The sequence below is a fragment of the Pseudomonas sp. HN8-3 genome (assembly GCF_020790195.1).
GTDB lineage: Bacteria > Pseudomonadota > Gammaproteobacteria > Pseudomonadales > Pseudomonadaceae > Aquipseudomonas > Aquipseudomonas synxantha_A.
Map to the genome: position 1 here is coordinate 4,337,289 of NZ_CP086206.1, position 57,671 is coordinate 4,394,959.

46 protein-coding genes and 1 other RNA gene (2 of these 47 cut by a window edge) are annotated in these 57,671 nt (G+C 60.7%); 21 read left to right on the top strand and 26 right to left on the bottom strand.

Annotation, left to right across the window (positions count from 1 at the left end; genetic code table 11):
- Positions 1–298 carry the 5' portion of a hypothetical protein gene (locus tag LJX92_RS19225; RefSeq protein ID WP_228308822.1) on the bottom strand. The gene continues 200 nt to the left of window position 1, outside the view, so only the first 298 of its 498 coding nucleotides appear in the window; the start codon lies at positions 296–298; its stop codon lies off the left edge, out of view.
- Positions 299–867: 569 nt separating this feature from the next.
- On the opposite strand from LJX92_RS19225, the gene ccoG reads away from it, so the two are divergent.
- The 6 genes from ccoG to hemN all read left to right on the top strand — a co-directional run bounded on the left by ccoG (position 868) and on the right by hemN (position 7,694).
- Positions 868–2,283, top strand: a complete 1,416-nt coding sequence (gene ccoG, locus LJX92_RS19230) for a cytochrome c oxidase accessory protein CcoG (RefSeq protein WP_032879961.1) — start codon at positions 868–870, stop codon at positions 2,281–2,283.
- A 15-nt stretch (positions 2,284–2,298) separates the two neighbouring features.
- Entirely contained in the window at positions 2,299–2,838 is a 540-nt protein-coding gene (locus tag LJX92_RS19235; RefSeq protein ID WP_032879960.1) for a FixH family protein, read from the top strand.
- Positions 2,839–2,846: 8 nt separating this feature from the next.
- Positions 2,847–5,297, top strand: a complete 2,451-nt coding sequence (locus tag LJX92_RS19240) for a heavy metal translocating P-type ATPase (RefSeq protein ID WP_228308823.1) — start codon at positions 2,847–2,849, stop codon at positions 5,295–5,297.
- Positions 5,298–5,319: 22 nt separating this feature from the next.
- Complete coding sequence (ccoS, locus tag LJX92_RS19245) at positions 5,320–5,532, top strand: cbb3-type cytochrome oxidase assembly protein CcoS (protein WP_032879957.1); 213 nt, start codon at positions 5,320–5,322, stop codon at positions 5,530–5,532.
- Positions 5,525–6,208 (top strand): sulfite exporter TauE/SafE family protein, encoded by a 684-nt coding sequence (locus tag LJX92_RS19250; protein WP_032879956.1) that lies wholly within the window; start codon positions 5,525–5,527, stop codon positions 6,206–6,208. Before ccoS ends, LJX92_RS19250 begins: the two co-directional genes overlap by 8 nt.
- Positions 6,209–6,311: 103 nt before the next feature.
- The gene (hemN, locus tag LJX92_RS19255) at positions 6,312–7,694 is read left to right on the top strand and encodes an oxygen-independent coproporphyrinogen III oxidase (protein WP_032879955.1); all 1,383 of its coding nucleotides are present in this window, start codon (positions 6,312–6,314) and stop codon (positions 7,692–7,694) included.
- Positions 7,695–7,700: 6 nt separating this feature from the next.
- Here hemN and LJX92_RS19260 read toward each other — a convergent pair whose 3' ends face one another.
- On the bottom strand, positions 7,701–8,162 hold the full coding sequence (locus tag LJX92_RS19260) for a hypothetical protein (RefSeq protein ID WP_032879954.1): 462 nt from the start codon (positions 8,160–8,162) through the stop codon (positions 7,701–7,703).
- Positions 8,163–8,317: 155 nt separating this feature from the next.
- Between LJX92_RS19260 and fnr the strand changes: the two genes are divergently transcribed.
- Positions 8,318–9,052 (top strand): fumarate/nitrate reduction transcriptional regulator Fnr, encoded by a 735-nt coding sequence (gene fnr / locus LJX92_RS19265; RefSeq protein WP_005790290.1) that lies wholly within the window; start codon positions 8,318–8,320, stop codon positions 9,050–9,052.
- A 78-nt stretch (positions 9,053–9,130) separates the two neighbouring features.
- A complete protein-coding gene (locus tag LJX92_RS19270) occupies positions 9,131–9,679 on the top strand; it encodes an adenine phosphoribosyltransferase (protein ID WP_005790291.1) in 549 nt (182 codons plus the stop codon).
- 109 nt (positions 9,680–9,788) lie between these two features.
- Here the strand turns inward: LJX92_RS19270 and LJX92_RS19275 are convergent, their stop codons facing one another.
- The 6 genes from LJX92_RS19275 to LJX92_RS19300 form a co-directional block, all read right to left on the bottom strand.
- On the bottom strand, positions 9,789–10,937 hold the full coding sequence (locus LJX92_RS19275) for an acyl-CoA dehydrogenase family protein (RefSeq protein ID WP_228308824.1): 1,149 nt from the start codon (positions 10,935–10,937) through the stop codon (positions 9,789–9,791).
- A gap of 198 nt (positions 10,938–11,135) precedes the next feature.
- Positions 11,136–11,738 (bottom strand): recombination mediator RecR, encoded by a 603-nt coding sequence (recR, locus tag LJX92_RS19280; protein WP_005790294.1) that lies wholly within the window; start codon positions 11,736–11,738, stop codon positions 11,136–11,138.
- Positions 11,739–11,804: 66 nt separating this feature from the next.
- Positions 11,805–12,839 carry an NADP-dependent oxidoreductase gene (locus LJX92_RS19285; protein WP_032879952.1) on the bottom strand — a complete coding sequence of 345 codons (1,035 nt, stop codon included), beginning with the start codon at positions 12,837–12,839 and terminating at the stop codon, positions 11,805–11,807.
- A gap of 139 nt (positions 12,840–12,978) precedes the next feature.
- A complete protein-coding gene (locus LJX92_RS19290) occupies positions 12,979–13,317 on the bottom strand; it encodes a YbaB/EbfC family nucleoid-associated protein (RefSeq protein WP_003193199.1) in 339 nt (112 codons plus the stop codon).
- A 43-nt stretch (positions 13,318–13,360) separates the two neighbouring features.
- Positions 13,361–15,421 carry a DNA polymerase III subunit gamma/tau gene (dnaX, locus tag LJX92_RS19295; protein ID WP_228308825.1) on the bottom strand — a complete coding sequence of 687 codons (2,061 nt, stop codon included), beginning with the start codon at positions 15,419–15,421 and terminating at the stop codon, positions 13,361–13,363.
- Between the two features lie 77 nt (positions 15,422–15,498).
- The gene (locus LJX92_RS19300) at positions 15,499–16,440 is read right to left on the bottom strand and encodes a DMT family transporter (protein WP_148852774.1); all 942 of its coding nucleotides are present in this window, start codon (positions 16,438–16,440) and stop codon (positions 15,499–15,501) included.
- Positions 16,441–16,539: 99 nt separating this feature from the next.
- On the opposite strand from LJX92_RS19300, the gene LJX92_RS19305 reads away from it, so the two are divergent.
- Positions 16,540–17,403, top strand: coding sequence for a LysR family transcriptional regulator (locus tag LJX92_RS19305; RefSeq protein WP_228308826.1), 864 nt, complete (start codon positions 16,540–16,542; stop codon positions 17,401–17,403).
- A 113-nt stretch (positions 17,404–17,516) separates the two neighbouring features.
- On the opposite strand, the gene LJX92_RS19310 is transcribed toward LJX92_RS19305, so the two are convergent.
- The 9 genes from LJX92_RS19310 to LJX92_RS19350 all read right to left on the bottom strand — a co-directional run bounded on the left by LJX92_RS19310 (position 17,517) and on the right by LJX92_RS19350 (position 30,669).
- Positions 17,517–18,107: a hypothetical protein gene (locus LJX92_RS19310; RefSeq protein WP_078822042.1), complete on the bottom strand. Its 591-nt coding sequence runs from the start codon at positions 18,105–18,107 to the stop codon at positions 17,517–17,519.
- A gap of 1 nt (position 18,108) precedes the next feature.
- Complete coding sequence (locus LJX92_RS19315) at positions 18,109–19,155, bottom strand: N-acetylmuramidase family protein (RefSeq protein WP_032879947.1); 1,047 nt, start codon at positions 19,153–19,155, stop codon at positions 18,109–18,111.
- Between the two features lie 158 nt (positions 19,156–19,313).
- Positions 19,314–21,275, bottom strand: coding sequence for an AAA family ATPase (locus tag LJX92_RS19320; RefSeq protein WP_103733636.1), 1,962 nt, complete (start codon positions 21,273–21,275; stop codon positions 19,314–19,316).
- Between the two features lie 150 nt (positions 21,276–21,425).
- An RNA gene (gene ffs / locus LJX92_RS19325) (signal recognition particle sRNA small type) lies at positions 21,426–21,522 on the bottom strand.
- Between the two features lie 135 nt (positions 21,523–21,657).
- Positions 21,658–22,824: a zinc-binding metallopeptidase family protein gene (locus LJX92_RS19330; protein ID WP_216091946.1), complete on the bottom strand. Its 1,167-nt coding sequence runs from the start codon at positions 22,822–22,824 to the stop codon at positions 21,658–21,660.
- Positions 22,825–22,941: 117 nt separating this feature from the next.
- Entirely contained in the window at positions 22,942–25,308 is a 2,367-nt protein-coding gene (gene ligA / locus LJX92_RS19335) for an NAD-dependent DNA ligase LigA (protein ID WP_228308827.1), read from the bottom strand.
- Positions 25,309–25,395: 87 nt separating this feature from the next.
- The gene (gene zipA, locus LJX92_RS19340) at positions 25,396–26,259 is read right to left on the bottom strand and encodes a cell division protein ZipA (protein ID WP_228308828.1); all 864 of its coding nucleotides are present in this window, start codon (positions 26,257–26,259) and stop codon (positions 25,396–25,398) included.
- 259 nt (positions 26,260–26,518) lie between these two features.
- Entirely contained in the window at positions 26,519–30,007 is a 3,489-nt protein-coding gene (smc, locus tag LJX92_RS19345) for a chromosome segregation protein SMC (protein ID WP_228308829.1), read from the bottom strand.
- A 2-nt stretch (positions 30,008–30,009) separates the two neighbouring features.
- Entirely contained in the window at positions 30,010–30,669 is a 660-nt protein-coding gene (locus LJX92_RS19350; RefSeq protein ID WP_005790326.1) for a GntR family transcriptional regulator, read from the bottom strand.
- A 280-nt stretch (positions 30,670–30,949) separates the two neighbouring features.
- Here LJX92_RS19350 and xdhA point away from each other — a divergent pair, with 280 nt between their 5' ends.
- From xdhA to guaD, 4 genes are all read left to right on the top strand, one after another.
- Entirely contained in the window at positions 30,950–32,398 is a 1,449-nt protein-coding gene (gene xdhA, locus LJX92_RS19355) for a xanthine dehydrogenase small subunit (RefSeq protein WP_228308830.1), read from the top strand.
- The gene (gene xdhB / locus LJX92_RS19360; RefSeq protein ID WP_103733631.1) at positions 32,391–34,790 is read left to right on the top strand and encodes a xanthine dehydrogenase molybdopterin binding subunit; all 2,400 of its coding nucleotides are present in this window, start codon (positions 32,391–32,393) and stop codon (positions 34,788–34,790) included. The genes xdhA and xdhB overlap by 8 nt, the downstream gene beginning before the upstream one ends.
- 123 nt (positions 34,791–34,913) lie before the next feature.
- A complete protein-coding gene (gene xdhC / locus LJX92_RS19365; protein WP_148852789.1) occupies positions 34,914–35,756 on the top strand; it encodes a xanthine dehydrogenase accessory protein XdhC in 843 nt (280 codons plus the stop codon).
- Between the two features lie 7 nt (positions 35,757–35,763).
- Entirely contained in the window at positions 35,764–37,068 is a 1,305-nt protein-coding gene (guaD, locus tag LJX92_RS19370; RefSeq protein WP_228308831.1) for a guanine deaminase, read from the top strand.
- A 153-nt stretch (positions 37,069–37,221) separates the two neighbouring features.
- Here the strand turns inward: guaD and LJX92_RS19375 are convergent, their stop codons facing one another.
- Positions 37,222–37,986 carry a GntR family transcriptional regulator gene (locus LJX92_RS19375; protein WP_005790335.1) on the bottom strand — a complete coding sequence of 255 codons (765 nt, stop codon included), beginning with the start codon at positions 37,984–37,986 and terminating at the stop codon, positions 37,222–37,224.
- Between the two features lie 244 nt (positions 37,987–38,230).
- Between LJX92_RS19375 and LJX92_RS19380 the strand changes: the two genes are divergently transcribed.
- A complete protein-coding gene (locus tag LJX92_RS19380; protein ID WP_032879937.1) occupies positions 38,231–39,421 on the top strand; it encodes a benzoate/H(+) symporter BenE family transporter in 1,191 nt (396 codons plus the stop codon).
- 37 nt (positions 39,422–39,458) lie between these two features.
- Here LJX92_RS19380 and LJX92_RS19385 read toward each other — a convergent pair whose 3' ends face one another.
- Positions 39,459–39,803: a YggL family protein gene (locus LJX92_RS19385; protein WP_003193255.1), complete on the bottom strand. Its 345-nt coding sequence runs from the start codon at positions 39,801–39,803 to the stop codon at positions 39,459–39,461.
- A 236-nt stretch (positions 39,804–40,039) separates the two neighbouring features.
- Between LJX92_RS19385 and dacB the strand changes: the two genes are divergently transcribed.
- Positions 40,040–41,500 (top strand): D-alanyl-D-alanine carboxypeptidase/D-alanyl-D-alanine-endopeptidase, encoded by a 1,461-nt coding sequence (gene dacB / locus LJX92_RS19390; protein WP_005790339.1) that lies wholly within the window; start codon positions 40,040–40,042, stop codon positions 41,498–41,500.
- Positions 41,501–41,581: 81 nt separating this feature from the next.
- Here the strand turns inward: dacB and LJX92_RS19395 are convergent, their stop codons facing one another.
- The gene (locus tag LJX92_RS19395) at positions 41,582–44,008 is read right to left on the bottom strand and encodes a diguanylate cyclase (RefSeq protein WP_228308832.1); all 2,427 of its coding nucleotides are present in this window, start codon (positions 44,006–44,008) and stop codon (positions 41,582–41,584) included.
- Positions 44,009–44,238: 230 nt separating this feature from the next.
- Positions 44,239–46,503 (bottom strand): bifunctional 23S rRNA (guanine(2069)-N(7))-methyltransferase RlmK/23S rRNA (guanine(2445)-N(2))-methyltransferase RlmL, encoded by a 2,265-nt coding sequence (rlmKL, locus tag LJX92_RS19400; RefSeq protein WP_228308833.1) that lies wholly within the window; start codon positions 46,501–46,503, stop codon positions 44,239–44,241.
- A 532-nt stretch (positions 46,504–47,035) separates the two neighbouring features.
- On the opposite strand from rlmKL, the gene rmf reads away from it, so the two are divergent.
- On the top strand, positions 47,036–47,251 hold the full coding sequence (gene rmf / locus LJX92_RS19405) for a ribosome modulation factor (protein WP_002553055.1): 216 nt from the start codon (positions 47,036–47,038) through the stop codon (positions 47,249–47,251).
- 127 nt (positions 47,252–47,378) lie between these two features.
- On the opposite strand, the gene LJX92_RS19410 is transcribed toward rmf, so the two are convergent.
- From LJX92_RS19410 to LJX92_RS19430, 5 genes are all read right to left on the bottom strand, one after another.
- Positions 47,379–48,398, bottom strand: a complete 1,020-nt coding sequence (locus LJX92_RS19410) for a quinone-dependent dihydroorotate dehydrogenase (RefSeq protein ID WP_005790346.1) — start codon at positions 48,396–48,398, stop codon at positions 47,379–47,381.
- Between the two features lie 80 nt (positions 48,399–48,478).
- Positions 48,479–48,940 carry a transglycosylase SLT domain-containing protein gene (locus LJX92_RS19415; RefSeq protein ID WP_279309750.1) on the bottom strand — a complete coding sequence of 154 codons (462 nt, stop codon included), beginning with the start codon at positions 48,938–48,940 and terminating at the stop codon, positions 48,479–48,481.
- Complete coding sequence (locus tag LJX92_RS19420; protein WP_032879928.1) at positions 48,933–49,316, bottom strand: winged helix-turn-helix domain-containing protein; 384 nt, start codon at positions 49,314–49,316, stop codon at positions 48,933–48,935. The genes LJX92_RS19415 and LJX92_RS19420 overlap by 8 nt, the downstream gene beginning before the upstream one ends.
- A 165-nt stretch (positions 49,317–49,481) precedes the next feature.
- Complete coding sequence (locus tag LJX92_RS19425) at positions 49,482–49,697, bottom strand: FliM/FliN family flagellar motor switch protein (RefSeq protein ID WP_228308834.1); 216 nt, start codon at positions 49,695–49,697, stop codon at positions 49,482–49,484.
- Positions 49,698–49,712: 15 nt separating this feature from the next.
- Positions 49,713–50,624 (bottom strand): secretin N-terminal domain-containing protein, encoded by a 912-nt coding sequence (locus LJX92_RS19430; protein ID WP_323134812.1) that lies wholly within the window; start codon positions 50,622–50,624, stop codon positions 49,713–49,715.
- A 246-nt stretch (positions 50,625–50,870) separates the two neighbouring features.
- Between LJX92_RS19430 and LJX92_RS19435 the strand changes: the two genes are divergently transcribed.
- From LJX92_RS19435 to nirB, 5 genes are all read left to right on the top strand, one after another.
- Positions 50,871–52,070 carry a CmpA/NrtA family ABC transporter substrate-binding protein gene (locus LJX92_RS19435; RefSeq protein WP_228308835.1) on the top strand — a complete coding sequence of 400 codons (1,200 nt, stop codon included), beginning with the start codon at positions 50,871–50,873 and terminating at the stop codon, positions 52,068–52,070.
- A 13-nt stretch (positions 52,071–52,083) separates the two neighbouring features.
- Positions 52,084–52,659, top strand: a complete 576-nt coding sequence (locus LJX92_RS19440; protein ID WP_005790358.1) for an ANTAR domain-containing response regulator — start codon at positions 52,084–52,086, stop codon at positions 52,657–52,659.
- A 145-nt stretch (positions 52,660–52,804) separates the two neighbouring features.
- Positions 52,805–54,016, top strand: coding sequence for a nitrate/nitrite transporter (locus LJX92_RS19445; RefSeq protein WP_078822055.1), 1,212 nt, complete (start codon positions 52,805–52,807; stop codon positions 54,014–54,016).
- Complete coding sequence (locus tag LJX92_RS19450; RefSeq protein ID WP_228308836.1) at positions 54,016–55,683, top strand: bifunctional protein-serine/threonine kinase/phosphatase; 1,668 nt, start codon at positions 54,016–54,018, stop codon at positions 55,681–55,683. Before LJX92_RS19445 ends, LJX92_RS19450 begins: the two co-directional genes overlap by 1 nt.
- Positions 55,684–55,916: 233 nt before the next feature.
- Positions 55,917–57,671, top strand: partial view of a nitrite reductase large subunit NirB gene (nirB, locus tag LJX92_RS19455; RefSeq protein WP_032879922.1) — the 5' portion only. The gene runs 699 nt beyond the window's last position; 1,755 of the gene's 2,454 nt are visible here — the first part of the coding sequence; its start codon is at positions 55,917–55,919; its stop codon lies off the right edge, out of view.

Consider the following 57,671-nt stretch of genomic DNA (forward strand, 5'->3'; position numbering starts at 1 on the left):
CCGACACCTCAGGCTTAAACCCGCAAAGCACTTCAACCAAACTCCCAACCGTAATGCGTCCTGGAGAACCTGGATCTTCAAACACGTTGAAATTTTGCAGCAGTCGTTCCACCACCTCGCCCTCTATCACCTTCGAGTCATCAGGCACTCGATTGCCAGAAAAGGATGGTTGAACGGCAAAACTACGCAACGTCATCGCGCCCGCGGGTACAGCATGATCTGAAGGTGGCAGACCCAAGATAGAGCGCAGATTAAAAACCTCGAAATCTGAAGCATTAAAAACATTATCACTTATCATCTAACACCTCGAAAAAATAGATAAGACCAGCAAAAAAAACCACACACCCATTAGTGAATACCACTTACCAGACAGTTCAATCCGCAGAGCAAAAACATGTAAATGCATGCATACATACTTGGCGACTGGCCACCAGTGAAAACTTCATGCGCAGCAAGTAGTAAACAACCAATCGCACTTGATGCTTGCCTATATATTTACAGCTTATGCCATGGCTATAAAACAGCCGAGCCAGCCTGACACGGCAATATAAAAATATCGCCAAACTTGAATCTGCGCTTTTCCGTGACTCACCCTGCTCACGCCACATCAGCGACTTCTGGCCCAGCGGCGCGCCACTGATTGACCCGAGGGACGAATGACCGGCACACCCACCAAAACCGTCCATACTTCACAAGTCAATTGATCCAGGTCACGTACACCATCATTTGATTTCTCCCAACGCGACCAAAGGTCGCACCCTTTGCACAACATCGGGGGCGTATCATTAGGCCACTGCAACACCCCCCATTTGACCCTGGCTGGCACGTACTGGCCGAGGCAAATCTCCACCGCCGTGGGATGCAATGATGAGCAACCAGATACCGGTACATGACGTTACCCCGCCTGCCAAAAACGCGAGCAATAGCGTCGACCTCTACGCCTCGCGAGAGAAAATCTATACCCGTGCCTTCACCGGCCTGTTCCGCAATTTGCGCATGCTCGGTGGCGCCGGCCTGTTCCTGCTTTACTTCGGCACCGTGTGGCTGAACTGGGGCGGCCACCAGGCGGTGTGGTGGAACCTGCCGGAGCGTAAGTTCTTCATTTTTGGCGCCACCTTCTGGCCCCAGGATTTCATCCTGCTCTCGGGCATTCTCATTGTTGCGGCCTTTGGCCTGTTCTTTATCACCGTGTACGCCGGACGGGTGTGGTGCGGTTATACCTGCCCGCAAAGCGTGTGGACGTGGATCTTCATGTGGTGCGAAAAGGTCACCGAAGGCGACCGCAACCAGCGCATCAAGCTGGACAAGGCGCCCATGGGCGCCAACAAGTTCCTGCGCAAGTTCAGCAAACACACGCTGTGGCTGTTGATCGGTTTCGCCACCGGCATGACCTTCGTCGGCTACTTTTCGCCGATCCGCGAGCTGGTGTTCGATTTCTTCACCGGCCAGGCCGACGGCTGGTCGTATTTCTGGGTCGGCTTCTTCACCCTCGCCACCTACGGCAACGCCGGCTGGCTGCGCGAGCAGGTGTGTATCTACATGTGCCCTTACGCGCGCTTCCAGAGCGTAATGTTCGACAAAGACACCCTGATCGTTTCCTATGACCCGCGCCGTGGCGAAGTGCGCGGCCCGCGTAAAAAGGGCGTCGACTACAAGGCCCAGGGCCTGGGAGACTGCATCGATTGCACCATGTGCGTGCAGGTGTGCCCGACCGGCATCGATATCCGCGACGGCCTGCAAATCGAGTGCATCGGCTGCGCCGCCTGTATCGATGCCTGCGATAACATCATGGACAAGATGGACTACCCACGCGGCCTGATCAGCTATACCACCGAGCACAATCTGTCCGGTCAGAAGACCCATAAGTTACGCCCACGGCTGATCGGCTATGCGCTGGTGCTGCTGACCATGATCGGCTTGCTGGTCGGCGCATTCTTCATGCGCTCGCTGGTGGGTTTCGATGTCAGCAAGGACCGCGTGCTGTACCGGGAAAACGCCGAAGGGCGCATCGAAAACGTCTACAGCCTGAAGATCATGAACAAGGACCAGCACGACCACACCTACGTGCTCGACGCCGCCGGCCTGCCGGACCTCAAGTTGCAGGGGCGACGCGAAATCAAGGTGGCCGCCGGCGATATCGTCAGTATGCCGGTGGAGTTGTCGAGTGCGCCGGAGCAACTGCCGTCGAGCACCAACGAGGTGACTTTCATCCTCAAAGATGCCGATGACACCAGCGTTCATATTGAAGCCAAGAGCCGATTCATCGGCCCACAAGTTCGTTAAACAGGGAACACAAGAATGCCCGCAACCACTGCTGCAAGCCCTTGGTACAAGCACCTCTGGCCCTGGATCATCATCGCGATCCTGGCCTGCTCGGTGACGCTGACCCTGTCCATGGTGACCATCGCGGTCAACAACCCGGACAATCTGGTCAACGACAATTACTACGAGGCCGGCAAAGGCATCAACCGCTCCCTGGACCGTGAACGCCTGGCCCAGACGCTGCAACTGCGTGCCAAGTTGCACCTGGATGAACTGACCGGCGAAGTCGAGTTGCACCTGACCGGTAACAGCGGCCCTGCAACCCTGGAACTGAACCTGATTTCCCCGACCCAGCCGGAGAAGGATCGCAAGATCGTCCTGGCCCGCAGTGATAGCGAGCAGGGCCGCTACATCGGCCAGGTCACCGACAAGGTTGAAGGCCGGCGTTTCGTGGAACTGCTTGGCGTGGAAGGCAGCAACACCTGGAGGATGTTCGAGGAAGAAGAGGTCAGCCACGACAAAGACTTGCTGTTGGGTGACGAACCATTGCAGGGTGCCGAAGACCTGAAAAAATAGCAGCGCCCATGACCAGCCCAATCCCCTGCTACCACTGCGCCCTGCCCGTCCCATCCGGCAGCCGGTTCACCGCCCGGATCCTCGGCGAACGCCGCGAACTCTGCTGCCCCGGCTGCCAGGCCGTGGCCGAAGCGATTGTGGCCGGTGGGCTGGAAAGCTATTACCAGCACCGCAGCGAAGCCTCGGCCAACCCCGAGGCGCTCCCGGTGCAACTGGTGGATGAGCTGGCGCTGTACGACCGCGCCGATGTGCAAAAACCCTTTGTGCGCCATCAAGGCGACTTGGCCGAAACCACTCTGTTGATGGAAGGCATCAGCTGCGCCGCCTGCGGCTGGTTGATCGAGAAACACCTGCGCAGCCTGCCCGCGGTGGCCGAGGCGCGCCTGAACCTGTCCAACCATCGCTTGCACGTGCGCTGGGCCGATGGGCAACTGCCGTTGAGCCAACTGCTCAGCGAACTGCGCCATATCGGCTACGCCGCCCACCCCTATCATGCCGACCGCGCCGCCGAACAATTGGCCAGCGAAAATCGCCTGGCCCTGCGTCAACTGGGGGTTGCCGGCTTGCTGTGGTTCCAGGCGATGATGGCAACCATGGCGACCTGGCCGGAATTCAATATCGACCTGAGCCCGGAGTTGCACGTGATCCTGCGCTGGGTTGCGATGTTTCTCACCACACCCATCGTGTTCTATAGCTGCGCGCCGTTCTTCAAAGGGGCGCTGCGTGACATACGCACGCGACACCTGACCATGGACGTATCGGTATCCCTGGCAATTGGCGGTGCGTACCTGGCGGGCATCTGGACCGCGATCACTGGCGTGGGCGAATTGTATTTCGATGCCGTGGGCATGTTTGCGCTGTTCCTGCTGGCCGGGCGTTACCTTGAGCGCCGCGCCCGGGAGCGCACCGCAGCGGCCACCGCTCAATTGGTCAACCTGTTGCCCGCCTCCTGCTTGCGCCTCCAAGGTGATGGTCAGAGCGAACGCATCCTGCTCAGTGAACTGGCATTGGGTGATCGTGTCCTGGTGCATCCCGGCGCGGTGCTGCCGGCGGATGGCGTGATCCTCGACGGCCAATCCAGCATCGATGAATCCCTGCTGACCGGCGAGTACCTGCCACAGCCGCGGCGGGTCGGCGACAGCGTTACGGCTGGCACGCTGAATGTCGAGGGCGCACTGACGGTCGAGGTGCGCGCCCTGGGCCACGACACGCGTCTGTCCGCCATTGTGCGCCTGCTGGAGCGCGCCCAGGCCGAGAAACCACGCCTGGCGCAAATCGCCGACCGTGCCGCGCAGTGGTTCCTGCTCTGCTCGCTGATCGCCGCCGTGCTGATCGGCCTGCTGTGGTGGGAACTGGACCCGTCACGCGCATTCTGGATTGTGTTGGCGATGCTGGTGGCGACTTGCCCGTGTGCACTGTCCTTGGCCACCCCAACCGCCCTGACCGCTGCCACCGGCACCTTGCACACCCTGGGGTTGCTACTGACCCGCGGCCATGTGCTTGAAGGCCTGAACCAGATCGACACGGTGATTTTCGACAAGACCGGCACCCTCACCGAAGGACGCCTGGCGTTGCGCGCCATCCAGCCCCTGGGCGCGCTGGACAGCGACCAGTGCCTGGGCCTCGCCGCCGCCCTGGAGAACCGCTCGGAACACCCGATTGCTCGTGCCTTTGGGCGTGCGCCACTGGCCGCTGATGAAGTGTTGAGCACCCCTGGCCTGGGCCTGGAGGGTCGGGTGGGGGACCGCCTGTTGCGTATTGGCCAACCGGGTTTTGTCTGCGAACTCAGTGGCTGCGCGATTCCCGCCTCACCGGACGAAGCCGGGCAATGGCTGCTGTTGGGTGACAACAGCGGCGCCCTCGCCTGGTTCGTACTCGACGACCGCCTGCGCAGCGACGCCCCTGCCCTGCTCGCAGCGTGCAAGGCACGCGGCTGGCGTACGCTGCTGCTCTCGGGCGACAGCTCACCGATGGTCGCCAGTGTGGCCCTTGAGCTGGGCATCGACGAAGCCCACGGCGGCCTGCGCCCTGATGACAAGTTGCAGGTGCTGCAAAACCTGCACAGGCAAGGCCGCAAGGTGCTGATGTTGGGCGATGGCGTCAATGATGTGCCGGTGCTGGCCGCCGCCGATATCAGCGTGGCCATGGGCTCGGCCACTGACCTGGCGAAAACCAGCGCCGACGCGGTGCTGTTGTCCAACCGCCTGGATGCCTTGGTGCAGGCCTTCAGCCTGGCGCGGCGCACCCGTCGAGTGATCATTGAAAACCTGCTGTGGGCCGGGCTGTACAATGGCCTTATGCTGCCGTTTGCCGCCCTGGGCTGGATCACACCAATCTGGGCAGCCATCGGTATGTCCCTCAGTTCGTTGACCGTGGTCCTTAACGCATTGCGCCTGACTCGCCTGCCGAGCGCGCACGCTAAAGGTACCGCCCCAGTAACCCGCCCGCTGCCGGCCTGAGCCGCGTGGGCATGGAGTGCAGATGCCAGCTCTATACGTGATGATTCCGGCGGCGCTGCTGTTAGTGGGTGTGGCGATCTACATCTTCTTCTGGGCCGTGGACAGCGGCCAGTACGAGGATCTCGACGGCCCCGCCCACAGCGTGTTGTTCGACGACCAGGACCCGAACCACCTGGCCGCCATCGACCAAGCCAACAGCCCCGAACAACCGCCCAAAGATCCACCCCATGCTTGAGCTGGCGCCCCTGCTGGTCTCGGCGCTGATCCTCGGCCTGCTGGGCGGCGGCCATTGCCTGGGCATGTGTGGCGGACTGATGGGCGCCCTGACCCTGGCGATCCCCAAGGAGCAACGCAGCCGCCGCTTTCGCCTGCTGCTGGCGTACAACCTGGGGCGCATCCTCAGCTATGCCACGGCCGGCTTGCTGATTGGCCTTGCCGGCTGGGCGGTGGCCAACAGCCCGGCGGCGATGTTCATGCGCGTACTCGCCGGGTTACTGCTGATTTGCATGGGCCTGTACCTGGCCGGTTGGTGGAGCGGCCTGACCCGCATCGAAAGCCTCGGACGCGGCCTGTGGCGGCATATACAGCCCGTTGCCAACCGTTTGCTGCCGGTGTCGAGCCTGCCGCGCGCCTTGCTGCTGGGCGCGCTGTGGGGCTGGTTGCCGTGCGGCTTGGTCTACAGCACCCTGCTGTGGGCCGCGAGCCAGGGCAATGCGCTGGACAGCGCGTTGCTGATGCTCGCGTTCGGCCTCGGCACCTGGCCGGTGCTGCTGGCCACCGGGCTGGCGGCGGAGCGTGTCACCGCGCTCTTGCGTAAACGCAGCGTGCGCATGGCCGGCGGCCTGTTGGTGATCATCTTCGGTATCTGGACCTTGCCGGGCCCGCATCAGCACTGGCTCATGGGTCATTGAAAGCCCCTGTGGCATAGCGCCGCTCCCCGTTGATGCAAATCAACATGCCTTGCCAGCCCTGCCCCTAGACTCGGCCCACTAGCCAATCCGGGGGACCGCCCGCATGCTCGACGCCATTCGTTGGGACACAGATCTGATTCACCGCTACGACTTGGCGGGGCCGCGCTACACGTCCTACCCTACCGCCGTCCAATTGGACAGCCAGGTCGGCACCTTCGACCTGCTCCATGCCCTGCGCGAAAGCCGCAAGGCGGTACGGCCGTTATCGGTGTATGTGCACGTACCGTTCTGCGCCAACATTTGCTACTACTGCGCCTGCAACAAGGTGGTCACCAAGGACCGTGGTCGCGCCCAGGCCTACTTGCAGCGCCTGCAGCAGGAAATCCAGCTGGTGGCCTGCCACCTCGATCCGAAGCAGCCAGTGGAGCAATTGCACTTTGGCGGCGGCACACCGACTTTTCTCAGCCACGACGAACTGCGCCAGGTGATGAATTGCCTGCGCCAGCATTTCAATTTGCTCGATGATGATTCGGGCGACTATGGCATCGAAATCGACCCTCGCGAAGCCGACTGGGCCACCATGGGCCTGCTGCGCGAGCTGGGTTTCAACCGCGTAAGCATCGGCCTGCAAGACCTTGACCCCGAGGTGCAACGAGCGGTCAATCGCCTGCAAAGCCTGGAAGAGACCCGCGCAGTGATCGATGCGGCACGTACCCTGCAATTTCGCTCGATCAATATCGATTTGATCTACGGCTTGCCCAAGCAATCACCGCTGAACTTTGCGCGCACTGTGGAAGAAGTCATCCGCTTGCAGCCGGACCGCTTGTCCGTATTCAACTACGCCCATCTGCCGGAACGTTTCATGCCCCAACGGCGGATCAACACCGACGAGCTGCCCTCGCCGGCCGAAAAACTGCTGATGCTGCAAACCACCATTGAACAACTGACCCAGGCCGGCTACCGCTATATCGGCATGGATCACTTCGCCCTGCCGGACGACGAACTGGCCATCGCCCAGGAGGAAGGCAAGCTGCAGCGCAACTTCCAGGGCTATACCACCCACGGGCATTGCGATCTGATTGGGTTGGGCGTTTCGGCGATCAGCCAGATTGGCGACTTGTATTGCCAGAACAGCAGCGACCTCACCCACTACCAGAACGCCTTGGCGGGCGCACAACTGGCAACCAGCCGTGGTTTGGTCTGCACCACTGACGATCGTCTGCGACGGGAAGTGATCCAGCAGTTGATCTGCAATTTCAGCCTGGGGTTCGAGGCGATCGAACAGGCGTACAACATCGACTTTCGCGGCTACTTCGCCGAGCTATGGCCGCAATTGGAGACGATGGCCACCGATGGCCTGATCGAGTTGGACGCCCGGGGCATTCGTGTGCTGCCGGCCGGGCGCTTGCTGGTGCGTTCAGTGTGCATGGTGTTCGATGCCTATCTGGAGCACCAGAACAGGCAACGATTTTCGCGGGTCATCTAGACGTTCTTACTTCATGGCCAGGCTCGCGGCCTTGACCGCATCACCCGCGCTCATGTCTTTCATCGCCTTGGTCAGGGATGCCTGGGCGCTGGTCAAGCTGGCTTGCAGCGCGCTCAACGCTGACTGCAGCCCGGAGAGCCGGGCACGGGCCTGTTCAGGGCTGAGACTTCTGTCGGCCATTACCGCTGCCATCTCAGCCTGCTTCTCGGCAATCTGCTTTTTGATCTCACGAATCATCTTGAGCAGATTCTTGACGTTGTCCGCCAGGCCGCTTTCGTCGATGTCACTGTTTGAGGTTTTTTCCGCCGCGGCAGCTTTCATCGCGGCGCCGGAAATGGTCACCGAAACGGCAGGCTTGGCTTCATCCGCTGTCGGAATCGCGGCAACATCGGAATCGGCAGCTTTCTTGGTTTCGGGCTGTGCCTGGATCTGAGTACGCGAAGCGAGTTGAGTACTGAGGGCTAACATGTTTTGAGTCGCCGTATTTGTAGTCGATAGCAGTACTATCGGCGGTTTTAGCCAGATCTTTATATACCGACAGGTTTTTTGTACACGCTGGCCTCCATACCCCCCAGTGCGTTACCCTTACGTCTTATGTGTGTTTTCCCACAAGGATTTAAGAAATGTCCGAGCCAGTTAAACTGCGCGCTCACAGCCAGGCCCATTGCAAGGATTGCAGCCTGGCTCCCCTCTGCCTGCCACTTTCGTTGAATCTGGAAGACATGGATGCGCTGGACGACATCGTCAAACGCGGCCGCCCATTGAAAAAAGGCGAATTTTTGTTTCGCCAGGGCGACAAGTTTGATTCCGTCTATGCAGTACGTTCGGGCGCATTGAAGACGTTCAGCCTCAGCGACGGCGGCGAAGAACAAATCACCGGCTTCCACCTGCCCAGCGAGTTGGTCGGGCTGTCGGGAATGGACACCGAGATTCACCCGGTGTCGGCCCAGGCCCTGGAGACGACGTCGGTGTGCGAAATTCCTTTCGAGCGCCTGGACGAATTGGCCCTGCAACTGCCGCAACTGCGCCGCCAATTGATGCGCGTGATGAGCCGCGAGATTCGTGACGACCAGCAAATGATGCTGCTGCTGTCGAAGAAAACCGCCGACGAGCGCATCGCGACATTCCTGGTCAACCTGTCGGCGCGCTTCCGTGCCCGTGGTTTCTCGGCCAACCAGTTCCGCCTGAGCATGTCGCGTAATGAAATCGGCAATTACCTGGGCCTGGCAGTTGAGACCGTGTCCCGCGTGTTTACCCGCTTCCAGCAGAACCAGTTGATTGCTGCCGAGGGCAAGGAAGTGCATATCCTCGACCCGATCCAGCTTTGCGCATTGGCCGGGGGCTCACTGGAGGTCTGATCCAGACACTGCGGCCGCGCCAATCGGCAAGGCCGCAGGTATACTTCGAGTCCGTTTTCCGCCCAGGACTCTGCGACGATGACCTTCGATTCGTTCGACATCAAATCCCTGATTCGCCCTGTCATCGACTTCCCCAAGCCTGGGGTTATCTTTCGTGACATCACCCCGCTGTTCCAATCACCCCGCGCCCTGCGCCTGGTAGCCGACAGCTTTGCCCAGCGCTATGTCGAAGCCGATTTCACGCATATCGGTGCGATGGATGCCCGCGGTTTCCTGATCGGTTCGATCATCGCCTACCAGCTCAACAAGCCGCTGATCCTGTTTCGCAAGCAAGGCAAGCTGCCGGCGGATGTGCTGGCCGAGGGTTACCAGACCGAGTACGGCGAAGCCTTCCTGGAAGTACACGCCGACAGCCTGTGCGAAGGTGATTCGGTGCTGATATTCGATGACCTGATCGCCACGGGTGGCACCCTGATTGCTGCGGCCAACCTGGTACGGCGCATGGGCGCGCAGATCTTTGAAGCGGCGGCGATTATTGATTTACCGGAACTGGGTGGTTCGCAGCGGTTGGAAGACATGGGGATTCCCACGTTTTGCCTGACGCAGTTTGGGCTGACTGAAAGGTAAGGGTCGTCAGTACTGCAGTCATCGCGGGCAAGCCCGGCTCCCACCTTGGAATGCATTCCCCTGTGGGAGCCGGGCTTGCCCGCGATGAGGCCCGAGAGAACACCCCGGTTCACAACCCCATCTGCTTGCTGATGATTTCGTTCATCACTTCGCGCGTCCCGCCCCCGATCGACAGAATCCGGTTATCGCGATACAGCCGCTCCACCAGGCTACCCCGCATGTACCCCTGCCCGCCCAACATCTGCACCGCGTCATAGGTCACCCGGTCAGCTGTATCCGTGGCCAGGTTCTTGGCCATGGAAATCTCCTTGATCACGCTCTTGCCAGCGGCCATCTTCGCCGCCTGACGGTAAGTGAACTCGCGGGACACTTCCACGGCAGTGGCCATTTCCGCCAGGCGGTGCTTGAGCACCTGGAACTTGCCGATGGGTTTACCGAACGCTTCGCGCTGGGCGGCCCACTTGAGGCTTTCTTCCAGGGCCAGTTGCGCGGTCATGTTGGCCATCAGCGCCAGCGCCAGGCGCTCGCTCTGGAAGTTGCCCATGATGCAGGCAAACCCCATGTTTTCAGCGCCGATGAGGTTGCCGACGGGCACGTGGCAGTCGTCGAAAAATAACTCGGCCGTGTCCGACGCCCACCAGCCCATCTTCTTCAGCGGCTGGCCAACGGTGAAACCGGGGGTGTCTTTTTCAATCAGCAACAGGCTGATACCGCCGAAGCCCGGCCCGCCGGTGCGCACCGCCACAGTATAGAAATCCGCCCGAATGCCGCTGGTGATAAAGGTCTTGGCACCGCTCACACGGTAGTGCTCACCGTCACGCACGGCGCGGGTGTGCAGGTTGGCGACATCAGAGCCGCCACTCGGTTCGGTAACCGCCAGGGCGATGATTTTCTCGCCGGCCAGCACCAGGGGCGCTATACGCTCCCGCACGTCAGGCCGGGCCCATTTGACGATGGGCGGCAGGCCGATATCCAGGGAGCCGAGCCCGGCCACCACACCACCGGAACCGCAACGCATCAGTTCTTCGCTGGCGGCGACCTTGGCGAACAGATCGCCTTCGTGGCTTCCACCCAATGCCTCGGGGTAGCCGATCCCAAGAATGCCCGCCGCTCCGGCTTTGAGGTAAAGCTCACGAGGAAAGCTCTCAGCCTCCTCCCAGTGCTCGATCCCCGGCAACATCTCGCGCTCGACAAACCGGCGCACGCTATCGCGGACCAATTGGTGGCTGGGGTCGAAGTATTCCTGATAGGCAGACATCGGCAAGCTCCATGGCGAGATGGAACGAACTTACCAAGCGCTTGCTTGGTTATCAAGCCGTACACGATTTTCACCGACACCACAAAACCAATGTGGGAGCCGGGCTTGCCCGCGATGCAAGCGCCTCGGTTTTTCAGTTACACCGTGGTGATGCTATCGCAGGCAAGCCAGCTCCCACATTGGGGGCTGCAATGGGCGTTAGAGGGCGATCGGCTTGCGGCCTGCGAACGAGTGCGCCAAGGTACCGCCATCCACCAACTCCAACTCGCCCCCCAACGGCACGCCATGGGCAATCCGAGAAGTGATCAAGCCCTTGTTGGTCAGCAGTTGGGCGATGTAATGCGCCGTGGCTTCACCTTCCACCGTCGGGTTGGTCGCCAGGATCACTTCGCTAAAGGTGCCCTGCTCTTCAATGCGCGCGACCAGTTGCGGGATACCGATGGCTTCCGGCCCCAAACCGTCGAGCGGCGACAGGTGGCCCTTGAGCACAAAGTAGCGGCCGCGATAACCGGTCTGCTCCACTGCATACACATCCATCGGCCCCTCCACCACGCAGAGCAACGTGTCGTCGCGACGGGGGTCGGCGCATTGCGGGCAAAGTTCTTCTTCGGTGAGGGTGCGGCACTGACGGCAGTGGCCCACGCCTTCCATGGCCTGGCTCAGAGCCTGGGCCAGGCGGGTGCCGCCACTGCGATCACGCTCCAGCAGTTGCAGCGCCATGCGCTGGGCAGTTTTCTGGCCAACACCTGGCAAGGTGCGCAGAGCGTCGATCAGTTGGCGAATCAGGGGGCTGAAGCTCATGGGCGAAGGGTCCGACAAAACAACGAGACGCGGTTTATACCCGCGCCCCGGATTAGCGTCAAATACTCAATCTTGCGCGACGCGCACCACCAACTTGCCGAAGTTGCGTCCCTCCAGCAAGCCGATAAAGGCTTCAGGCGCTTGCTCCAGGCCATCGACCACATCCTCGCGGAACTTGATCTTGCCATCGCGCACCCACGGCGCCATGGCGCTGAGGAATTCCGGCTGGCGGTCGCCATAGTCGTCGAACACGATAAAGCCCTGGATACGCACACGCTTGGTCAGCAAGGTGCGTTGCAGTGCCGGCAAGCGATCAGGGCCGCTGGGGGTTTCATGGGCGTTATAGCCGGCGATCAACCCGCACAGCGGCACGCGCGCCTTGGCATTGAGCAGCGGCAGCACCGCATCGAAGACCTTACCGCCGACGTTTTCGAAATAAATGTCCACGCCTTTGAAACAGGCCAGGGCCAACTCATGGGCGAAGTCTGCGCTCTTGTGATCGATACAGGCGTCAAAGCCCAGCTCATCCACCACATAGCGGCACTTGTCGGCACCGCCAGCAACCCCCACCACGCGCAAGCCCTTGAGCTTGGCCACCTGCCCCACCACCGAGCCCACCGCGCCGGACGCAGCCGCCACCACCAGGGTTTCCCCGGCCTTCGGCTGGCCAATATCCATCAGGCCCATGTAAGCGGTCATGCCTGGCATACCCAACACGCCCAGAGCCATCGACGGGCTCGCAAGCCCCTTGGGCAATGGCATCAGGTTCTTGCCGTCGCAGATACTGTGGCTCTGCCAGCCGGTGGCACCGACCACCAGATCACCTACCTCGAATTTCGGGTTGCGTGATTGCTCGACACGGCTGACAGCACCGCCGGTCATCACTTCGCCGATTTCCACGGGCGCGGCGTAGGACGGCGCGTCACTCATGCGTCCACGCATGTAGGGGTCCAAAGACAGGTACAGCGTCTTGAGCAGCACCTGACCGTCTGCCAGATCCGGCAGGCTTACACGTTCCAGGCGGAAGTTTTCCGGCGTGGGTGCGCCTTGAGGGCGTGAGACCAGAACGATGCGTTGGTTGAGCGTCATTTCTTGAGGCATCAGCGGGGCTCCTTTTATCGATGAGAATTCAGCGGTATAGGGTGCAGACCATAGGCAACGGGCCGGGGTTCGATGTTTCGTGCGCGCAAAAAAAATGCCAGGCGCAATGCCCGGCATTTGAGTCTAGCCAACGTTTGTATCAGAACGGCAGTTTCATGCCCGGTGGCAGCTGCATGCCAGCCGTCACGCCGGACATTTTGTCCTGGCTATTGGCTTCGATCTTGCGCACAGCATCGTTGACGGCTGCGGCGAACAACGCTTCGAGCATTTCCAGGTCATCTTCGCCCACGCCAGGCAACACGCTAGGGTCGATGCTGACACGCTTGATGTCGTGACGACCGGTCATCACCACGCTGACCATATCGCCACCGGCTTTACCGGTGACTTCGGCGTTGGCCAGTTCTTCCTGCATCTTGGCCATTTTTTCCTGCATCTGCTGTGCCTGCTTCATCAGGCCGGCCATGCCACCTTTCATCATGGGAATCACCTCAAAAGTACGTGGATCAATAAATAGCCCGGTGTCATGACGCTTGGGGCACCGGGGCTTCGACAGGTTCAATAGTATCGTGGCGGACGACCGCACCGAACTGTTGCATCATTTGTTGGATAAGCGGATCAGCGTGGATCGAATCCTCAGCCTCGCGCTGGCGGTTCAGACGCCGACGGGTCGCGGCCTGGGCCGGGGTTTCCTGCTCGGGCTTGATCAGTTCGATGGCGATGGTCAGCGTGCGCCCATGGTATTGGTTGAGCGCATCGTTGAGCCGACGCTGCTGGGTCGCATTGAACAAGGCGCTGTGGGCCGGATCCAGGTGCAGCAGCCAATGGTCGCCCTCGATGGAGATCAGTGTGCAGTTGGCGGCGATACTCCCGGTCATGCCGGAGATCGGCAATTTCGGAAACAATTCCAGCCATTGCAGGGCCAGGCCGGTGGCCGGGGCCGCAGCCGGTTCTGCCTCGGGCTCGGGCGCTGGCTCGGCGGTGTGCTCGCTGGCCAATTCGTCCAGGTAGCTGTAGGCCGAATCCATGTCCGGCTCGATGTAGTCTTCGTCCAGCGGCGGTTCGTCGTCCAGGTCGATGCCGGGCGTCGCGGCCTCGACCTGGGCTACCGTCGGCTCGGGAACCGGCGCCGATACCCACTCAGGGGCATCCGGCACCACGCTGTCCGGGGTCGGCGCAGGCATCGGCGTCAGCTCCGGCTGCTCGCCGGCAGTTTCCAGTACGGGTTCTACGGCGGGCTGTTGCTCAGCCTCGGGCTCAGTCTCTGCTTCGACCGGATCGTTCCAGGGCAGGTCGACCACGGGGGCGGGCTCGATAACCGGCTCGGGCTCAACCACAGGTGCCACTGCAGCCGGCGCAGGTTCGGGCTCAGGTGCCGGCGCCACCGGCGCAGACACTACTGGCGCGACAACGGCCGCGCCAGCCACTGGTTTGGCGGAATCAACTGTGGCCTGGCTGATCCCCACTGGCTTTAGCGGCTGTCTCGGCGCGTCTGCCGAATCCGCCGGCCGGAACGCCAGCATCCGCAGCAGCACCATTTCAAAGCCACCTCGCGGGTCCGGCGCCAGGGGCAGGTCGCGGCGGCCGATCAGGCCCATCTGGTAGTAAAACTGCACATCCTCGGCCGGTAATGCCTGGGCCAGGGCCAACACGCGGTCGCGATCGCCATGGCCGTTATCCACGCCTTCCGGCAGGGCCTGGGCGATAGCGACGCGGTGCAGCACATTGAGGATTTCCGAGAGCACGCCATTCCAGTCCGGGCCTTGCTCCGACAGGTGGCGCACGGCCTCAAGCAATGCCTTGGCGTCGCCCTCGATCAGCGCGTGCAGCACGTCGAAGACCTGGCCGTGGTCCAGGGTACCGAGCATGGCGCGCACATCGGCAGCCATCACCTTGCCTTCGCCAAAAGCGATGGCCTGGTCGGTGAGGCTCATGGCGTCGCGCATCGAACCGTCGGCAGCGCGGCCCAGCAACCACAGGGCGTCGTCTTCGAACGGTACGTTCTCGACACCCAGCACATGGGTCAAATGCTCGACCACGCGCTCGGGCGTCATGTTCTTCAGCGAGAACTGCAGGCACCGCGACAAAATGGTTGCAGGAAGTTTCTGCGGGTCGGTGGTGGCCAGGATGAACTTAACGTAGGGCGGCGGCTCTTCCAGGGTTTTCAACAGCGCATTGAAGGAGTGGCTGGACAGCATGTGCACTTCGTCGATCAGGTAGACCTTGAAGCGCCCACGGCTCGGCGCGTACTGCACGTTGTCGAGCAGCTCGCGGGTATCTTCGACCTTGGTGCGGCTTGCGGCGTCGATCTCGATCAGGTCGACGAAACGCCCTTCGTCGATCTCGCGGCAGACCGAACAGGTGCCGCAAGGCGTTGACGTGATACCGGTCTCACAGTTCAGGCACTTGGCGATGATGCGCGCAATGGTGGTCTTGCCCACCCCGCGAGTACCGGTGAACAGATAGGCGTGGTGCAGCCGCTGGCTGTCCAAGGCATTGATCAGAGCCTTGAGCACATGGGTCTGGCCGACCATTTCGCGGAACGAGCGCGGGCGCCATTTACGTGCAAGAACCTGATAACTCATCGAAAACCGTCGCAACTGGGAAGCGGAAGCCGGTAATGCTAGCGGAGCAGGGGGGAAATTGCATCCGGCACGCTCGTCTAATCTGACGAAGCTGGCTTGATTGCCCGTCCAGATGGCGTCTGCGGGTGTGCCGGCCGCACGATTGAGCGCCAGCGTCCCTCCAGGCTGATAGCGGCGACGCTGGTCAGCACGATCACCGCACCCAGCATCACCTGCAGGGTCACCTGTTCACCGAGCAGCGTGGCGGCCATCACCATGGCAACCGGCGGAATCAGGTACATCGCCACCGAAGCGCGGCTGACTTCGACGTGCTTGAGCACATAACCCCAGGCCAGATAGGCCAACGCACTGGGAAAAATACCCAACACCAGCACCGCGAGGTTCTCCCGCAACGGCGCCTGCACGATAGCGGCAGGCAGGCCCGGCAGGTTCACGCACAGCATCAAGGTGCCGGACCAGACCATGTAGCACGCCATCGTCAATGGACTGTAGCGATGGGCGAAATGCCTCTGGATGGCGAAGTACACGCTCCATGAGCAGGCCGCCAGCAGGATCAACAAGCCGCGCGGGTCGATATCGCCTACACCATGATCGCCCCAGATCACCACCAGCACGCCGGCCAACCCCAACAGTACACAGCTCCAACGCCAGATGCTGACGCGCTCCTGCAAACAGAAAAAAGCGATCAACACACTGAACAGCGGCGCCGACTGTGCCAACACACTCGACGCCGCCGCTGTCACCCATTGCTGCCCGTGATTGAGGCTGGTGTGGTGCAGGAACACCCCGAAGAAACCCAGCACCAGCAGCCACGGCAGGTCGCGCACCTGGGGCCGGCCAATGCCGACTACCCAGGCCACAGCCGCCATGAATAGCGACGCAATCAAGAAACGCAGCAGCGCCAATTGGCCAGGGCTGTAGCTGTGCAGCCCCATATGCACGCCTATGGGTGAATAAGCCCAACAGAGGATGACGCTGGCAATGACTAGCGTAAGCTTGAGCGGTGACGGGGTACTCATCGATGGCATCCATAAAAGAAGGAGTGCCGTCAGTCTTGGCCCGGGCCAGGCGTAGGACAATTAAGCGTTTCTGACTTCTGAAATCACTGGAACTGAGCAATGGAACTGGCCCAACTGAAAATGGTGCGAGCCGTGGCGCAAACCGGCAGCGTGGCCCAGGCCGCCCTGCAACTGCACTGTGTGCCGTCCAACATCACCACCCGCATCAAGCAGCTGGAAAGTGAGTTGGGCACACCGTTGTTTATCCGCGCCGGCCGCGGGCTGGCGATCAGTGCTGCGGGTGAGATCTTCCTGGATTACTGCGAGCGCATCCTGGCGTTGGTGGATGAGTCCAAGCGTGCGGTGGATGCCAGCGCGATTCCCCGTGGCACCTTGCGCATCGGCGCGGTGGAATCCAGCGCCAGCGGCCGCCTGCCGCCGCTGTTGGCGGAGTATCACCGGCGTTATCCCGAGGTCAGCCTGGAGTTGGTGACCGGCGCCTGGGCGCAACTGCTGGACGACCTGCAACACCATCGTCTGGATGTGGCCCTCGTGGCCGCCAGTGGCAAACACACAAAGCTGGTGCACAGCGTGGTCTACAGCGAACGCCTGGTGCTGATCGCCAGCGCGTGCAGCGCGCCCATCCACAGCCCCGAAGACCTGGCTGGCCGCACATTATTGGTGTGGCCGCCCGGCTGCCCCTACCGCGCAGCACTGGAAAACTGGCTCAAGCCCCAGGACTTCAAGCCAGCGATTGCCAGCTATACCAGCTGGGGCACGATCATCGGCTGCGTCAGCGCGGGGATTGGCGTGGCTTTGGCGCCGGAGGGCATCCTGGCGCGTTATGAGCAGGCCAATCAGCTGGCATCGTATAGGTTCGACGAACTGGCAGCGGTAGACAACTTGCTGTTCTGGCACAAAGATACCCAGCGGCATCTGGCACGGGATGCATTCTCCGGGCTACTGCGCGAAACCTTCGGCTAACACCGCCAAAATGTGGGAGGGGGCTTGCTCCCGATAGCGGTGGGTCAATCAATATAGGTGCTAGCTGACCCTTCCTCATCGGGAGCAAGCCCCCTCCCACATTTCAGAGCTTCTCAGAGCTTCGGTGCAGCCAACCGTGTGTACTGGCCCTGGCTGATCCAGCCCGTGAAGGAACGGTCGTGCGCATTGATAAACTCCACCTGCGCCCAGCCGTCCTTGAACGCCAGCACACCCACTACATCACCCTTGACGATATAGGGACGCTTGACCGCCTTGGCCCCCGGAGTTTTCAGCAGGTAAGCCTTGTCGGCAGACACCGTCACCAGCCCGATCCACTTTTTGCTGGCAGTCTGGGTCAGGTCCAGACCCGTGGCGATTTCCGGCATCAACACGTTGATGCAGCCGGGGTGTTGCCGGCCCTGCTCCACTGTCAGGACCACACCGTCGGACGCCACTGCCACACTCCCAGGGTAGGCAGCATCCAGCCAGGTGGTAAGCGTCTCTGGCTTGCCTTGCAGGTAGAAGGTGCAACGGCGGCTAACGCCCTCGCCCATCGCTTCGGAATAAAAGCCTTCAACCTGGTTACCGGGCGTCACCGCCAGCATCAACCCTTCGTACTTGCCTGAATGCAAAGCGGCCGAACCAGCAAACGCGGGGGCCACGGCGCACAACGACAGCATTCCCATCGCCAGAAAACGAATCATCTTATTTCTTCCCTTCAAAGGCTTCGTAGGCTTGTTTCATCAGCACGTCATAGTTGCCGTAGTCCTCGCCGTTATAGTTACGAGCCATGGCTGTGAAATCCTTGTTTTTCATCGCACTCATCAGCGCCGTGCTCTTGCTGCAAAAACTGAGGTAGGCCTTGAGTTGATTACCGGCGTTTACTTTTAACGCCGCTGCAAACTCGAACACCGTCTTGAACCCGCACGACGCGAAGTTGAACCCCATGACCTGAAACATCCCCCAGGACGCCGACATCAGTGCCGCTTCTTGGTCGAGAGCAAAAGCGGTGGCCATGGTTTCCCAGGCCTTGACCTGGTCCTTGTTGTTGGTCTGCCACTGCGGCCCGGCTTTTTTCTTGTAGACGTACGACAGCAGCGGGTGCGACTGGTCGTAGATATGCTTGGTGTACTTGCGAAAGTGATGACCTTCGAAGGCGATGATCGGCAGCTTGGCCGGCCCGAACCCCACCTTCCCGCCCGACTCGATGGTGGCGAACGCCTTGACCACATTCACCGAGATGCCGTTTCCCAATTGCTTGGCAGCATTCTGGAAGTCCGTATCGCTCAGCGTCGTGCCGCCGTCGCAGGTGGCCTGCAGCATTAATTGGCGGTTGCGCCGCTCAGCCTCGATCACCGCACGCACCTGGTTCAGGTAGACGTTGACCGTGGCTTGCACCGCATCGACGTTGTTATTGCCCAATGCGTTGAGAAAGCTCGGAATACGCATGGTCGGGAAGGCCCGTACCGGGACTTTCACCGCCTCCTCGATCAAGCTGTTGAACGTACGCCCCGTGGGGTCGATCACCCCATCGGGATGAGCATATTTGAGATGGCGGAATTGATACTGGCTGATGCACTGCACCAACTGGCCATCGCACTTGCCGTTTTCCAGCAAGGCAAAGCCCATTTTGGGAATGATCAGGTTGAATAAATATTGGATGCACTGCACATCGGCGGGCAAGTTGCGGGCTTTGCCGGGAGCGCCGACTGAGGCACTGATAAGTCGAGGCAACCCTTGCAGGCTTTTCATGACAGACATCCTTGTAAGTTAGAGAAGCGATAGCACTTCAATATCAAGTCCATGCCCTTGTCATGCTCTGAAACAAGTGGCCGGCGCAAGCTAACAAGGCGGTCTAGGGGTTGTCCAGAGGGCTTTTCCAAAGTTGTGAAACAGCTGGATTAAATCCTTCAGTAACCGTGTAATTCGCGGGTTTTCTGATACTTGTGATAGTCGAGCCACTCAACCACATCGTAGGGCAGATAGAGCTGCTGGGTTGCTCGCGAAATTGCGATATACACCGCACACAGTCGCTGGTCGAACGCGTAGGCATCCTGGAACTTTACGTTGGTCAACAACGCTGGTGTGAGCAACACCCGGTTGAACTCCATGCCACCGGCGTCTTGCGCCAACATCAAGAGGCAGCGCTCATCCGGATGACCGCTTTGCCTGTTCAAGCGCGTGACATCCGCCAGATTAAAGCCTTTTTGCAGCTCAGCTTCGACCCAGAGAAACGCCTCATCGAACTGGCAGGCCTCGCGTACTTGCTGCCAATCGGCCATATCGCTGAAAAACGGGTGGGGCCCGCTGTCATTGAACTCGCTGCTGTAGAAGTCAGGCTTGAACAACGCGACCACGGTGTCCATAAAATACTTGAGCGACTGCTGCGCTTCTTTACCGGCCAGGCTGAACGCACAACGGGCTTCGCTCAACTGGATGGCCCACTTCATTGTGTCCCAGTGGGATGCGGTCAATACCACGCAGCCTTGCGGCGGTACAAAGCCCAGCGGATAAAACTCGATACCGACGTCGGCATCCCGAGCCCCCTCGAAAAGCACTTTGCTCTTATCCGAATGCTGGCTGATCAAGGGATTGACCAGGCGCTCGACATTGCGTCCGGAGCGCACGGAGTAACACACATCCGTATGGCGCACCTCACGGGCGCGCCTGACCATGACTCCACTGGCCTGCTGATACTCATCCCCCAGGGTTATCAGCACCTGCCGGCCCCGCTCGATGATTTGCAGCAGCGGCGCCGGAATATCCTGGCTCTCGTCGATAAGGACGTGGGTATAACGCTCGGGCACCACGCAGCCGGCGAGGCTGGCGCGCTTGATCATCAGCAAGGCTTCAAACCCAGTCTGGCTGCCCCAGGCCGGATTCGCTTCGAGATAGCTCCATAGCCGGCTGGCATATTCGAGCAGTGCCCTGGCATCAACGCTGGACAGCGGCTGTTTGAAATGCGGCAAGTGCTTCGCCGACAGGCTGTATTCCCAGGAGCGGCAGTAGGCTTGCAATACGTTGAGGCAAACGTCGACCACAGCCTGCCCTTGCAGGCCACGAAAGCCGAAGATATTCAGCTCCTGAGCCAGTGCCTGCTTGCTCGGCGCCCTCACCTGCGCAGTCAGCGGCTTGGGCCTGGGCCCCTGCATCAAGGCGTGGGCGAATGCATGGAAGGTGTGCCCGGCCTTTCGCTCGCGTACGCCCACCATACGGGCACGCAGGGTTTCCAGCTTTGCCGGGGTACGCGCCAGCAACAAAGTCTTTTCCGGACGCAAGTGCTCCATCAAGGCCACCAGCAGGTGACTCTTGCCGATACCTGCATAGCCCTGAACATGCAGGTCTTCGTTCAAGTTGGCGCGGAAGGTTCTGACCAACTTGTCTTGCTCGGCACTCAACCAGCGCTCGCGATGCCTGGGCGTGACCATCTGCTTGCTGAAGGGATCATTGGTCTTGAGATGGCGGACTTTGTACTCTACGTCCCACTTGCCGCTGGGCAACAGATAGTCGCGCGCCTGCACTTCCTCCGCTAACAGAAAACGCAGCTTCAGGCTTTTGACCACATTGAGGCCGAAGTACAGCTTCCTTTGGTCGAACAGCCGCTGCGCCTCGGAGAGTAGGGAGACGCTTGCCGAATGGCTGGCCTCTACCGCCCAGTCAATCAGCTTGGCCAACACTTTTTCGGCACCATTGGCGCTCAGGTCGCTTTCGGGCACCTGCGCCAGGTTCTGGATCACCAGCACCGCCGCCAACTCCGGCTCACTCAGGGCTACCAGCGCTGCTGCACCGTCACCGCTCAGCAAACCCGCACAGGCTTGCTCGGTGATCGGCAAGAACACAGGGCTGGACAAATCAAAATGTTCCGAGTGCATACAGCCTCGTAGCCAGGGGAAAGACACGCTTGGGAGTATGCCACTAGTCGTGGAGTGGCCGTCGTGCACTGTGCGATAAGGGTCACAGATGACTGGCTGACTATATGGATTCAGGAATAGGTAAAACAGAAGGGAGCGTTATGGAGGCAACCCCACCAGCCACACCCCGGCACACAATGTTCCCGCTGTGGCTGCTGCCTTCCGGCTCTGACCAGGTTCACGGGTAATCGTTGCGGGGGGACCGATGGGGTCACCATAACGACGCAAGCCTCTCGGCAAGCCGCGCCATTGTACCGATCTGATCGGAAGTTACAACCGTAAAAAATGAGAAGCTTCAAGTACTTGCCATGGCCCTCTGCAATTACCCCTCCCACAGGGGCAATCACTGAGCCTGCAGAACCTCGTCCGCTCTGCCACCCTCTTCCTGGATGACCAGGTGGATAAAGTGCAACTTGGCTATCACCCCCGGCGGCAGCACGAAGGGGTAGAAATCCGGCTGGCCCATGGCACGGGACAGTTCGTTGAGCATACCGGCCAGCTCGATCCAGGCATTGACGAACGAGAGGAACGCCGGGCCGCCGGGGTGTGCCGGGTCATACAGAGTTGTCAGCGGGAACGGCTGGTAGTCCAGGTCCATCTCGCGGGCGCTCATGCCAAAGCCCAACGCGGTGTCCACCGCGTCCATCATGTGCAGGTAATGGGCCCAGGTTTCAGCCCAGTCTTCCCAGGGATGCATGGTGGCGTAGGCGCTGACGCAGGTTTGCTGCCAATCCGGACGCGGGCCGTTCTGATAATGCTGGTCGAGCGCTTCGGCGTAACTGGCGCGCTCATCGCCGAACAAGGTGCGAAAAGCGTCAAGCCAGTGGCTGTTGGCAATCAGCCGATCCCAGTAATAGTGGCCGACTTCATGGCGAAAATGACCGAGCAAGGTGCGGTAAGGCTCACGCATCTGTACGCGGACTTTTTCGCGGTGAGCATCGTCGGCTTCCTTGATATCGAGGGTGATCAGGCCGTTGGCATGGCCAGTGGTCGGCGCATTGCCTGCCAGGTCAGTCCCGATGAAGTCGAAGGCCAGCCCGGTGTCTTCGTCAACGCTCTTGGGCACCACCTGCAGGCCCAGGCTGATCAGTTGTGCCACCAGCCGACGCTTGGCAGTTTCGACCTTGCGCCAGCGTTCGGGGTTTTCCGGGATGGATAGATCAGGAATTGTGCGATTCAGGCTACAGGCCACGCACAGCGACGCAGTGCTGTGGGCGGGGATCAGCCAGTTGCACGCGGCCGGTGAGTCGAGGTTGGCGCAGCGACGCCAGGTGCCGGCATCGGGCGCGTCATCCGCCAGCCAAGTGTCAACGACAGGGCCGGGTTGCAGGGAAGACAGACGGCTTTGCTGCGGCAGATAACCCAGCACCGCCTGGCAGGCCAGACATTGGCTGTTGCGAAAGAATAAAGACTGGCCGCAGCGGCATTGCCACACCTTGCTGTTGCGCGAGGTTTGAGCCATGAACGGGGCGGCGATGCGCGAACTGAGTTGCTCGAAGTAACGGAACATGGCGGGCTCTCCCTGGGGTGACAGAGACTAGATCATTTCTCGCTCGAGATCGTTCCGCTTTCTTGAGGGGCTGCTGCGCAGCCCGACAGGAGCAAGCTCCCTCGCCACAGGAAGAGGTCAGACGCTGATGTTGTGGCTGGCCAGGAAGGCGACGAAGGCCTCCTCATCCAGCACTTTAAGGCCCAGCTCGCTGGCCTTGGCCAATTTGGAACCGGCTCCCGGCCCGGCGACCACGCAGTGGGTTTTCGCCGAGACGGAACCGGCCACCTTGGCGCCCAGGCTTTCGAGCTTGTCCTTGGCGACGTCGCGGCTCATCAACTCCAGGGAGCCGGTGAGTACCCAGGTGTGCCCGGCTTCGGGCAAGCCTTCAACGACCTTTTTCTCGCTCTGCCAGTGCATGCCGAAGTCCTTGAGCTGCTGCTCGATGGCCAGGGCATGATGGGCGTTGTCAGGGTTGTCGAAGAATTCGCGCACGGCCTTGGCTTGCTTCTCGGGCAGGGCCTGGCGCATATCCAGCCAATCGGCCTTGATCACGCCTTCCAGCGAACCGAACTTGTCTGCCAGTTTCTGCGCAGCTCCCGGCCCGACGGAAGGTACATGCAGCTTGTCGAGCAAGCCGCCCAAGGTGGTGCTGGCGGCGAATTCTGCGCTGAGTTCGCCTTGCTCCTGCAATTGCAGGCCGCATTCGTCCGGCGACAACAGTGCACCGATCACATCCTGGTTATGGCTGTCTTCAAAGAAGCTATGAATCTCGTGCGCCACTTCCAGGCCGACGTCGGGCAAGTAGGTCAGCACTTCAGGCAAAGCCTTCTGCACACGCTCCAGGGACGCCAGCGAGCGTGCCAGCACCTTGGCGGTCTCTTCGCCCACATCGGGAATACCCAGGGCGTAGATAAAACGCGCCAGGGTCGGGGTCTTGCTGTTTTCGATGGCGCTGATCAGCTTCTTGCTGGAGATATCGGCAAAGCCTTCCAGGTCGATGATCTGTTCGTACTTGAGCTTGTAGAGGTCTGCCGGCGAACCGATGAGTTTCTCATCCACCAATTGCTCGATGGTCTTGTCGCCCAGGCCGTCGATGTCCATGGCACGCCGCGAGACGAAATGGATGATCGCCTGCTTGAGCTGCGCGCCACAGGCCAGGCGCCCGACGCAACGGTACACCGCGCCTTCGCTGACGGTTTCCTTGCCTTTGCTGCGCTTGACCAGTTGCGTGCGCTCCACATGGGAGCCGCACACCGGGCAGTTCTCGGGGATCTGCACCGCACGGGCGTGCTCCGGGCGACGCTCGGTGACCACCGAGACCACCTGCGGAATCACATCACCGGCGCGGCGGATGATCACCGTGTCACCGATCATCAGCCCCAGGCGCGCCACTTCGTCCATGTTGTGCAGGGTCGCGTTGGACACCGTCACGCCAGCCACCTTGACCGGCTTCAAGCGCGCCACCGGGGTCACAGCACCGGTACGGCCGACCTGGAATTCCACGTCGAGCAACTCGGTCAGCTCTTCCATCGCCGGAAATTTATGCGCAATCGCCCAACGCGGCTCGCGGGCGCGGAAGCCCAGTTCACGCTGGGACGCGATGCTGTTGACCTTGAACACCACGCCGTCGATTTCATAGCCCAGCGCATTACGGCGCTCGCCAATGTCGCGGTAGTAGTCCAGGCACTCCTGGATACCCTTGGCCAACTTCAGTTCGTGGCTGATCGGCATGCCCCACTTCTGCAACTGCTTGAGGTTGCCGATATGGGTATCGCTGATATCCGCGGTCACCTGGCCGATGCCATAGCAGCAGAATTCCAGCGGGCGGCTGGCAGTGATCTTCGAGTCCAGTTGGCGCAGGCTGCCCGCCGCGGCGTTGCGCGGGTTGGCGAAGGTCTTGCCGCCAACTTCCAGCTGCGAGGCATTCAGGCGTTCGAACCCGGCCTTGGACATGAACACTTCGCCACGGACTTCCAGAGTGGCCGGCCAGCCGCTGCCGTGCAGCTTGAGCGGAATATTGCGCACGGTGCGCACGTTGACGCTGATGTCCTCACCGGTAGTGCCGTCACCCCGGGTAGCGCCGCGTACCAGTTCGCCGTCCTGATACAGCAGGCTGACCGCCAGGCCATCGAGCTTTGGCTCGCAGCTGTACTCCACTGCCGCACCCGCGCCAAACAGATCGCCTACCGGCAGGTCGAGGCCCTCGGTCACCCGGCGATCAAACTCCAGCATGGTGGTTTCATCAAAGGCGTTGCCCAGGCTGAGCATCGGGATCTCATGCTTGACCTGGGTGAATGCCGACAGCGCCGCACTGCCGACCCGCTGTGTCGGTGAATCACGCGTCACCAGCTCCGGATGCTCGGCTTCCAGGGCCTTGAGCTCGTGGAACAAGCGATCGTACTCGGCGTCCGGAATGCTCGGCTCGTCAAGCACGTGGTAGCGATAGTTGTGCTGATCCAGTTCAGCGCGCAGTTCGAGAATGCGGGTGTGGGCGGCGGTCATGGGTGTTCTCTCATAAAGCAAAAGAGCAGCCGAAGCTGCTCAATATGTTAGTGCATGGATTCTACAGACAACGCTTATGATCGAACCTCAGCGTTTCTGTGTCAGGGCACGACGCTCGAACTCGACGATGCGCTGACGATAATGCTCGATGGTCTGGGCGGTCAGGACGCTGCGCTGGTCGTCCTTGAGCTCGCCGTTCAATTCCTGGGACAGCTTGCGAGCTGCGGCCACCATCACATCAAACGCTTGCTTGGGGTGACGCGGGCCTGGCAAACCGAGGAAGAAACTCACCGCCGGGGTGCTGAACAGGTCGATATCGTCCAGATCGAAAGTGCCGGGTTTGACCGCATTGGCCATGGAGAACAGCACTTCGCCATTACCGGCCATGCTCTCGTGACGGTGGAATATATCCATCTCGCCAAAGCGCAGGCCGCTCTCAAGGATGTTCTGCAACAGCGCAGGGCCCTTGAAGCCACCGGCATCGCGGCAGATCACACTGATAACCAGGACTTCCTCGGCGGCCGGCTGATCGTTTACCGATTGGCGTGGCGCGCTTTTGGTCGGAGTCTCGTCGGGGAAGTCGTCATCACGGCTGCTGAAGCTCGGGCCGTCATCGACGTCGAGGTTCAGGTCACCTTGATGCGGCTCGGCAACCGCCGCGCCACCACGCTTGCCGCGCTTGGAGGACGGCTCGCGGGCTTCCCGCAACGGCGCAATCATTGACGGCAAATCATGCTCGTCCAGTTGCGGCTCTTTGTGGGTATCCAGCACACGGGGCGGCCCCAGCAGCTCGGCGGCGCCGTCGTCGTCAGGCAAGTTGGACAGGTTTCGGTCCAAGCGGAACTTGAGCTTGCCCTTGCCACCGCGCATGCGGCGCCAGCCATCGAAAAGAATACCGGCAATGACAATGATGCCGATGACGATCAGCCACTCGCGCAGACCGATTTCCATGTAATCCCGTGCCTCTAATAAAAAATGCTGAAAAATAAGGGGTTTAGCACCGTGCAAACCGCTTTAAAACGTGGCGCCAACTCTATGTTCTGACTGACGTTTTGCCCACGCATACGAAAAATTGACATTAAACTAGCACGACCAAAGATAACTTTACACCGTCTGTCAAAATGCCTTGAACAAATATGTCCATTTGCCACTTTCGCCAGACCGGTAAATCGCCCTACGACGTGCCGTAAATTCTCTCTCCTGGCATGGTTCAGGATTCCACCATTGCCATCGCCTCTTCCACATCCACTGCGACCAAACGCGAACAGCCCGGCTCGTGCATCGTGACCCCCATCAACTGGTCCGCCATTTCCATGGCGATCTTGTTGTGGGTGATGTAGATGAACTGCACAGTCTGGGACATCTCTTTGACCAACCGAGCGTAGCGTCCAACGTTAGCGTCATCCAGCGGCGCGTCAACTTCGTCGAGCATACAGAACGGCGCCGGGTTCAACTTGAAGATGGCAAATACCAGGGCCAATGCGGTCAGGGCTTTTTCGCCACCGGACAACAAATGGATGGTGCTGTTCTTCTTGCCCGGAGGCCGCGCCATGATCGTTACCCCTGTATCGAGTAGATCTTCGCCCGTCAGTTCCAAGTAGGCACTGCCACCACCGAAAACTTTTGGGAATAACGCCTGTAAACCGCCATTAATCTGATCAAAGGTATCTTTGAAGCGGTTGCGGGTTTCCTTGTCGATCTTGCGGATCACGTTTTCCAGGGTGTCCAGGGCTTCGACCAGATCGGCATCCTGAGCATCCAGATAACGTTTGCGCTCGGACTGCTGCTGGTACTCATCGATCGCCGCAAGGTTGATGGCGCCAAGGCGTTGAATGCGCGCGGCAATCCGCTCAAGTTCTTCTTCGGCGTCCTTCTCGTTGGCCTGGGCGGTCAGGGTGTTGAGCACGCCATGCAGGTCATAACCGTCTTCGAGCAACTGGTCCTGCAAGGTCTTGCGGCGCACGGTGAGGGCTTGCCACTCCATGCGCTGTTGTTCGAGTTGGCCGCGGATCAATTGGGATTGCTGCTCGGCCATCGTACGGCGCTTTTCAGCGTCACGCAGTTCGCGGTCGGCATCTTCCAGGGCGATCTGCGCGGTCTTGAGCTCTACGTCGACGGTCATGCGCTTGTCGAGCAGTTCCTCAAGCTTGAGGCGCAGCTCTTCCAACGGCGCCTCGCCCTCCTCCAGGTTGAGGCTCAGTTGCTCACGTTTTTCGGTGAGGCGTTCGGACTGCATCTCCAGGCGCTCAAGGGCCTGGCGCGTGGAATCATGCTGGGCCCGCAGAGAGCCCAGGCGCACCGCCAACTGGTGAGCGTGATCCTTGTGCTGGCGAGCTTCCTGGCGCACGCGGTCGAGGCGTTCGCGCAGGCTGTCACGCTGGGCCAGCAGCAACTCGCGCTGCTCGGTATCCAGCGCCATGCTGTCGAGGGCTTCCTGCAATTGCAGGCGCGCTTCGCCAACCTGCTCATGTTCAAGGGCGCGCTGTTCGCCCATCTCGGCCACTTCTTCGTCAAGGCGGGTGCGGCGCAGGGTCAGTTGTTCGACCTTGGCTTTGCTCGCCGACAGTTGGGCTTTCAATTCGCCTTGCTGGCGCGCTTCGTCTTGCAACAAGCGGCGCAGGTGTTCGCGGCCGGTCTCTTGCTGGCGCTGGGTGGCGCGCAGGGTTTGCAGTTCGGTTTCCAGGCTTTCGAGGGTGGCTTCGCGCTCTTCGCGTTCGGCGATCAGGTTGACGATTTCCTGGCCGCGGGCCAATACGCCACTTTCCGCTTCGCTGGCACGGCGCACGCGCAGGAAATGTCGGCCGATCCAATAACCGTCGCGACTGATCAGGCTTTCGCCGGCGCTCAGTTGACCGCGCTGGGCCAGGGCCTGTTCAAGTGACTCAACCGGCTTGACCTGGCCCAGCCATGGCGACAAATCAATCGCCGCCTCGACCTTGTCCAGCAGGCTGCCCGGTACCCGCGTGCCGTCGGCCGCCGGGCTGAGCAAACGCAAATCGCCCTGGGCGAAACCGGCCAGGTCGAAGCCGCCAAAATCGTCCACCAGCACCGCTTGCAGATCGGCGCCGAGCACGGTTTCCACCGCCAGCTCCCAACCGGCTTCTACCTTCAAGCCTTCGGCCAGGCGCGGGCGCTCAGCCAGATGCTGGTCGCGCAGCCACTCGGCGGTGCCGGTGCCAGGGTCCAGCGCAGCTTGCTGCAAGGCTTCAAGAGATGCCAGGCGCCCATTGAGCCGTTGCAGATCGCCCTGGGCCTGCTGCTGCGCCTGGGTTGCCGTATGCAGTTGCTGACGCAATTGCTCCAGGCGTTCCACCTGTTGTTCCTCGCTGGCTTCCAACTCTTCCAGCGTCATTTCGCTTTCGGCCAGTTGCTCGCTCAGCGCCATGATCGCCGCGTCTTCGGGGTCGGCGGCGAGCAATACACGTTCTTCCTGCAGGCGACGCTGGCGTTCGGCCAGGCGCTCCATGCTGGTATCCAGTTGCTGAATGCGCGACTGCTGCACCTCGGCCTGGCGACGCGGCTCGGCCGATCGCAGGTTGAAGGTATCCCACTGCTCCTGCCAGGCGTGCATGGTGGTTTCGGATTCTTCCAGCGCGGCGGCGGCCTCTTCGGCGGCGGCGTTGGTGATTTCCTGCTCGGGGGTGAGCATGTCCAGCTCTTCGCCGAGGGTCAGCAGCAAGGTGCGGTCATGACCCAGGTGCGACTCGGTTTCCAGGCGAGCGCGCTCGGCCTCCTTCAAGTCATCCTGCAACTGGCGCAAACGCTGCTGGCCGTGCTGGATGCTCTGCTCGACCCGAGCGATATCGCCCCCCACCGAATAGAAGCGGCCCTGCACCAGATTGAAGCGTTCGGACAGTTCATGGTGCCCGTCACGCAAGCGTTCGATGCTGGCGTCAGCATTGCGTTGCTCGGCCACCAGCGCCTCAAAGCTGACCTCCTGGGTGCCAATGATCGCTTCGCGCTGGCCCACTTGATCGTTCAGTGCCTGCCAACGCAGGGCCGACAGTTGCGCCTTGAGCTGGCGCTCTTCGCCCTTGTATTCCTGATACTTCTCGGCGGCCTGGGCCTGGCGGTGCAGACGCTCCAACTGGCGCTCCAGCTCTTCGCGCAGGTCGGTCAGGCGGGCGAGGTTTTCATGGGTACGGCGGATGCGGTTTTCAGTTTCGCGGCGGCGCTCCTTGTACTTGGAGATGCCGGCTGCTTCTTCGATAAAGTTGCGCAGGTCTTCGGGCTTGGCTTCGATCAGCTTGGAGATCATGCCCTGTTCGATGATCGAATAGCTGCGCGGGCCCAAACCTGTGCCGAGGAAAATATCGGTGATGTCCCGGCGGCGACACTTGGTGCCGTTGAGGAAGTAACTGTTCTGGCTGTCGCGCGTCACTTTGCGGCGAATGGAGATCTCTGCGTAGGCGGCGTATTCGCCGACCAGGGTACCATCAGAGTTGTCGAACACCAGTTCGATGCTGGCCTGGCTCACCGGCTTGCGGCTGGTGGAGCCGTTAAAGATGACATCGGTCATCGACTCGCCACGCAGGTTCTTCGCCGAGCTCTCGCCCATCACCCAGCGTACGGCGTCGATGATGTTCGACTTGCCGCAGCCATTGGGTCCCACTACCGCTGCCATGTTGCTGGGGAAGTTCACGGTAGTCGGGTCGACGAAGGATTTGAACCCCGCCAACTTGATGCACTTGAGCCGCACGCTTAGGCGTCCGCCAACGCAGCGATGACCAGCGAGCTACTGCGCTGGCAGTAGGCCGACAGCACCAGGCGAATCTGCACCAGATCACGGGCGAGCACCGCGGCGAGCAATTGCTCGAACAGTGCCTGGAACTCGCTCATGGACGCCTTGCGCTGATCCAGGGCCAGGTAATAAGCGCGGTTCATCGCCGGCTGCAGGTTTTCAACGGTTTCCTGCAAATACGGGTTGTTGGCGAAGGGATACGCGGCGCGCATCACGCTGAAGCTTTCTTCGACGAAGGCGCGGATGTCCTCGCGCTCCAAGCTCAGCTGCAGGCGTTGCTGGATCTGCAGGAACGGCGCCATATCGGCCTGGGTCTGCCAGCCTTCGGCCACTGCATTGCCGAGCAGGATGTACATCTCGCCCATCAACGTACACAGGCTCTGCACCTTGTGCGCGGTGAGCTCGGTAACGTGGGCGCCACGGCGCGGCAGGATCGCGATCAGATGGCGGCGTTCGAGGATCAGCAAGGCTTCGCGCACGGAACCGCGACTGACGTTGAGCGCCAGCGTGACCTTCTGTTCCTGGATCCGCTCCCCAGGCTTGAGTTCGCCGCGAATGATACGTTCGGCGAGGTGGTGAGCGATTTGCTCGGCGAGACTGTCCGGCGCCTTGAACGTCATGTTTTCCCTTCAAAATCTTCTATCGGTACAAGCGCGGCAGTGTAGCGCATTGGCCCGCTGATGGCGCTACGCCCACCGTGGCGAATTTGGCATGAAATAAGCAACGTTAACAGCCCACACGCCGCCAAAAACACCGGTTCCAGAAGACTGAACCATAATTGAAAGTGTTGCGATCGCATTTTCTTGACCCTTAGGTCAGAAAACCATTGACCGAAAAGTCAGACATGACTAGATTCGGCGCAAAGCGGTTAACAACAATAATGAGTCTGCGAGGCCTTCCGTGATCCAGTTTTTACTCAACCAGGAACTCCGTAGCGAGCACGCCCTGGACCCCAACCTGACCGTGCTCAACTATCTGCGTGAGCATGTGGGCAAATCCGGTACCAAGGAAGGCTGCGCCAGCGGCGACTGCGGTGCGTGCACGGTGGTGGTCGGTGAGCTGCATACCGATGACCAAGGCGCCGAGCAGATTCGTTACCGCAGCCTCAATTCCTGCCTGACGTTCGTGTCGTCCCTGCACGGCAAACAACTGATCAGCGTTGAAGACCTCAAGCACCAGGGCCAACTGCACAGCGTGCAACAGGCCATGGTCGAGTGCCATGGCTCGCAGTGCGGCTTTTGCACCCCGGGTTTCGTGATGTCGTTGTTTGCCCTGCAAAAAAACAGTGACGCCCCCGACAGCCACAGAGCCCATGAAGCCCTGGCCGGCAACCTGTGCCGCTGCACAGGTTATCGCCCGATCCTGGCCGCCGCCGAACAAGCCTGCTGCAACAAGCCTCAGGATCAGTTCGACAGCCGCGAGGCCGACACCATCGCCCGCCTTAAAAGCATCGCGCCCACCCAGACCGGCGAGCTCAACAGCGGTGACAAACGCTGCCTGGTGCCCTTGACCGTCGCCGACCTGGCCGACCTCTACGACGCCTATCCGCAAGCCCGCCTGCTGGCCGGCGGCACCGACCTGGCGCTGGAAGTGACCCAGTTCCACCGCACCCTGCCAGTGATGATCTACGTCGGCAACATTGAAGACATGAAGCGCATCGAGCATTTCGACGACCGCCTGGAGATCGGCGCGGCCACCGTTCTCTCCGATTGCTACACCGCGCTACACCATGAATACCCGGACTTCGGCGAACTGCTGCAGCGCTTCGCCTCCCTGCAAATCCGCAACCAGGGCACCCTGGGCGGCAATATCGGCAACGCCTCACCGATTGGGGATTCGCCGCCACTGTTGATTGCGCTCGGCGCCCAGATCGTACTGTGCAAAGGCAACACCCGCCGCACGCTGGCGCTGGAAGACTATTTCATCGATTACCGTGTCACCGCCCGCCAGGACAGCGAGTTCATCGAGAAGATCATCGTGCCCAAGGGCCACGCACTGTTCCGTGCCTATAAGGTGTCCAAGCGCCTGGACGATGATATTTCAGCCGTGTGCGCGGCGTTCAACCTGAACATCGACAACGGTGTGATCAGCGCGGCGCGCGTTGCCTTCGGCGGCATGGCTGCCACACCAAAACGCGCAAAAAGTTGCGAGGCCGCGCTGGTGGGCGCCATCTGGAACTCGGCCACGGTCGAGAAAGCCTGCGCCGCCCTGGCACAGGACTTCACCCCGCTGTCGGACTTCCGCGCCAGCAAGGAGTATCGCCTGCTCAGCGCGCAGAACCTGCTGCGCAAATACTTCATCGAACTGCAAACGCCGCACATCGAGACTCGGGTGACCGCTTATGTCTAACCATCACGCCGTCGTAAAGACCCAGGCCGAACTTGCCGAACTGTTTGCCCGGGATCTCACCTCCGGGGTCGGGCGCAGCGTCAAGCATGACAGCGCCGCCAAGCACGTCAGCGGCGAAGCGCAGTACATCGATGACCGCCTGGAATTTCCCAACCAGTTGCACCTGTATGCGCGCCTGTCCGACCGTGCCCACGCCCGCATTCTCAGTATCGACACTGCGCCCTGCTACGCCTTCGACGGCGTGCGCATTGCGATTACCCACGAAGATGTACCGGGCCTGAAAGACATCGGGCCGTTGATGCCCGGCGACCCATTGCTGGCCATCGACACTGTGCAGTTCGTCGGCCAGGTGGTGCTGGCCGTGGCGGCCCGTGACCTGGAGACCGCGCGCAAGGCAGCGATGGCGGCAGTGATCGAATACGAAGACCTGGAGCCAGTGCTGGATGTGGTCGAGGCCTTTCGCAACAAGCATTTCGTGCTCGACAGCCACACGCACCAACGCGGCGATTCGGCGTCTGCGCTGGCGAGTGCCAAGCACCGTATCCAGGGGACCCTGCATATCGGCGGCCAGGAACACTTCTATCTGGAAACCCAGATCTCTTCGGTAATGCCCACCGAAGACGGCGGCATGATCGTCTATTGCTCTACGCAAAACCCCACCGAAGTGCAGAAGCTGGTGGCCGAAGTGCTTGACGTGTCGATGAACAAGATTGTCGTGGACATGCGTCGCATGGGCGGCGGGTTCGGCGGCAAGGAAACCCAGGCCGCCAGCCCCGCCTGCCTGTGCGCGGTGGTAGCACGCTTGACCGGCCAGCCGACCAAGATGCGTTTGCCGCGGGTTGAAGACATGCTGATGACGGGCAAGCGTCACCCGTTCTATATCGAGTACGACGTGGGCTTCGACGACAACGGTCGCCTGCACGGGATCAACCTGGAACTGGCGGGTAACTGCGGCTGCTCGCCAGACCTGTCCAACTCGATTGTCGACCGCGCGATGTTCCACGCCGACAATTCGTATTACCTGGGCGATGCGACGGTCAACGGCCATCGCTGCAAGACCAACACGGCCTCCAACACCGCCTATCGCGGCTTCGGCGGCCCCCAAGGCATGGTCGCCATCGAGGAAGTGATGGACGCCATCGCCCGCCATTTAGGCCAAGACCCACTGGCGGTACGCAAGGCCAACTACTACGGCAAGACCGAGCGCAACGTCACCCACTACTACCAGACCGTCGAGCACAACATGCTCGAAGAGATGACCGCCGAACTCGAAGCCAGCAGCCAATATGCCGAACGCCGCGAAGCGATCCGTCTGTATAACGCCCACAGCCCGATCCTGAAAAAGGGCCTGGCGCTGACCCCGGTGAAATTCGGCATTTCTTTCACCGCAAGCTTCCTGAATCAGGCCGGCGCGCTGATTCATATCTACACAGACGGCAGCATCCACCTGAACCACGGTGGCACCGAGATGGGCCAGGGCCTGAATACCAAGGTCGCGCAAGTAGTGGCGGAAGTGTTCCAGGTGGACATCGACCGCGTGCAGATCACCGCCACCAACACCGACAAGGTGCCCAACACCTCGCCCACTGCGGCTTCCAGCGGTGCCGACCTGAACGGCAAGGCGGCACAGAATGCCGCCGAGACCATCAAGCAGCGCCTGGTGGAGTTCGCTGCGCGCAAGTACGACGTCAGTGAAGCGGACGTAGAGTTCCGCAACGGCCATGTGCGTGTACGCGAGCAGATCCTGACGTTCGAAGCGTTGATCCAGCAGGCGTATTTCGGCCAGGTCTCGCTGTCGAGTACCGGTTTCTACAAGACCCCGAAAATCTTTTACGACCGCAGCCAGTCGCGCGGACGACCGTTCTACTACTACGCGTTCGGCGCCGCGTGTTGCGAAGTGATCGTCGACACCCTGACCGGCGAATACAAGATGCTGCGCACCGACATCCTCCACGATGTGGGCGCTTCGTTGAACCCGGCCATCGACATCGGCCAGGTCGAAGGCGGCTTTATCCAGGGCATGGGTTGGCTGACCATGGAAGAACTGGTGTGGAACAACAAGGGCAAGCTCATGACTAACGGCCCGGCCAGCTACAAGATCCCGGCCGTAGCGGACATGCCGCTGGACCTGCGGGTGAAACTGGTGGAGAACCGCAAGAACCCGGAGGACACAGTATTCCATTCCAAGGCCGTGGGTGAGCCGCCGTTCATGCTCGGGATTGCTTCGTGGTGCGCGATCAAAGATGCGGTGGCGAGTTTGGCTGACTATCGCCAGCAACCAAAGATCGATGCGCCGGCCACGCCCGAGCGGGTGTTGTGGGGGTGTGAGCAGATGCGGCAATTGCGCGCGGCGAAGGCTGTCGAGGCTGACACTGAATTGGCTTCGCTCTAGACCCAGGCGCTGCCATCGCGGGCAAGCCCGGCTCCCACATTTTGAGGTGCTAACCCGATCAAATGTGGGAGCTGGCTTGCCTGCGATAGCGGCCGAACTAACAGCAGAAATGTTGAGGTAGACATGGACAACTGGATCAGCGCCCTCGCCACCCTGCAAAACCAGGGCGAACCCTGCGTACTGGTGACCATCATCGAAGAGCTGGGCTCCACGCCACGTAATGCCGGTTCCAAGATGGTGATCAGTACCGCGCGCACCTTCGACACCATCGGCGGCGGGCACCTGGAATACAAGGCAATGCAGCTCGCTCGCGACATGCTCGTGCGCGGCCAGCAAACCACTCATCTGGAGCGCTTCAGCCTCGGCGCGAGCCTGGGCCAGTGCTGCGGTGGCGTGGCGGTATTGCTGTTCGAACCCATGGGCCAGGTGCAGGCGCAGATCGCGGTGTTTGGCGCCGGCCATGTCGGGCGTGCGCTGGTGCCGTTACTGGCAAGCTTGCCCTGCCGCGTACGCTGGATCGATTCCCGTGAGCAGGAGTTTCCGGAGCACATCCCGCAAGGCGTGCGTAAAATCGTCAGTGAAGAACCGGTCGATGAAATTGCCGACCTGCCCGCGGGCAGTTACTGCATCGTCATGACCCACAATCACGCGCTGGACCTGGAACTCACCGCCGCCCTGCTCAAGCGCAATGACTTCGCCTACTTCGGCCTGATCGGCTCGAAAACCAAACGCGTCAAATTCGAACACCGCCTGCGTGACCGCGGCTTCGACACCGCACGGTTGCAACGCATGCGCTGCCCCATGGGCCTCACCGAGGTGAAGGGCAAGTTGCCGGTAGAGATCGCCATCTCCATCGCCGGCGAAATCATCGCCACCTATAACGCCAATTTCGGCCAGCACACTGCCGGCGCCGAACCCATTGCCAAACTGCTGCCGGCTTCGCGCCGCAGCCAAGCTATCAATTGAGATAACCATGCCTTTGACTCGCAAAGCCTACCGCGCCGCCATCCTGCACAGCATCGACGACCCTGCCATCGTTGGCATCGACGCCTCCTACGAGTATTTCGAAGACGGCCTGCTGGTGATCGATAACGGCCAGATCAGTGCGCTCGGCCACGCCAGCGACCTGCTGCCGACGCTGCCCGCCGACATCGACATCACGCACTACCAGGACGCATTGATCACCCCCGGCCTGATCGACACCCATATCCATCTGCCGCAAACCGGCATGGTCGGCGCCTACGGCGAGCAATTGCTGGATTGGCTCAACACCTACACCTTCCCCTGTGAACGCCAGTTCGCCGACAAGGCCCACGCCGATAACGTCGCGGATATCTTCATCAAAGAGTTGCTGCGCAACGGCACCACCACCGCACTGGTCTTCGGCAGCGTACACCCGCAATCGGTGAACTCGTTTTTTGAAGCGGCCGAGAAACTCGACCTGCGCATGATCGCCGGCAAAGTGATGATGGACCGCAACGCGCCGGACTACCTGACCGACACACCTGAATCCGGCTATCAGGAAAGCAAGGCGTTGATCGAACGCTGGCACGGCAAAGGCCGCCTGCATTATGCCGTTACGCCACGCTTCGCCCCCACCAGCACGCCTGAGCAACTGGCGCTGGCCGGGCAATTGCTGGGCGAATACCCAGATCTGTACATGCAGACCCACATCAGTGAGAACAAGCAGGAAGTCGAGTGGGTAAACGAGCTGTTTCCCGAGCGCAACGGCTACCTGGACGTGTACGACCATTACAAACTGCTCGGCGAGCGCTCGGTGTTTGCCCACGGCGTGCACCTGTGTGACGACGAATGCGCACGGCTGGCGGAGACCGGCTCGGCGGTGGCGTTCTGCCCAACGTCGAACTTCTTCCTCGGCAGTGGGTTGTTCAACTTGCCGATGGCCGAGAAACACAAATTGAACGTAGGCCTGGGCACCGACGTGGGCGGCGGCACCAGCTTCTCGCTCCTGCAAACACTGAATGAAGCCTATAAGGTCATGCAGTTGCAGGGAGCGCGGTTGAGCCCGTTCAAGTCGCTCTATCTGGCGACCCTGGGCGGTGCGCGCGCGTTGCGTCTGGAAGACAGGATCGGCACATTGCAGCCGGGGACGGATGCGGACTTCCTGGTGCTGGACTACAACGCCACGCCACTGCTCAACTATCGCTTGAAGCAGGCCAATAACATTGCCGAGACGTTGTTTGTGCTGATGACGCTGGGGGATGATCGGGCAGTGTTGCAAACCTATGCAGCCGGCCAGTTGGTGCACCAGCGCTGATCTCAGAGACACCACAAAACCAATGTGGGAGGGGCTTGTGTGGGAGCCGGGCTTGCCCGCGATGCAGGCACCGCGGTATGTCAGTTACACTGCGGTGATGCTATCGCAGGCAAGCCAGCTCCCACACAAGCTCGCTCCCACATTTGATTGGGTTTACAACTTTACAGACGTGCGCCCAGGTTTTTTAGTCTGTAGAAGGTGCGAAAACACCGCATGCAAATCATCCGACGCGCTCTCTTCATCGAGGTTGAGCTTGCTGTCGATATGATCCATGTGGTGCATCATCAAGTTCACCGCCAGCACCGCATCGCGGGCTTCGATCGCGTCGATCAACTGGGTGTGCTCATCGTAGGAACAGTGCGAGCGGTTGCCGCTTTCGTACTGGGCGATGATCAATGAGGTCTGGGACACCAGGCTGCGCTGGAAGCTGATCAACGGCGCGTTCTTGGCCGCTTCGGCCAGTTTCAGGTGGAACTCGCCCGAAAGACGGATACCGGCACCGCGATCACCGCGGGAGAAACTGTCGCGCTCGTCATTGACCATCTGGCGCAACTCGGCCAATTGCTCAGCGGTAGCGTGCTGCACCGCCAACTCCGTGATCGCTCGCTCCACCAGACGCCGGGCCATGAACACCTGGCGCGCTTCTTCCACACTGGGGCTGGCAACCACTGCGCCGCGATTGGGCCGCAGCAGTACCACGCCTTCATGGGCCAGGCGCGACAGTGCGCGGCGAATGATGGTGCGGCTAACGCCAAAGATCTCGCCCAGTGCCTCTTCACTCAATTTGGTTCCGGGTGCCAGGCGTTGTTCGAGGATCGCCTCGAAGATATGCGCGTAGACGATATCGTCCTGGGTTCCGCTGCGACCGGTCTTGCCGGCTCGCGGTTGTTTCTTGAGAGGTTGCAACTGTTCGTTCATGGGCACTCGGGTAGGGAGAACGGCGGCGAATTAACGGTAATACGGCAAATTCAAGGTAATACGGCAACTACGGGTCGCTGGCAAGTATCACCTAAAAACAGCGCACATTGTACACAACCCAATGCGCCAACACACTGTACGGCTGTTTGCGGCCCCGGCTGTATTGCAATGACTCGTTACGTTTGAGTTTAGGCTTGAATCTGCGCCGTCACCGGCAAATCCCAGGTAAAAGGAACACCCTTCCATGACCGACGCCACCCAAGCGCCCTTGCGCCCGCTGGCCGACACCTCCCCCTCGGCCATCGTCGCCGGTTTTATCGCCATGATGACCGGCTACACCAGCTCCCTGGTGCTGATGTTCCAGGCCGGCCAAGCCGCCGGTTTGACCACCGCACAGATTTCTTCGTGGATCTGGGCGATTTCCATCGGCATGGCGGTATGCAGCATCGGCCTGTCCCTGCGCTATCGCACACCCATCACCATCGCCTGGTCCACACCCGGCGCGGCGCTGTTGATCACCAGTTTAGGCGGCGTGAGTTATGGCGAAGCCATCGGCGCCTACATCACCTGCGCAGTGCTGGTGACCCTATGCGGGATGACCGGCAGCTTTGAAAAACTGGTCAAGCGCATCCCTGCATCGCTGGCGGCGGCGTTGCTGGCGGGGATCCTGTTCAAGATCGGCAGCGAAATCTTCGTCGCTGCGCAGCATCGCACCGGTCTGGTACTGGGGATGTTTTTCACCTACCTGATCATCAAGCGCCTGTCGCCGCGCTATGCCGTGCTTGCCGCGCTACTGATAGGCACCGCGCTGTCGGGGCTGATGGGGTTGCTGGACTTCAGCGGTTTTCATCTGGAAGTGGCGACGCCCGTATGGACCACGCCGCATTTCTCACTGGCGGCGACCATCAGCATCGGTATCCCGCTGTTTGTGGTGGCCATGACCTCGCAGAACATGCCCGGGGTCGCCGTGCTGCGGGCCGACGGCTACACCGTGCCGGCTTCGCCGCTGATCACCACCACCGGCCTGGCCTCGCTGGTGTTGGCACCGTTCGGCTCCCACGGCATCAACCTGGCGGCGATCAGCGCGGCGATCTGCACCGGGCCGCACGCCCATGAAGACCGCAACAAGCGCTACACCGCTGCGGTGTGGTGTGGGGTGTTCTATGGGATTGCCGGGGTATTCGGCGCCACGCTGGCAGCATTGTTCGCAGCCCTGCCCAAGGAACTGGTGCTATCGATTGCGGCGCTGGCGTTGTTTGGCTCGATCATCAACGGCCTGAGCATTGCCATGAATGAGCCGAAGGAGCGGGAAGCGGCGCTGATCACCTTTATGGTCACCGCGTCAGGCTTGACGTTGTTTTCCATCGGGTCGGCGTTCTGGGGGATTGTGGCGGGGGTGTTGACGCTGTTGATTCTGAATTGGCGCAAGGCATAAAAAAACGGCGACCCTCAGGTCGCCGTTTTGTTTAGTATCACTTAGCCGCGTTGATCGGCTTTTCCGGATACCACACGTCCAGCAACGGGCTGACTTCAGCCTTGGTCAGCTCGGAACGGGTTTTCAGCCAGGCTTCGACAGCAGCGCGCTGCTCTTCGGACACCGAGCCACGCTTCTGCAGGCAAACCAGACCGTAGTCATCGCCGCCGACATAGCCCAGACCATTGGCTTCCATGGCTTCTTTGATGAATGCTTCGAGGAAAGCGTCGATAGCTTCTTCACTCAGGCCTTCGTTGAAGTCCAGGTTCAGTTCGAAACCCAGCTCTTGAAATTCATCAACGCACAGTTTTTTGCGCAGACGCTGGGAACGGTTAGTCGCCATTGGAACAATCCTCATAAGTAATAACGGGCGGCACTTTAGCAGTTTAAGGCGGCAATTGCCCGACTCTCTGGGACGGGCGGCGCATCGGCCGTTAAAAAAACCTGATTAGCGGCTATCGTTCAGCTACAAGTGAAGCCACCTTGGGGCATAATGCCGACACTTTCGTGACCATTGAGGGATTTTCTTATATACCCCTCGCCTTTTTCACCCTTCTCAGCAGTAGGGTTTTATTTCTTATGATCAAATCGTTGCGTTCTGTATTACTTGCCAGTGTCCTTTTGCCTTTGGCCCTTTCGGCCACTGCCGCCCCCATCAATACTGCCCTGCCCCCCAGCGTCGCGCAGGCCTTGCAGAAAGCCAAACTGCCCAATACCGCGTTGTCCCTGGTGATGCTGCCTCTGAACGGCCCCGGTACGCCAACCGTATTCAATGCCGACGTATCGGTGAACCCGGCCTCTACCATGAAGCTGGTGACCACTTACGCGGCCCTGGAGATGCTCGGTCCCAACCACCAGTGGAAGACCGAGTTCTACACCGACGGTACCCTCAGCGGTGGCGTGTTGCGCGGCAACCTGTACCTCAAGGGCGGCGGCGATCCCAAGCTGAACATGGAAAAGCTCTGGCTGCTGATGCGCGACCTGCGTGCCAATGGCGTGCAGCAGGTCACCGGCGACCTGGTACTGGATCGCAACTTCTTCAACCAGCCGCTGTTGCCTGATTTCAATGACGACGGCAACGACGAGAACAAGCCGTTCCTGGTCAAGCCCGATGCCTTGCTGGTCAACCTCAAGGCCCTACGCTTCGTGACCCGTAATGATTCGGGACGCGTGATCGTGTCGGTCGAACCGCCGATTGCCAGCATTCGCATCGACAACCAGGTGAAAGTCACCAACGCCAAGCAGTGCACCGGTGACGTGCGTTACAACCCGGTGACCGCCGCCGACGGCAGTGTGACCGTGACTGTCAGCGGCCAACTGGCCGATGGCTGCAGCTCGCAGACTTACCTGTCACTGCTCGACCACGCCACCTACACCGCCGGCGCCGTGCGTGCGATCTGGAAGGAGCTGGGCGGCACCATCCAGGGCCGCGATATCCAGGCGCCAGTGCCCAAGGATGCCAAGGTGCTGGCCCGCGCATTCTCGCCGGACCTGGCGGAAATCATTCGCGACATCAACAAATACAGCAACAACACCATGGCCCAGCAACTGTTCCTGAGCCTGGGCGCGCAATTTCGCAACGATGCCGATGGCGACGATGCCAAGGCCGCGCAACGCGTCGTGCGCCAATGGCTGGCCAAAAAAGGCATCACCGCACCGCACCTGGTAATGGAGAACGGCTCCGGCCTGTCCCGCGCCGAACGGGTCAGCGCTCGCGAAATGGCGGCCATGCTGCAAGCCGCCTGGAAAAGCCCCTACGCGGCGGAGTACATCAGCTCGATGCCAATCGCCGGCACTGACGGCACCATGCGTAAACGCCTGAAGACCACAGCGATGCGCGGCGAAGCTCATGTGAAGACCGGTACCCTGAACACCGTGCGCGCCATCGCCGGGTTCAGCCGTGACAACAATGGCAACACTTGGGCGGTGGTGGCGATTCTCAACGACTCCAAGCCTTGGGGCGCGTCATCGGTGTTGGACCAGGTGCTCCTGGACCTGTATCGCCAGCCGAAGGCCGTTGCAGCCGCGCCGGTTCTGTAAAGCATCACACTACCCTGCAGGAGCGAGCTTGCTCGCGAAAAACGTCAACGATCACGCGTGTTTCCTGAGTACACGCGGCGTCTATGGTTTTTTCGCGAGCAAGCTCGCTCCTACAGTCAGTAGGGCTTGCTCGCTCCCACACGCCTCGACCCGGTCCCTGCCCGCCTGCTTGGCCACATACACTGCCGAATCAGCGCGCAGCAGCAACCCATCGATATCTTCATCGGTCCGCCAACTGGCTACGCCAAAGCTGGCAGTGACGATGCCCACCGGTTCCATCGGCGTATCGCGCAACGACTGCCACAACTGAGTTGCCAGGCTATAGGCCTGGGCACCATTGGTACTTGGGCACAGCACCACGAATTCTTCCCCACCCAGGCGGCAAAACACGTCGGTACGGCGCAAGCGCTGGCCTATGCGCTTGCACAACTCCTGCAACACCCCGTCGCCCACGGCGTGACCATGCTGGTCGTTGATGCGCTTGAAGTGATCGATATCGAGCATGATCAACGACAGTGCACCCGAGGTGCGGTTGATCCGCAGCATCTCGCCCTTGAGCCGATCCTGAAAATAACGCCGGTTATAGATGCCCGTCAGAGAGTCAGTGATGGAAAGCGCGCGCAGTTCTTCCTCGACCCGTTTGAGATCGGAAATATCCGACACATAACCGTGCCAAAGCGTACCGCCTCCAGGTAACTCTTCAGGTGTCGCTTCGCCGCGAATCCAGCGCAAGCCTCGCTGAGGCAACTGCACGCGATATTCTTCGCGCCAATGGCTCAGTTGCAACGCCGACAAACGTATCGAGGCACGCACTCGCTCAATGTCCAAGGGGTGAATGCGTTCCAGCACCTTGCCTGCATCCTGCTGTAATGCGCCAAGTTCGATTTCATAGATATCGCGCATACCTTCGCTGGCGTAAATGAAACGCCCATTGCCCTGCAGGTCCTGGGTGAACTGGAAAATCCCGCCAGGCACATGAGCACTGAGTTTTTTCAGCAGACGGTCCCGGGCGGCCAGGGCTTCATAGGCGCGCTTTTGCTCGGTGATATCCAGGTAAATTGCCAAGTGCCCGACCCACAGGCCAAAGTCGTCCAGGAGCACGGTGGCCAGCATGTTGACCGTCAGTTGGGTACCGTCCTTGCGCACCAGCGTCCACTCGCGAGCTTCATGCAGGCTGTCAGGGCTCTCCACCAGCATTGCCTGGCTCGGCGCAATACGCTTGCCTAGCGCCAGGCTCAACGGCGCAGCCCGCGCTTCGAGTTCCACCGCCAGGTGCAGGCTTTCCAGGGTCAGGCGACCCAGCGCCTCTTCGGCCTTGAAACCCAACATCTGTTCGGCGCCAGCATTGAAGGTGTTGATAACACCGCGCAAATCGGTGGCGATGATCGCGACCTGAGTCGCCGCATTCAGCACACTGCGTAATTGCCCGTGAGCCCCACGCAACTCTTGCTCACGCAAGCGCAACTGCACGGTGCGCTGTTCCACCAGTTTCAGCGCACGCTGGCGCTGGCTGACCAGCACGTAGAGCAAGGCACTGAGCAAGGCGCTGAGCAGCACACCCATGCCCAGAATGGTATTCATCGAGGAATGATTGGCCTTGTCGAACACCTCGCTGGCACGCAGGCTCAGGGCATAGACGTGATCGCCAAGGGTGAGGCGGCGTGTCGCCGTCAGGTCGCTGTTGCCCACCGTATTGCTGGATGCATACAACACCCGTTGCTGCGTATCGGAGGTGTCGACGATCTGCATGACCAGATTATCGCGATTCGGTTTGGGCAACCCATCGGCCACCAGTTGGCGCATGCTGAGCACCGCCATGACAAATCCGTAGGGCTCGCTGCCAACAGCTTTGCTCACTGGCGCCACCAGCAGCACGCCGGCCGCGTAGGCAGGCTCCACGCCCACCAATTGCATGGGCTGTGACACTGCCGGCCTGGCGTTTTTTTGCGCACGCTCCAGGGCTGAACGGCGCAAGGGCTGGGCCAGCAGGTCAAACCCCAAGGGCGAACCCAGCAAGCTCTGCGTCTGGCTGTACAACACCGGTACGTATTCATCGCGCTCGGGCGCGGGCGCCAACTCACCCAAGCCATTGAGTTCACGGATGCTGAAAGGGATGCCACGCTGACGGGAAATCTCTCGCTCGAACGCCCTGCGCTGCTCACGAAATATGCGCGGTGCCCAGGCGTAGGCACGCGCATTGAGCAACAGAGGCTGGGCGAAGCCGTCGAACTCGGCACGGGAGACATCGCCAGAGTTGATGAAGAAACGCTGCAGGCTACCCAGGCGCAACTCCTGATCCTCAAAACGCTCCTGGATGCGGGTGTAGCGCTCATTGACCAGCAACTGGAAACGCTGGCGCACCTGTTGCTGATACAGGTCGGCAGTCGCCCACGCGACAACCATCGTCAACGCGCTGCCAGCCAACAACACCACCAATGCCACCAGCCAAGCCGACGCCTGTTCACTGATAAAACCAAGGATTTTCGGGCGGACAGCTTGCATCGGCATAGGCAACACTCACAACGCCAGTGTGCGGGGGTGTCACGTTGGCTGGGGTTTAAGTTATAGCCATTGGTCGGGTGTTTGACCAGCCTAAAAACTGCAGGGGCTTAATGTGGGAGGGGGCTTGCTCCCGATAGCGGTGGATCAGCCATTCCATTGGTGACTGATACTCTGCTATCGGGAGCAAGCCCCCTCCCACACTGGATACTCGGCGCATTCAGAACTGCTGATATTAATCAGCGAGCAGTGATTTTCCAGGCCCGGTGGATCTTCGCATTGCGCGCAAAATCCGGGTCGATGGTCTTGTCGCTGATCTCTTCGACCGCATAGCGTTCGCTGAGGTTGTCTTCCAACTGGAACTTGCGGAAGTTGTTGGAGAAGTACAGCACGCCACCCGGCGCCAGGCGCGCCATGGCCAGGTCGAGCAACTGCACGTGGTCACGCTGCACGTCGAAGATACCTTCCATGCGCTTGGAGTTGGAGAAGGTCGGCGGATCGATGAAAATCATATCGAACTCATCGCGACTGGCCTCCAGCCACGCCATGACATCACTCTGCTCCAGGCGGTTCTTGTCGGAGAAACCATTGAGGGAGAAGTTGCGACGCGCCCAGTCCAGATAGGTTTTGGACAGGTCGACGCTGGTGGTGCTGCGCGCTCCACCCTTGGCAGCATGGACGCTGGCGGTGGCGGTGTAGCAATACAGGTTGAGGAAGCGCTTGCCGGCCGCTTCTTTCTGGATGCGCATACGCATCGGGCGGTGGTCGAGGAACAGGCCGGTATCCAGGTAGTCGGTGAGGTTGACCAGCAGCTTCACGCCACCTTCGCTGACCTCGGTGAACTTGCCCTGGGCGCTCTGGCGTTCGTATTGCTTGGTGCCGCTCTGACGCTCGCGACGCTTGACCACCACGCGGCTCTTGTCGACGTTCAGGGCCTGGGGAATCGCTGCCAGGGCGTCGAACATGCGCGCCGAGGCTTTTTCCGGGTCGATGGATTTTGGTGCCGCGTATTCCTGTACGTGAACCCAATCGTGGTACAGGTCGATGGCCATGGAGTACTCGGGCATGTCGGCGTCATACACACGGTAGCAATCCACGCCTTCACGCTTGGCCCATTTGCCCAGCAGCTTGAGGTTCTTTTGCAGGCGGTTGGCAAACATCTGCCCGCCTTCGCTCAAGCGCGCCTGTTCGACCACCGGGGCCGGGGCTGGCTTGATCGGGTTGCCGTTCTTGTTGTACTGGCGCTCAACGGGCTCGGTCGGCGCCTGGTCGTAAGCCGCTTGCTCACGCTCAGCCTGGCGCTGCTCCGGCGTGCGACGTTCGCCGGTGACGAACTGATCCGGGTTGACCTTGATCAGCAGCAATTTGCACGGCAACGCGCCGTTCCAGAACGAATACTGTTTGTGGCTGCGGATGCCCATGCGCTTGCCCAGGTCCGGCGCGCCGGTGAACACCGCAGCTTCCCAGCCCATGCAGGCCTGGCGCAGGCGCTCGCCGAGGTTCTGGTAGAGGTACAACAGGCTGGCTTCGTCACCCAGGCGCTCACCGTAGGGTGGGTTGCAGATCACCAGGCCTTTCTGGTTCTGGTCCGGGCGCGGCTCGAACGTGCCCACTTCGCCTTGGTACACCTTGATCCAGTGGCTCAGGCCGGCGCGTTCGATGTTATTGCGGGCGGGTTGAATCAGGCGCGGGTCGGCTTCGTAACCGCGGACCCACAGCGGTGGCTTGTTCATACCAATGGCCGCACGCTCGCTGGCCTCGGTGTGCAGCTTTTTCCACAGCGCCGGGACGTGGCCCAGCCACGTGGTGAAACCCCACAGCTCGCGATTGAGGTTGGGGGCCATGTCGGCGGCGATCATCGCGCCTTCAACCAGGAAGGTGCCGACGCCGCACATCGGGTCGGTCAGCGCACCGCCTTCGGCTGCAATGCGTGGCCAGCCGGCACGAATCAGGATCGCCGCTGCCAGGTTTTCCTTCAGCGGTGCCGCGCCCTGCTGCAGGCGGTAGCCACGCTGGTGCAGGCTGTGGCCGGAAAGATCCAGGGACAGGATCGCTTCGCCACGGTCCAGGCGCAGGTGAATGCGCAGATCCGGGTTGATCTTGTCGATGGATGGACGCTCGCCGGTTGGGGTGCGCAGCTTGTCGACGATCGCATCCTTGACCTTCAGCGCGCCGAAGTGAGTGTTGTCGATGCCCGAGCCGTGACCGCTGAACTCGACCGCCAGGGTACCGTCGGGAACCATGTGGTCGGCCCATTCGATATCCAGCACGCCGTGGTAGAGGTCTTCGGCGTCCTTCATCGGGAAGCGCTTGAGTACCAGCAGCACACGGTTGGCCAAGCGTGACCACAGGCACAGGCGGTAGGCGGTTTCCATGTCGGCCATGCCGCGAACGGCCGAGGTGTGCTCGCGGGCGTCCTCAAGGCCAAGCCCGACGGCTTCCTCGATCAGCAGGCCTTCGAGGCCCTTGGGGCAAGTGAGGAAGAGTTCAAAACGGTCCGACATGGGGCATTCCAGGCTTTTCAGCAATAAATGAACGGGCGACGCATCGCCGGCTCGGTTTTCAATCAAGCACTTTTCTTGAAGAGTGCTCGCGTGGCACGAATGTGCCGTCCCACCCCGCTTTCCGGGCCGTTGAGCCTTGTTTGACGGGGCAGAGAAACAATGTGAAGCAACAAAAGGAAATATTCAGACCCTTCGTCGAATAATAACCGACTGCAACAGGCGGGCATTCTCACTAAAGGATTAACCCGCTTCGCTGTGCAGGGCACATCATAGCTGGCTTTGCTGCATAAAAGGGGCGAAAAACCATCCCAGCTTATGGCTATAGCATCGTTATCGTTACGTGCTTATGACAAAACGATCATTGAATACATGTGACCTATTGGTTAGAACTCAACACAGGTTGGCGCCGTAACGACGCCGACACATCGGCTCGCCACGCCGGCAGCGAGCCCACCAACGGCAGAAAAACTCTGCCCGGCCTTGGACAAGGCCGAAGGATATCTAGACAGTCAACAAGTGAGGGAAACACCCTATGAGAAGACTTAAGCGTGATCCGTTGGAAAGAGCATTTTTACGCGGATATCAATATGGCGTTCATGGAAAATCCCGTGAGCTTTGCCCATTTACTCTACCGTCGGTACGCCAAGCCTGGATCAACGGCTGGCGAGAAGGACGCGGCGACAACTGGGACGGTATGACTGGCACTGCGGGCATCCACAGACTCAACGAACTTCACGCCGTCGGCTAATCAGGGGCATTTTATTCCGACACACATCTTTGAATGAGTAACGACTTAACCACGCGCGCCCCATCCGGGCGGCGGGCTTCGGCCCAGGGGCTCCTTTATGGAGCCCTTTTTATTGCCTGGCAGATTGTCAGCGCAGGGCAGCGATGGCATCCACCGACTCGCGAATCAACGCCGGCCCCTTATAGATAAAGCCGGAGTACAACTGCACCAGGCTGGCGCCAGCCGCGATCTTCTCGGCCGCGTGCTTGCCTTCGGTAATACCGCCCACCGCGATGATCGGCAAACGCCCGGCCAACTCGGCCGCCAGCACCTTGACGATATGGGTGCTCTTGTCCCGTACCGGCGCGCCGGACAGGCCGCCCGCCTCGTCGCCATGGGCCAGCCCCTCGACGCCCACGCGGCTGAGGGTGGTGTTGGTCGCAATCACTGCGTCCATGCCCGCATCCACCAGGGCCTGGGCCACCAGTACGGTTTCTTCATCGCTCATGTCCGGGGCGATCTTGATTGCCAGGGGTACGCGCTTGCCATGACGCACGGCCAAGTCTTCCTGACGCTGGCGCAAGGCTTCGAGCAGTTGTTTGAGGGAGTCACCGAATTGCAGGCTACGCAGGCCCGGGGTATTGGGCGAGCTGACGTTGACGGTGACGTAGCTGGCGTGGGCGTAAACCTTGTCCAGGCAGATCAGGTAATCGTCCACTGCACGCTCTACCGGCGTGTCAAAGTTCTTGCCGATATTGATCCCGAGGATGCCTGTGTATTTTGCCGCTTGAACCCGCGATAACAGGTGATCGACGCCGAGGTTGTTGAAACCCATGCGATTGATGATCGCCTCTGCGTCCGGCAGGCGGAAAATGCGTGGCTTGGGATTTCCCGGCTGTGGCCGTGGCGTCACGGTGCCGATTTCAACGAAGCCGAACCCCAACTGTGCAAACCCGTCGATGGCCGCGCCGTTTTTGTCCAGGCCGGCTGCCAGGCCGACCGGATTGGGAAAATCCAGGCCCATCACCGACACCGGCACTTTCGCCGCAGCCTTGCATACCAGGCCATTGAGCCCCAGGCGGCCACCGGCACCGATCAAGTCCAGGGACAGATCGTGGGAGGTTTCCGGGGAGAGTTTGAACAACAGCTGGCGGGCCAAGGTATACATGGGCGGGCTAGACTCGGATGGCGGCAAAAGGTGACGCGATTATAGCCGGGGTGGCGGGCCTCATGCGAGGCGTGCTGCGCTCATCGGCGCTGAGCAATCAACGCCTGATAACGCACCCAGATCCTTTCGGCGTAGCGCTGGCGCAACGCCTCACGCTGCGAGCCAGGGCCCGGTCCAACATTGTAGGAACCCACCGCCATCCAGTTGTAGCCGAAACGCTGAATAAACTCGGCCAGAATCGAAGCACCGACTTGCACCGACAAACAAGGTTCGCTCAACAACCGCTCCTCGGTAATGCCCTGTTTGAGCAAACGCGGCAGGTGGATGCTGTTGATCTGCATCAAGCCGATATCACGCGTGCCATTGCGGTTGGCGTAGTTGATCGCCTGCGCACGCGAACCCGATTCGACATCAGCGATAGCCTGCAACAGTTCCGGTTCGAGATCGTACCGGCTGGCCGCCTCGTCCCAGCAATAGGCCAGTACCTGGTGACTGCCCATCAGCCCACTGAGCAGCAGTACCACGCTCCAAACCTTAAGCATTGCTGGCCTGGCCACACACAGAGCACACATGCACGACACCCCGTGGTGGTTCCCCCACCCGCACCGGGCACGTAAAGCGATACCCCTTGCCATAAATCGTCTTGATAAACCCTTTGTCGGCCCTCAAATGTTTGCGCAGGGAATAGATACAGCGCGTCAGTGACTCATCGGCCACCTCTCCCCGGGGCCAGGCCAGCTCCAGCAGGCGATCCTTGGTCATCAGCGTGCCACCGGAGGCCAGCAACAATCGCAGCACATGCCACTCCTTGGGCGGCAACTGAATATCCGCATCGCCGCCCGTCAACCGGCCATCGCCATGCAAGGTCCAACGAGCGAAGACCAGGGAGGTCGTCGATTCATCAATCACGACGGCCATACGCACCTCTGCTTTTTACTACTGACATTCACATCCTTAGTTTCCGTACCGGCTCACCTGCCAATGTCACGACTATAAAAAACCGGCCTACGGCTCGCGCTAGGACAAAGCCCATTCGGGCGCCCTTTTTTGGAAACTTTCGGTCAGACAATTCTCCTGACGCACTTATTGGGGTAGCCATTCCTGATACGTCTCCTGCAACTCAACCCCCAGCCGATCCTCCAGTTGCACCAGCTCACCCAACGCCATCAGTTGCCCATTGACCCGTACCTCCACACTTCGAGTCGCCCCTGGATCCAGAGGCAGCACCTTCCCCGGTGCGAACGCAGCCAAACGCTTGCGGCTGATCAATTGCTCCTGCAGCAGTATTTCCAGGTGCATGGACAAACGCCTTTTTCATGGGGAAAACTCACGATCGGTGCGCAGGAACGCACGCTGCACACGCTCATGTTGTGCTGTGCTCAATTGCGCAGGCGCGGGAGGTGGCGGTAATGGGTCAGGGCCTGACGAAACGTCATCCTGGACCGTGGCGCTATCCAGCTCCGCCACCAGTTTTTCGATAAGACTCACCTGGGCAGGCTGGCCCTTGATCAACAAACTGTTGGTATCCGAATAGGCCACCAACACCAGGCTACCGTCTGCCAATTGGCCTTTCTGCTCAGGGGATAGCCGGGCTTCGATCATGGCAGCCATACCCGGTACGCGGACCTTATTGGCACCCTCTCCTTGCTGGCGGTCCTGAACAGCTGCATTGATCACCTGGACAACGCCGAATGCCGTTGCGCCTTCGGGCTGCTTGCGGCGTGGCTGGTCCATCAGGCTGGTCAGCCGCAAGACATGATCGACATAGCTCGGTGGCCCGTAAACGTAGAACGTACGTGCCCCGATCTCACGCAATGGGTAGCGCGGCTCATCCAGCCCCGCACGCCGCATGATGCCGCGCAGCCGATTGACTGAGATATGCCGCAGCACGACCGCAGAACTACGCACCTCATCGGCGGTGTAGAGATGCACCACTTGCCCGCTGCGGTGCCAGATCAGGTCTTGCTGCTCAGCGAGGGTTTCCAGGACCCGTTGCGGCGCTGCAAAGTCGAAGGTTCCGCTGATGCGCCTGCGCGCCACCGCACGGCTGGTGACCACAGGCAGGCCCAATGGCCCCGACAGCGCGGTAAAGAAAGTATGCAAACTTTCATCCTGTGCCTGGTACGCCTGGCCCCAGGCTGCGCGGCTACCCAGCAACAGGGCGGCACACAGTAACCCGCAGTGCAGCCAGCGGCAGTTCATGGGGTTCGGGGAATCAGTGTGCACCGTGGGTATTCCTGGGCGATCTGGCCTGAAGAAGCGGCCATACTGCGAGGCGCAAGAGGTTCAATCATGATGGAAAGTTGACGGCAGACTGCACCACGCCCCCGTGGCATGTGCCTTGCTTCGCACTTTGTATCAGGCCCGCACCAAAGGCGGCGCGGGCCTACGGACAAAGGCGTCGTTACCCGGCAATGGCCTGTCACGCCAAGCCGGGAAACGACGCTTTTTTTTCAGAAAAGGCAGGTATTGATGAACGATCCGCTGGCTTGGGTAAACGGCAGCGATGCCCCGGAAAAGAGCAGCCTTGACCTGGGGTTCATGGCCCTGACCGATTGCGCGTCGTTGGTGGTCGCTGCCACCCAGGGCTTCGCCCAGCCCTACGGCCTCACACTGAACCTCAAGCGCCAATCATCCTGGGCCAACCTGCGGGACAAGCTGGTCAGTGGCGAGCTGGACGCCGCCCACGGTCTGTACGGGCTGATCTATGCCGTGCATCTGGGCATCGGCGGCGTTGCGCCTACCGACATGGCCGTACTGATGGGCCTCAACCAGAACGGTCAGAGCATCAACCTGTCCCACGGCCTGCAACACCAGGGAGTGGTCACTCCTGAAGCGCTGGAACGCCACGTGCACCAAAGCCGGACAAAACTGACCTTCGCCCAGACATTTCCCACGGGCACCCACGCCATGTGGTTGTATTACTGGCTGGCGAGCCAAGGCATTCATCCATTGCAGGATGTGAACAGCGTGGTGGTGCCGCCGCCGCAAATGGTGGCGCACCTGCAGGCCGGACGCATCGACGGTTTTTGTGTCGGCGAGCCTTGGAGTGCCAGTGCAGTGCAACATCATCAAGGCTTTACTCTGGCGACCACCCAGGCGATCTGGCCCAATCATCCGGAAAAGGTCCTGGGCTGCACCCAGGCGTTCGTCGACGCGTTTCCCAATACCGCCCGCCTATTGGTCATGGCGATCCTCGAGGCCAGCCGGTTTATCGAACAGAGCATTGAAAACCGCCGTTCCACCGCGCAGTTGCTCAGCGCTCGCGACTACCTCGACGCCCCGTTGGACTGCATCGAGCCGCGTCTGCTGGGTCATTACGAGGACGGCTTGGGTAACCAGTGGCAGGATCCCCATGCTTTGCGCTTTTTCGCCGGTGGCGAGGTGAATTTGCCCTACCTCAGCGACGGCATGTGGTTCATGACCCAGTTCCGGCGTTGGGGCTTGTTGCGTGAAGACCCTGACTACCTCGGCGTCGCCTGCCAGGTCCAGCAATTGGCACTGTATCGCCAGGCCGCCGATGCGCTGGGCCTCAGCCTTGGCGACGCGCCGATGCGCAGCAGTCAATTGATCGACGGCAAAATCTGGGACGGCTCCGACCCCGCCGGTTACGCCCGCAGCTTCCGCCTCAATGCCCTGGGCGATGACAACCACCGTCAAGCGCTGCGCTGACAGGAGCTCAATGATGCTACGAATCCTGTTGATCAATGACACCCCGCGCAAGGTCGGGCGCCTCAAGGCCGCCCTGACCGAAGCCGGCTTCGAGGTGATCGATGAATCCGGCCTGACCATCGACCTGCCCGCACGCGTCGAAACAGTGCGCCCGGACGTGATCCTGATCGATACCGAGTCACCCGGCCGCGATGTGATGGAGCAAGTGGTGTTGGTCAGCCGCGACCAGCCCCGGCCTATCGTGATGTTTACCGATGAGCATGACCCGAATGTGATGCGCCAGGCAATCAAGTCCGGCGTCAGTGCCTATATCGTCGAAGGCATTCAGGCCCAACGCCTGCAACCGATCCTTGATGTGGCCATGGCCCGCTTCGAGAGTGACCAGGCCCTGCGCGCGCAGTTGCAGGCCCGCGACCTGCAATTGGCCGAACGTAAACGCATCGAGTTGGCCAAGGGCCTGCTGATGAAAATGAAGAGCTGTAATGAAGAAGAGGCGTACACCCTGATGCGCCGTCAGGCCATGAGTCGCCAGCAGAAACTGATCCAGGTGGCAGAGCAGATTATTGCCATGAGCGAGTTGCTCGGCTGATCTGGCTCAGCTCTTGCTAAAGAATCCTCACAGGTAACCAACGGCGGTTGCCCCTCCACGACAAAGACGTCGCCCACCCGGTTTGCCCTCGCGAACCCGGTGGCGGCGTTTTTTCGTTTCAGACCCCCAACCGTTGAGGTGCGTGATGAAATCAAGCTTCTGGAAATCCGGGCATACCCCGACCCTGTTTGCCGCGTTCCTGTATTTCGACCTGAGTTTCATGGTCTGGTACCTGTTGGGCCCGCTGGCGGTGCAAATTGCCGCCGACCTGCACCTGACCACCCAGCAGCGCGGCCTGGTGGTGGCCACGCCGATCCTGGCGGGCGCGGTCCTGCGTTTTCTGATGGGCATGTTGGCCGACAAGCTGTCACCCAAGACCGCTGGGCTGATAGGCCAAGTGATTGTGATCGTGGCGCTGTTCTGCGCCTGGAAGCTGGGGATCCACAGTTACGAGCAAGCCTTGCTGCTGGGCGTGTTTCTGGGCATGGCCGGTGCCTCCTTTGCCGTAGCTCTGCCCCTGGCATCGCAGTGGTATCCCGCAGAGCACCAGGGCAAGGCCATGGGCATCGCCGGTGCCGGTAATTCCGGCACCGTATTTGCCGCCTTGCTGGCACCGGTGCTGGCGGCTGCGTTCGGCTGGAGCAATGTGTTCGGCTTTGCGCTGATTCCGCTGGTCCTTACCCTGATCGTATTCGCCTGGCTCGCACGCAACGCGCCACAACGTCCGAAAGCCAAGTCCATGGCCGACTACTTCAAGGCCCTGGGCGACCGCGACAGCTGGTGGTTCATGTTCTTCTACAGCGTGACCTTTGGTGGCTTCATCGGCCTGGCCAGCGCCCTGCCCGGCTACTTCAACGACCAATACGGCCTGAGCCCGGTGACCGCCGGTTACTACACCGCGGCCTGCGTGTTCGGTGGCAGCCTGATGCGCCCGCTGGGCGGCGCCCTGGCCGACCGTTTTGGCGGGATCAAGACCCTGCTCGGCATGTACAGCGTGGCGGTGATCTGTATTGCCGCAGTGGGTTTCAACCTGCCCAGCTCCTACGCGGCGCTGGCGCTTTTCGTCTGCACCATGCTCGGCCTGGGTGCCGGAAATGGCGCGGTATTCCAATTGGTGCCGCAGCGTTTTCGCAGTGAGATCGGCGTAATGACCGGCTTGATCGGCATGGCCGGTGGCATCGGCGGCTTCGCCCTCGCCGCCGGCATGGGCGCGATCAAACAGAGCACCGGCAGTTACCAGTTGGCGCTGTGGTTGTTCGCCAGCCTCGGAGTGCTGGCCTGGTTTGGCCTGCATGGCGTCAAGCGCCGCTGGAGAACCACCTGGGGCTCGGCTGCGGTCACCGCTGCCCGCGTCTGATGAGCCTTCGACTGAGCGTCGCCCAGGCCAGCGCCATTGGCCCACGCAGTGAAAACCAGGATGCGCTGCGGGTGGTCACACCGATGGCGGAACTGGCGGCGAGCAAAGGCTACCTGTGCGCATTGGCCGATGGCGTCAGCCAATGCGCCGACGGTGGCCTGGCCGCGCGCTCGACCTTGCAGGCGCTGGCGCTGGACTACTACGCCACGCCGCAGACCTGGGGGGTGGCCCAGGCGCTCGAACGTCTGTTGGTCGCGCAAAATCGCTGGCTGCAAGCCAACGGTGGTGGGCAACCGTTGCTCACCACCCTCAGCGCCCTGGTGTTTCGCGGCCAACGCTTCACGCTGGCCCATGTCGGTGATTGCCGTGCATATCGCTGGTTCGACGGCGAGTTGCAACGCCTCAGCGAAGACCATGTGTGGGAACAGCCGGGTATGCAGCACGTACTCAAACGCGCCCTTGGCCTGGATCAGCACCTGGTGCTGGACTTCCTCGACGGCCAATTGCGCGAGGGCGAATGTTTCCTCTTGCTCAGCGACGGGGTGTGGGCGACGTTGGGCGATCACAGCATTGGCGCGATTCTGCGTGAGCAAGACGACCTCGACCTGGCCGTCAGCACCCTGGTCAGCGCCGCCCACCTGGCCGGCAGCCAAGACAACGCCAGCGCCTTGCTGGTGCGCATCGACCAACTCGGCGCCGCCACCCTCGGCGACGCCTTGGTGCAGTTGCAGCAATGGCCAACGCCGCCGCCGCTGAAGGTTGGGCAGATCTTTGAAGGCTGGGAGGTGCAAAGCGTGCTCGCGCAGAGTCGGCAATCGTTGCTGTACCGCGTGCACGATGCGCAGCGGCAACCCTGGCTGCTCAAGACCTTGCCCTTGCGCCACGATGACACCGACGCCGCCCAAGCCTTGTTATCGGAGGAATGGTTTCTGCGCCGCGTCGCTGGCCGTGCCTTTCCGGAGGTGCATACCGCCAGTGGTCGTCAGCATTTGTACTACGTGATGCGCGAATACCCCGGGCAGACCCTCGCCCAGCTGTTTCAACAACAAGGCCCGCTGCCGCTGGCGCAATGGCAGTCAATCGCCGAACGCTTGCTGCGCGCCGTGGGCCTGCTGCATCGCCGACAGATTCTGCACCGCGACATCAAGCCGGAAAACCTGCTGCTGGGCGATGACGGGGAACTGCGGGTGCTGGACTTTGGCCTGGCCTACTGCCCTGGCCTTTCTGAAGACCGTGCCCACTTACTGCCCGGCACCCCGAGTTTTATCGCGCCCGAAGCTTTCGCAGGCGAGCATCCTACTGCGCAACAGGATTTGTATAGTGTCGGTGTGACCTTGTATTACCTGCTGACTGGGCATTACCCCTACGGCGAAATCGAAGCCTTCCAACGCCCGCGTTTCAACCAGCCTGTCAGCGCCAGCCGCTATCGCCCCGACCTGCCGGATTGGTTGCCCCACAGCCTGGAGCGCGCCGTGGCCGCCCTGCCCGCACAGCGCTATGAAACTGCCGAAGAATGGCTGCTGGTACTGGAACAGGCCGACCGCCGCGAACTGAGCGTACGGCCACGGCCGCTGCTGGAGCGCGAGCCGCTGAAGGTCTGGCAAACCCTGGCAGTGGCCTCACTGTTGATCAATCTGGTGCTGCTGTACTGGCTGCTGCACCACTAACGAGCAAAATCCACATCTCTCCTGTTTAAACGCCCAATAAAACTGGGGGTATGCAACTTGGCACAGCTGCTGCATTAGGTCTTCCAACAACCCACATATAGCCGCCCCTTCAACGTCGAAGGGTCGAGCTTCCCGAGAGAACGGGACCAGGACAAAGGCGTCCTCGCTAGCTGACTAGCGGGGACGCCTTTTTTTGTTTGCGCATGATTTGTCGAGCCATTGCGGAGAACGACATGAAAAAACTCAAACTGGTGATGATCGGCAACGGCATGGCCGGGGTTCGCACCCTTGAAGAATTGCTCAAGCTGAGCAGCGAGCTGTACGACATCACCGTATTCGGCGCCGAGCCCCACACCAACTACAACCGCATCCTGCTGTCGCCGGTGCTGGCCGGTGAGCAAACCTTCGAAGAGATCGTGCTCAACGACCTCGACTGGTACCTGGATAACAACGTCAAGCTACTGCTCAACCGCAAGGTGGTGCAGATCGACCGGGTCAAGCGCAAAGTCATCGCCGAAGACGGCACCGAGGCCGAGTACGATCGCCTGCTGATCGCCACCGGTTCTACGCCGTTTATCCTGCCGATTCCCGGCAACACCTTGCAGGGCGTGATTGGCTACCGAGACATTGCCGATACCCAGGCGATGATCGACACCGCCAAGACCCACAAGCACGCGGTGGTGATCGGTGGTGGCCTGCTCGGCCTGGAAGCGGCCAACGGCCTGATGCTGCGCGGTATGCACGTGACGGTGGTGCATCTCGGTGAATGGCTGCTGGAACGCCAACTGGACAAGACCAGCGGCCAGTTGCTGCAAACCGAACTGGAAAGCCGTGGCCTGGTGTTTCGCCTGTGCGAGCAGACCCAGGCCCTGCACGATGCCGGCAATGGTCGCGTCGGCTCGGTGCAGTTCAAGAATGGCGACATCATCCCCGCCGACCTGGTGGTGATGGCCGCCGGTATCCGCCCCAACACCGAACTGGCGGAGAAGTCCGGCATCCCCTGCAACCGTGGGATCCTGGTCAACGACACGATGCAAACCTACGACCCGCGCATCTACGCGATCGGCGAATGCGCCAGCCATCGCGGGATCGCCTATGGCCTGGTGGCGCCGCTGTTCGAACAAGCCAAGGTCTGCGCCAACCACTTGGCCCAACTGGGCTTTGCCACTTACAAAGGCTCGGTGACCTCGACCAAGCTGAAGGTGACCGGCATCGACCTCTTTTCTGCCGGCGACTTCATGGGCGGTGAAGGCACCGAGACCATCACCCTCTCCGACCCGATCGGCGGCGTATACAAGAAGCTGGTAATCAAGGACGACATCCTGGTCGGTGCGTGCCTGTACGGCGATACCGCGGATGGTGGTTGGTACTTCCGCCAGATCCGTGAGAACCATGCAATTGGCGAGATCCGCGATCACCTGATGTTCGGTGAGAACGCCTTGGGCGATGTGGGCCATCAAGGCCAGGACAAAGCCATGAGCATGGCCGACAGCGCCGAGGTCTGCGGCTGCAACGGCGTGTGCAAAGGCACCATCGTCAAGGCAATCCAGGAACAAGGGCTGTTCAGCGTCGATGAGGTGAAAAAACACACCAAGGCCGCCAGCTCCTGCGGTTCCTGTGCCGGGCTGGTTGAGCAGATCCTGATCAACACCGTGGGCGGCGCGGCTGACGTCAAACCCAAAAGCGAAAAGGCCATCTGTGGGTGCAGCGACCTTAATCACGGGCAGATCCGTCAGGCTATCCGCGAGCAGCACTTGCTGACTATCGATAGCACCATGCGCTACCTGAACTGGCGTACCCCCAATGGCTGCGCCACCTGCCGCCCCGCTCTCAACTACTACCTGATTTCAACCTGGCCGGGCGAGGCCAAGGACGACCCGCAATCACGACTGATCAACGAACGGGCCCACGCCAATATTCAGAAAGACGGCACCTACTCTGTAGTCCCACGGATGTGGGGCGGCGTGACCAATCCTTCGGAGCTGCGC

Excerpts from the sequence above, each read along its gene's own strand:
- hemN (WP_032879955.1), top strand. The coding sequence starts at position 6,312 with ATGCTCGACGCCATTCGTTGGGACACAGATCTGATTCACCGCTACGAC.
- fnr (WP_005790290.1), top strand. The coding sequence starts at position 8,318 with ATGTCCGAGCCAGTTAAACTGCGCGCTCACAGCCAGGCCCATTGCAAG.
- LJX92_RS19395 (WP_228308832.1), bottom strand. The coding sequence starts at position 44,008 with ATGCCGATGCAAGCTGTCCGCCCGAAAATCCTTGGTTTTATCAGTGAA.
- LJX92_RS19275 (WP_228308824.1), bottom strand. The coding sequence starts at position 10,937 with ATGTCTGCCTATCAGGAATACTTCGACCCCAGCCACCAATTGGTCCGC.
- LJX92_RS19415 (WP_279309750.1), bottom strand. The coding sequence starts at position 48,940 with ATGCTTAAGGTTTGGAGCGTGGTACTGCTGCTCAGTGGGCTGATGGGC.
- zipA (WP_228308828.1), bottom strand. The coding sequence starts at position 26,259 with ATGGAAATCGGTCTGCGCGAGTGGCTGATCGTCATCGGCATCATTGTC.
- LJX92_RS19305 (WP_228308826.1), top strand. The coding sequence starts at position 16,540 with ATGGAACTGGCCCAACTGAAAATGGTGCGAGCCGTGGCGCAAACCGGC.
- LJX92_RS19290 (WP_003193199.1), bottom strand. The coding sequence starts at position 13,317 with ATGATGAAAGGTGGCATGGCCGGCCTGATGAAGCAGGCACAGCAGATG.
- xdhB (WP_103733631.1), top strand. The coding sequence starts at position 32,391 with ATGTCTAACCATCACGCCGTCGTAAAGACCCAGGCCGAACTTGCCGAA.
- LJX92_RS19450 (WP_228308836.1), top strand. The coding sequence starts at position 54,016 with ATGAGCCTTCGACTGAGCGTCGCCCAGGCCAGCGCCATTGGCCCACGC.
- LJX92_RS19320 (WP_103733636.1), bottom strand. The coding sequence starts at position 21,275 with ATGCACTCGGAACATTTTGATTTGTCCAGCCCTGTGTTCTTGCCGATC.
- ccoG (WP_032879961.1), top strand. The coding sequence starts at position 868 with ATGAGCAACCAGATACCGGTACATGACGTTACCCCGCCTGCCAAAAAC.
- LJX92_RS19235 (WP_032879960.1), top strand. The coding sequence starts at position 2,299 with ATGCCCGCAACCACTGCTGCAAGCCCTTGGTACAAGCACCTCTGGCCC.
- guaD (WP_228308831.1), top strand. The coding sequence starts at position 35,764 with ATGCCTTTGACTCGCAAAGCCTACCGCGCCGCCATCCTGCACAGCATC.
- LJX92_RS19315 (WP_032879947.1), bottom strand. The coding sequence starts at position 19,155 with ATGAAAAGCCTGCAAGGGTTGCCTCGACTTATCAGTGCCTCAGTCGGC.
- LJX92_RS19240 (WP_228308823.1), top strand. The coding sequence starts at position 2,847 with ATGACCAGCCCAATCCCCTGCTACCACTGCGCCCTGCCCGTCCCATCC.
- LJX92_RS19440 (WP_005790358.1), top strand. The coding sequence starts at position 52,084 with ATGCTACGAATCCTGTTGATCAATGACACCCCGCGCAAGGTCGGGCGC.
- LJX92_RS19260 (WP_032879954.1), bottom strand. The coding sequence starts at position 8,162 with ATGTTAGCCCTCAGTACTCAACTCGCTTCGCGTACTCAGATCCAGGCA.
- LJX92_RS19420 (WP_032879928.1), bottom strand. The coding sequence starts at position 49,316 with ATGGCCGTCGTGATTGATGAATCGACGACCTCCCTGGTCTTCGCTCGT.
- recR (WP_005790294.1), bottom strand. The coding sequence starts at position 11,738 with ATGAGCTTCAGCCCCCTGATTCGCCAACTGATCGACGCTCTGCGCACC.
- xdhC (WP_148852789.1), top strand. The coding sequence starts at position 34,914 with ATGGACAACTGGATCAGCGCCCTCGCCACCCTGCAAAACCAGGGCGAA.
- dnaX (WP_228308825.1), bottom strand. The coding sequence starts at position 15,421 with ATGAGTTATCAGGTTCTTGCACGTAAATGGCGCCCGCGCTCGTTCCGC.
- LJX92_RS19285 (WP_032879952.1), bottom strand. The coding sequence starts at position 12,839 with ATGCCTCAAGAAATGACGCTCAACCAACGCATCGTTCTGGTCTCACGC.
- LJX92_RS19310 (WP_078822042.1), bottom strand. The coding sequence starts at position 18,107 with ATGATTCGTTTTCTGGCGATGGGAATGCTGTCGTTGTGCGCCGTGGCC.
- LJX92_RS19380 (WP_032879937.1), top strand. The coding sequence starts at position 38,231 with ATGACCGACGCCACCCAAGCGCCCTTGCGCCCGCTGGCCGACACCTCC.
- LJX92_RS19445 (WP_078822055.1), top strand. The coding sequence starts at position 52,805 with ATGAAATCAAGCTTCTGGAAATCCGGGCATACCCCGACCCTGTTTGCC.
- rmf (WP_002553055.1), top strand. The coding sequence starts at position 47,036 with ATGAGAAGACTTAAGCGTGATCCGTTGGAAAGAGCATTTTTACGCGGA.
- LJX92_RS19435 (WP_228308835.1), top strand. The coding sequence starts at position 50,871 with ATGAACGATCCGCTGGCTTGGGTAAACGGCAGCGATGCCCCGGAAAAG.
- LJX92_RS19250 (WP_032879956.1), top strand. The coding sequence starts at position 5,525 with ATGCTTGAGCTGGCGCCCCTGCTGGTCTCGGCGCTGATCCTCGGCCTG.
- LJX92_RS19350 (WP_005790326.1), bottom strand. The coding sequence starts at position 30,669 with ATGACGTTCAAGGCGCCGGACAGTCTCGCCGAGCAAATCGCTCACCAC.
- LJX92_RS19410 (WP_005790346.1), bottom strand. The coding sequence starts at position 48,398 with ATGTATACCTTGGCCCGCCAGCTGTTGTTCAAACTCTCCCCGGAAACC.
- LJX92_RS19375 (WP_005790335.1), bottom strand. The coding sequence starts at position 37,986 with ATGAACGAACAGTTGCAACCTCTCAAGAAACAACCGCGAGCCGGCAAG.
- dacB (WP_005790339.1), top strand. The coding sequence starts at position 40,040 with ATGATCAAATCGTTGCGTTCTGTATTACTTGCCAGTGTCCTTTTGCCT.
- LJX92_RS19330 (WP_216091946.1), bottom strand. The coding sequence starts at position 22,824 with ATGTTCCGTTACTTCGAGCAACTCAGTTCGCGCATCGCCGCCCCGTTC.
- LJX92_RS19270 (WP_005790291.1), top strand. The coding sequence starts at position 9,131 with ATGACCTTCGATTCGTTCGACATCAAATCCCTGATTCGCCCTGTCATC.
- LJX92_RS19300 (WP_148852774.1), bottom strand. The coding sequence starts at position 16,440 with ATGAGTACCCCGTCACCGCTCAAGCTTACGCTAGTCATTGCCAGCGTC.
- LJX92_RS19425 (WP_228308834.1), bottom strand. The coding sequence starts at position 49,697 with ATGCACCTGGAAATACTGCTGCAGGAGCAATTGATCAGCCGCAAGCGT.
- ligA (WP_228308827.1), bottom strand. The coding sequence starts at position 25,308 with ATGACCGCCGCCCACACCCGCATTCTCGAACTGCGCGCTGAACTGGAT.
- LJX92_RS19385 (WP_003193255.1), bottom strand. The coding sequence starts at position 39,803 with ATGGCGACTAACCGTTCCCAGCGTCTGCGCAAAAAACTGTGCGTTGAT.
- rlmKL (WP_228308833.1), bottom strand. The coding sequence starts at position 46,503 with ATGTCGGACCGTTTTGAACTCTTCCTCACTTGCCCCAAGGGCCTCGAA.
- ccoS (WP_032879957.1), top strand. The coding sequence starts at position 5,320 with ATGCCAGCTCTATACGTGATGATTCCGGCGGCGCTGCTGTTAGTGGGT.